The 57,671-nt window shown below is 41.1% G+C and carries 61 protein-coding genes and 1 tRNA gene (1 of these 62 cut by a window edge); 61 read left to right on the top strand and 1 reads right to left on the bottom strand.

Going from position 1 to position 57,671, the window contains the following annotated elements; all coding sequences use genetic code 11:
- On the top strand, positions 1-334 hold the 3' portion of the coding sequence (locus tag OCV47_RS01895) for a cysteine desulfurase family protein (protein ID WP_262653360.1). The gene continues 827 nt to the left of window position 1, outside the view; only the last 334 of its 1,161 coding nucleotides appear in the window; its start codon lies off the left edge, out of view; it ends in the stop codon at positions 332-334.
- 12 nt (positions 335-346) lie between these two features.
- Positions 347-1,537 carry a tRNA uracil 4-sulfurtransferase ThiI gene (thiI, locus tag OCV47_RS01890; protein ID WP_256296601.1) on the top strand — a complete coding sequence of 397 codons (1,191 nt, stop codon included), beginning with the start codon at positions 347-349 and terminating at the stop codon, positions 1,535-1,537.
- 69 nt (positions 1,538-1,606) lie between these two features.
- Here the strand turns inward: thiI and OCV47_RS01885 are convergent, their stop codons facing one another.
- On the bottom strand, positions 1,607-1,840 hold the full coding sequence (locus OCV47_RS01885) for an HPr family phosphocarrier protein (RefSeq protein WP_117447395.1): 234 nt from the start codon (positions 1,838-1,840) through the stop codon (positions 1,607-1,609).
- 91 nt (positions 1,841-1,931) lie between these two features.
- Here OCV47_RS01885 and mtaB point away from each other — a divergent pair, with 91 nt between their 5' ends.
- The 59 genes from mtaB to OCV47_RS01590 all read left to right on the top strand — a co-directional run.
- Positions 1,932-3,257: a tRNA (N(6)-L-threonylcarbamoyladenosine(37)-C(2))-methylthiotransferase MtaB gene (mtaB, locus tag OCV47_RS01880; protein WP_262653359.1), complete on the top strand. Its 1,326-nt coding sequence runs from the start codon at positions 1,932-1,934 to the stop codon at positions 3,255-3,257.
- Between the two features lie 29 nt (positions 3,258-3,286).
- Positions 3,287-3,544, top strand: a complete 258-nt coding sequence (locus OCV47_RS01875; RefSeq protein ID WP_117447394.1) for an IreB family regulatory phosphoprotein — start codon at positions 3,287-3,289, stop codon at positions 3,542-3,544.
- Positions 3,545-3,555: 11 nt separating this feature from the next.
- Positions 3,556-4,020, top strand: a complete 465-nt coding sequence (ruvX, locus tag OCV47_RS01870; protein ID WP_262653357.1) for a Holliday junction resolvase RuvX — start codon at positions 3,556-3,558, stop codon at positions 4,018-4,020.
- Between the two features lie 43 nt (positions 4,021-4,063).
- Entirely contained in the window at positions 4,064-4,324 is a 261-nt protein-coding gene (locus OCV47_RS01865) for a DUF1292 domain-containing protein (RefSeq protein WP_256296594.1), read from the top strand.
- A 17-nt stretch (positions 4,325-4,341) separates the two neighbouring features.
- Entirely contained in the window at positions 4,342-6,006 is a 1,665-nt protein-coding gene (locus OCV47_RS01860) for a ribonuclease J (RefSeq protein WP_117447391.1), read from the top strand.
- 26 nt (positions 6,007-6,032) lie between these two features.
- A complete protein-coding gene (locus tag OCV47_RS01855) occupies positions 6,033-6,395 on the top strand; it encodes a YlbF/YmcA family competence regulator (RefSeq protein ID WP_262653356.1) in 363 nt (120 codons plus the stop codon).
- 30 nt (positions 6,396-6,425) lie between these two features.
- The gene (locus OCV47_RS01850; protein WP_117447389.1) at positions 6,426-6,809 is read left to right on the top strand and encodes an endolytic transglycosylase MltG; all 384 of its coding nucleotides are present in this window, start codon (positions 6,426-6,428) and stop codon (positions 6,807-6,809) included.
- 3 nt (positions 6,810-6,812) lie between these two features.
- Complete coding sequence (locus tag OCV47_RS01845; RefSeq protein ID WP_117447388.1) at positions 6,813-7,469, top strand: O-methyltransferase; 657 nt, start codon at positions 6,813-6,815, stop codon at positions 7,467-7,469.
- A gap of 1 nt (position 7,470) precedes the next feature.
- Positions 7,471-8,694: a peptidase U32 family protein gene (locus tag OCV47_RS01840; RefSeq protein ID WP_262653355.1), complete on the top strand. Its 1,224-nt coding sequence runs from the start codon at positions 7,471-7,473 to the stop codon at positions 8,692-8,694.
- A gap of 68 nt (positions 8,695-8,762) precedes the next feature.
- Positions 8,763-9,401: an RNA polymerase sporulation sigma factor SigK gene (gene sigK, locus OCV47_RS01835; RefSeq protein ID WP_262653354.1), complete on the top strand. Its 639-nt coding sequence runs from the start codon at positions 8,763-8,765 to the stop codon at positions 9,399-9,401.
- Complete coding sequence (locus tag OCV47_RS01830; RefSeq protein ID WP_262653352.1) at positions 9,398-9,976, top strand: 4'-phosphopantetheinyl transferase family protein; 579 nt, start codon at positions 9,398-9,400, stop codon at positions 9,974-9,976. Before sigK ends, OCV47_RS01830 begins: the two co-directional genes overlap by 4 nt.
- A 106-nt stretch (positions 9,977-10,082) precedes the next feature.
- Positions 10,083-11,603, top strand: a complete 1,521-nt coding sequence (locus OCV47_RS01825; protein ID WP_262653350.1) for a YifB family Mg chelatase-like AAA ATPase — start codon at positions 10,083-10,085, stop codon at positions 11,601-11,603.
- Positions 11,604-11,609: 6 nt separating this feature from the next.
- Positions 11,610-12,686, top strand: coding sequence for a DNA-processing protein DprA (gene dprA, locus OCV47_RS01820; protein ID WP_262653347.1), 1,077 nt, complete (start codon positions 11,610-11,612; stop codon positions 12,684-12,686).
- 33 nt (positions 12,687-12,719) lie between these two features.
- Positions 12,720-14,798, top strand: a complete 2,079-nt coding sequence (topA, locus tag OCV47_RS01815) for a type I DNA topoisomerase (RefSeq protein ID WP_262653345.1) — start codon at positions 12,720-12,722, stop codon at positions 14,796-14,798.
- Positions 14,799-14,994: 196 nt separating this feature from the next.
- Positions 14,995-15,780: a GTP-sensing pleiotropic transcriptional regulator CodY gene (codY, locus tag OCV47_RS01810; protein WP_117447382.1), complete on the top strand. Its 786-nt coding sequence runs from the start codon at positions 14,995-14,997 to the stop codon at positions 15,778-15,780.
- Between the two features lie 210 nt (positions 15,781-15,990).
- Complete coding sequence (locus OCV47_RS01805; RefSeq protein ID WP_117447381.1) at positions 15,991-16,275, top strand: co-chaperone GroES; 285 nt, start codon at positions 15,991-15,993, stop codon at positions 16,273-16,275.
- Between the two features lie 21 nt (positions 16,276-16,296).
- Positions 16,297-17,922 carry a chaperonin GroEL gene (gene groL, locus OCV47_RS01800; RefSeq protein ID WP_117447380.1) on the top strand — a complete coding sequence of 542 codons (1,626 nt, stop codon included), beginning with the start codon at positions 16,297-16,299 and terminating at the stop codon, positions 17,920-17,922.
- Between the two features lie 152 nt (positions 17,923-18,074).
- Positions 18,075-18,578, top strand: coding sequence for a DUF6106 family protein (locus tag OCV47_RS01795; RefSeq protein WP_262653341.1), 504 nt, complete (start codon positions 18,075-18,077; stop codon positions 18,576-18,578).
- A gap of 113 nt (positions 18,579-18,691) precedes the next feature.
- Positions 18,692-20,146: an IMP dehydrogenase gene (guaB, locus tag OCV47_RS01790; protein ID WP_117447378.1), complete on the top strand. Its 1,455-nt coding sequence runs from the start codon at positions 18,692-18,694 to the stop codon at positions 20,144-20,146.
- Positions 20,133-21,620 carry a methyltransferase domain-containing protein gene (locus tag OCV47_RS01785; RefSeq protein WP_262653338.1) on the top strand — a complete coding sequence of 496 codons (1,488 nt, stop codon included), beginning with the start codon at positions 20,133-20,135 and terminating at the stop codon, positions 21,618-21,620. Before guaB ends, OCV47_RS01785 begins: the two co-directional genes overlap by 14 nt.
- Positions 21,621-21,743: 123 nt before the next feature.
- A tRNA-Gly gene (locus OCV47_RS01780) sits at positions 21,744-21,816 on the top strand.
- Between the two features lie 397 nt (positions 21,817-22,213).
- Positions 22,214-23,617 (top strand): amidophosphoribosyltransferase, encoded by a 1,404-nt coding sequence (locus tag OCV47_RS01775; RefSeq protein WP_262653337.1) that lies wholly within the window; start codon positions 22,214-22,216, stop codon positions 23,615-23,617.
- Positions 23,618-23,634: 17 nt separating this feature from the next.
- Complete coding sequence (locus OCV47_RS01770) at positions 23,635-25,974, top strand: HAD-IC family P-type ATPase (protein WP_262653335.1); 2,340 nt, start codon at positions 23,635-23,637, stop codon at positions 25,972-25,974.
- A 90-nt stretch (positions 25,975-26,064) separates the two neighbouring features.
- On the top strand, positions 26,065-26,709 hold the full coding sequence (locus OCV47_RS01765) for a sensor histidine kinase (protein WP_262653333.1): 645 nt from the start codon (positions 26,065-26,067) through the stop codon (positions 26,707-26,709).
- Positions 26,710-26,721: 12 nt separating this feature from the next.
- Positions 26,722-27,564, top strand: a complete 843-nt coding sequence (locus tag OCV47_RS01760) for a response regulator (protein WP_262653332.1) — start codon at positions 26,722-26,724, stop codon at positions 27,562-27,564.
- Positions 27,542-27,886: a response regulator transcription factor gene (locus OCV47_RS01755; protein ID WP_262653331.1), complete on the top strand. Its 345-nt coding sequence runs from the start codon at positions 27,542-27,544 to the stop codon at positions 27,884-27,886. The genes OCV47_RS01760 and OCV47_RS01755 overlap by 23 nt, the downstream gene beginning before the upstream one ends.
- A gap of 267 nt (positions 27,887-28,153) precedes the next feature.
- Positions 28,154-31,207: an SrtB-anchored collagen-binding adhesin gene (locus OCV47_RS01750; protein ID WP_227275644.1), complete on the top strand. Its 3,054-nt coding sequence runs from the start codon at positions 28,154-28,156 to the stop codon at positions 31,205-31,207.
- A gap of 238 nt (positions 31,208-31,445) precedes the next feature.
- Positions 31,446-31,772, top strand: a complete 327-nt coding sequence (locus OCV47_RS01745) for a YdcP family protein (protein WP_008393084.1) — start codon at positions 31,446-31,448, stop codon at positions 31,770-31,772.
- A 15-nt stretch (positions 31,773-31,787) separates the two neighbouring features.
- Positions 31,788-32,171: a YdcP family protein gene (locus OCV47_RS01740; protein WP_003432338.1), complete on the top strand. Its 384-nt coding sequence runs from the start codon at positions 31,788-31,790 to the stop codon at positions 32,169-32,171.
- Positions 32,172-32,359: 188 nt separating this feature from the next.
- Entirely contained in the window at positions 32,360-32,983 is a 624-nt protein-coding gene (locus tag OCV47_RS01735; protein WP_008393085.1) for a VanZ family protein, read from the top strand.
- A gap of 125 nt (positions 32,984-33,108) precedes the next feature.
- Positions 33,109-34,503 carry an FtsK/SpoIIIE domain-containing protein gene (locus tag OCV47_RS01730; RefSeq protein ID WP_055259759.1) on the top strand — a complete coding sequence of 465 codons (1,395 nt, stop codon included), beginning with the start codon at positions 33,109-33,111 and terminating at the stop codon, positions 34,501-34,503.
- A gap of 183 nt (positions 34,504-34,686) precedes the next feature.
- Complete coding sequence (mobT, locus tag OCV47_RS01725) at positions 34,687-35,883, top strand: MobT family relaxase (RefSeq protein WP_041968853.1); 1,197 nt, start codon at positions 34,687-34,689, stop codon at positions 35,881-35,883.
- A 12-nt stretch (positions 35,884-35,895) separates the two neighbouring features.
- Positions 35,896-36,030, top strand: coding sequence for a DUF3789 domain-containing protein (locus OCV47_RS01720; RefSeq protein WP_009243011.1), 135 nt, complete (start codon positions 35,896-35,898; stop codon positions 36,028-36,030).
- Positions 36,031-36,252 carry a hypothetical protein gene (locus tag OCV47_RS01715; protein ID WP_003060793.1) on the top strand — a complete coding sequence of 74 codons (222 nt, stop codon included), beginning with the start codon at positions 36,031-36,033 and terminating at the stop codon, positions 36,250-36,252.
- A gap of 170 nt (positions 36,253-36,422) precedes the next feature.
- On the top strand, positions 36,423-36,626 hold the full coding sequence (locus OCV47_RS01710) for a helix-turn-helix transcriptional regulator (protein ID WP_055061724.1): 204 nt from the start codon (positions 36,423-36,425) through the stop codon (positions 36,624-36,626).
- A gap of 1 nt (position 36,627) precedes the next feature.
- Complete coding sequence (locus tag OCV47_RS01705; protein ID WP_262653318.1) at positions 36,628-36,951, top strand: hypothetical protein; 324 nt, start codon at positions 36,628-36,630, stop codon at positions 36,949-36,951.
- A gap of 103 nt (positions 36,952-37,054) precedes the next feature.
- Positions 37,055-37,351: a conjugal transfer protein gene (locus tag OCV47_RS01700; RefSeq protein WP_077707151.1), complete on the top strand. Its 297-nt coding sequence runs from the start codon at positions 37,055-37,057 to the stop codon at positions 37,349-37,351.
- A complete protein-coding gene (locus OCV47_RS01695; protein ID WP_006857106.1) occupies positions 37,270-37,773 on the top strand; it encodes an antirestriction protein ArdA in 504 nt (167 codons plus the stop codon). The genes OCV47_RS01700 and OCV47_RS01695 overlap by 82 nt, the downstream gene beginning before the upstream one ends.
- A gap of 17 nt (positions 37,774-37,790) precedes the next feature.
- Complete coding sequence (locus OCV47_RS01690) at positions 37,791-38,294, top strand: antirestriction protein ArdA (RefSeq protein ID WP_006857105.1); 504 nt, start codon at positions 37,791-37,793, stop codon at positions 38,292-38,294.
- Positions 38,295-38,468: 174 nt separating this feature from the next.
- Positions 38,469-39,134, top strand: a complete 666-nt coding sequence (locus OCV47_RS01685; RefSeq protein ID WP_262653313.1) for a response regulator transcription factor — start codon at positions 38,469-38,471, stop codon at positions 39,132-39,134.
- 88 nt (positions 39,135-39,222) lie between these two features.
- Positions 39,223-40,137, top strand: a complete 915-nt coding sequence (locus tag OCV47_RS01680) for an ABC transporter ATP-binding protein (protein ID WP_262653312.1) — start codon at positions 39,223-39,225, stop codon at positions 40,135-40,137.
- Positions 40,130-40,897 (top strand): ABC transporter permease subunit, encoded by a 768-nt coding sequence (locus OCV47_RS01675; RefSeq protein WP_262653311.1) that lies wholly within the window; start codon positions 40,130-40,132, stop codon positions 40,895-40,897. The genes OCV47_RS01680 and OCV47_RS01675 overlap by 8 nt, the downstream gene beginning before the upstream one ends.
- A 19-nt stretch (positions 40,898-40,916) precedes the next feature.
- Positions 40,917-41,804, top strand: coding sequence for a sensor histidine kinase (locus OCV47_RS01670; RefSeq protein ID WP_262653310.1), 888 nt, complete (start codon positions 40,917-40,919; stop codon positions 41,802-41,804).
- Positions 41,805-42,030: 226 nt separating this feature from the next.
- Positions 42,031-42,429 (top strand): conjugal transfer protein, encoded by a 399-nt coding sequence (locus OCV47_RS01665; RefSeq protein ID WP_003061368.1) that lies wholly within the window; start codon positions 42,031-42,033, stop codon positions 42,427-42,429.
- Complete coding sequence (gene tcpF, locus OCV47_RS01660) at positions 42,407-44,857, top strand: conjugal transfer ATPase TcpF (protein ID WP_262653309.1); 2,451 nt, start codon at positions 42,407-42,409, stop codon at positions 44,855-44,857. Before OCV47_RS01665 ends, tcpF begins: the two co-directional genes overlap by 23 nt.
- Positions 44,857-47,076 carry a CD3337/EF1877 family mobilome membrane protein gene (locus OCV47_RS01655; RefSeq protein WP_262653308.1) on the top strand — a complete coding sequence of 740 codons (2,220 nt, stop codon included), beginning with the start codon at positions 44,857-44,859 and terminating at the stop codon, positions 47,074-47,076. Before tcpF ends, OCV47_RS01655 begins: the two co-directional genes overlap by 1 nt.
- Positions 47,073-48,080 (top strand): C40 family peptidase, encoded by a 1,008-nt coding sequence (locus OCV47_RS01650; RefSeq protein WP_262653305.1) that lies wholly within the window; start codon positions 47,073-47,075, stop codon positions 48,078-48,080. The genes OCV47_RS01655 and OCV47_RS01650 overlap by 4 nt, the downstream gene beginning before the upstream one ends.
- A gap of 15 nt (positions 48,081-48,095) precedes the next feature.
- Positions 48,096-49,007, top strand: coding sequence for a conjugal transfer protein (locus OCV47_RS01645; RefSeq protein ID WP_262653304.1), 912 nt, complete (start codon positions 48,096-48,098; stop codon positions 49,005-49,007).
- A 164-nt stretch (positions 49,008-49,171) separates the two neighbouring features.
- Entirely contained in the window at positions 49,172-49,366 is a 195-nt protein-coding gene (locus tag OCV47_RS01640) for a helix-turn-helix transcriptional regulator (protein WP_044930013.1), read from the top strand.
- Between the two features lie 4 nt (positions 49,367-49,370).
- Entirely contained in the window at positions 49,371-49,856 is a 486-nt protein-coding gene (locus OCV47_RS01635) for a DUF6773 family protein (RefSeq protein ID WP_175300746.1), read from the top strand.
- Between the two features lie 2 nt (positions 49,857-49,858).
- Entirely contained in the window at positions 49,859-50,083 is a 225-nt protein-coding gene (locus tag OCV47_RS01630; RefSeq protein ID WP_008393961.1) for a hypothetical protein, read from the top strand.
- A 280-nt stretch (positions 50,084-50,363) separates the two neighbouring features.
- On the top strand, positions 50,364-50,792 hold the full coding sequence (locus OCV47_RS01625) for an RNA polymerase sigma factor (protein ID WP_008787630.1): 429 nt from the start codon (positions 50,364-50,366) through the stop codon (positions 50,790-50,792).
- Positions 50,785-51,024 carry a helix-turn-helix domain-containing protein gene (locus tag OCV47_RS01620; protein WP_032512201.1) on the top strand — a complete coding sequence of 80 codons (240 nt, stop codon included), beginning with the start codon at positions 50,785-50,787 and terminating at the stop codon, positions 51,022-51,024. Before OCV47_RS01625 ends, OCV47_RS01620 begins: the two co-directional genes overlap by 8 nt.
- A gap of 421 nt (positions 51,025-51,445) precedes the next feature.
- On the top strand, positions 51,446-51,568 hold the full coding sequence (locus OCV47_RS01615; protein WP_002323371.1) for a hypothetical protein: 123 nt from the start codon (positions 51,446-51,448) through the stop codon (positions 51,566-51,568).
- A 79-nt stretch (positions 51,569-51,647) separates the two neighbouring features.
- Positions 51,648-53,276 carry a recombinase family protein gene (locus OCV47_RS01610; RefSeq protein WP_008393956.1) on the top strand — a complete coding sequence of 543 codons (1,629 nt, stop codon included), beginning with the start codon at positions 51,648-51,650 and terminating at the stop codon, positions 53,274-53,276.
- Positions 53,277-53,327: 51 nt separating this feature from the next.
- Positions 53,328-54,092 carry an N-acetylmuramoyl-L-alanine amidase gene (locus OCV47_RS01605; RefSeq protein WP_262653294.1) on the top strand — a complete coding sequence of 255 codons (765 nt, stop codon included), beginning with the start codon at positions 53,328-53,330 and terminating at the stop codon, positions 54,090-54,092.
- 107 nt (positions 54,093-54,199) lie between these two features.
- Complete coding sequence (locus OCV47_RS01600) at positions 54,200-55,678, top strand: L,D-transpeptidase family protein (RefSeq protein ID WP_262653291.1); 1,479 nt, start codon at positions 54,200-54,202, stop codon at positions 55,676-55,678.
- A gap of 9 nt (positions 55,679-55,687) precedes the next feature.
- Entirely contained in the window at positions 55,688-56,770 is a 1,083-nt protein-coding gene (gene mutY / locus OCV47_RS01595; RefSeq protein ID WP_262653290.1) for an A/G-specific adenine glycosylase, read from the top strand.
- A partial coding sequence (locus OCV47_RS01590) for a glycosyltransferase family 2 protein (protein WP_262653288.1) occupies positions 56,771-57,671 on the top strand: 901 nt, incomplete at its 3' end.

Here is a 57,671-nt window from a genome sequence, read left to right as displayed (position 1 = left end):
GAAGGATATCCCGGATGTGTTTATTCAGGGACAGGCATCAGAAGGCGGTGGAGCACTGCATATCGTCAGTGTCAGCTTTGCAGGCGTAAGAAGCGAAGTACTGTTGCATGCACTGGAAGACAGACAGATTTATATTTCGTCCGGATCAGCCTGTTCATCGAACAAGAAACTTCCGGTAAGTACCGTGCTTAAAGAAGCACATGTGCCGAAGGAATTGTTGGATTCTACAGTGCGGTTCAGCTTCAGCAGCCAGACAACAGAGGAAGAGATCGCATATTGTATCGAAGAACTGCATCGGATTGTTCCAATGCTGAGAAAATACACAAGACATTAACCAGGAGGAAATATGATATTTAAGACATTTTTGATTAAATATGGAGAAATAGGTATCAAGGGAAAAAACCGTTATCTGTTCGAAGATGCACTGGTGAAGCAGATTCGCCATGCTTTGAAGCATGTGGATGGGGAATTTGAAGTCCGAAAGGAACAGGGGCGTATCTATGTAGATACTCTGTCAGACTATGAATATGATGAAGTAGTAGAAGCATTGAAGAGAGTATTTGGTATCGTCGGCATTTGTCCGGTCGTAGTGACAGAGGACGAAGGATTTGAAAAGCTGGCAGAGACAGTGACAGGTTATCTTGCAAAAGAATATGACAGTCATACTCAGACTTTCAAGGTAGATTCCAGACGTGCAAGAAAAAATTATCCGAAGAATTCTATGGAATTAAATGCAGATCTGGGAGAGAAAATCCTGGATGCATTTCCTGAAATGAAAGTGGATGTGCACAAGCCAGAAATGGTACTGAATGTAGAGATTCGCGAAAAAATCTACATTTACTCCCTTATTATTCCAGGAGCTGGAGGAATGCCGGTAGGTACCAATGGAAAGGCCATGCTGCTGTTGTCAGGTGGAATAGACAGTCCGGTAGCAGGTTATATGATTGCCAAGCGTGGGGTCAAGATCGATGCAGTTTATTTCCATGCACCGCCATACACAAGCGAACGTGCAAAGCAGAAAGTAGTAGATCTGGCCAGTATCGTGGCAAGATATTCCGGACCGATCAATCTTCATGTGGTGAATTTTACAGATATTCAGCTGTATATCTATGAAAAATGTCCGCATGAGGAACTGACCATTATCATGCGCCGTTATATGATGCGTATTGCTGAACATTTTGCAAAAGAGACGGGTTCTCTGGGACTGATTACCGGTGAAAGTATCGGACAGGTAGCCAGCCAGACGATGCAGAGCCTGGCTGCAACGAATGAAGTATGTACTATGCCTGTTTATCGTCCGTTGATCGGGTTTGACAAGCAGGAGATAGTTGACGTATCTCTGAAGATTGATGCTTATGAGACATCAATCTTACCATATGAAGACTGCTGCACTATTTTTGTGGCCAAGCATCCGGTTACCAAACCGAATATCAACATCATTAAGAGATCAGAAACCAAACTGGAAGAAAAGATTGATGAACTGGTAAAAGAAGCAATTGATACCACAGAGACCATCTGGGTAGAAGCAAAGGCGTAACAGATTTTATGGAATAAAAAAGAATCCTGCCTGAAAAGCAGGATTCCTATCTGTTCCATAGTGATTTGATTATTCAATTACGTATGGCTTCAAAACATCTAAAATAGTATCTACATCATCTTCTGCATGGATATTCAGTTCGATCGGCTTGGAAAGATCCAGGCTGAAGATACCCATAATGGATTTTGCATCAATCACATATCTTCCGGATACTAAATCAAAATCATAATCGAATTTAGTAATGTCATTAACGAAGGATTTTACTTTATCAATAGAATTTAAAGAAATCTGTACTGTTTTCATAAAAAACTCTCCTTACTGTTTGTTTAGATTTTATGTAAAAATGTACTATCATACAAGTTTGATATTACCTTTCGGAAAGGAAAAAGTCAAGATGAAAAACAAAAAAGTAGCGCTCCATAATCTTGGATGTAAAGTAAACGCATATGAGACAGAGGCGATGCAGCAGATCCTGGAAGAAAAAGGGTATGAGATTGTACCATTTGCACCGGGAGCAGATATTTATATCATCAATACCTGTACGGTAACCAATATTGCAGACCGCAAGTCCAGACAGATGCTTCATAAAGCGAAAAAAATGAACCCACAGGCAATCGTAGTGGCCGCTGGATGCTATGTGCAGGCCGCAGGCGAAGAACTGAAAGCAGATGAAGCAATCGATATTGTGATTGGCAACAATCAGAAGCAGCATCTGGCAGAGATCCTGGAAGTATATGAAGAATCTCATTTGGCAGAATCTCATTCAGAAGAGCTGCCAGATCAGGGAATAGCGCTGATAGATATCAATCATACAAAGGAATACGAAGCATTGTCTATTCATAAGACAGCAGAACATACCAGAGCCTATATTAAGGTGCAGGATGGATGCAATCAGTTCTGCTCTTATTGTATTATTCCATACGCCAGAGGCCGAGTACGAAGCAGGGAACTGAAAGATGTGGTGAATGAAGTGAAACAGCTGGCTGCAGCAGGCTATCAGGAAGTAGTACTGACCGGGATCCATCTGAGCTCTTATGGAATCGATAAAGAGGATGGCAGCAATCTGCTCAGACTGATTCAGGCAGTGCATGAGACAGAAGGAATCCGTCGGATTCGTCTTGGATCATTGGAACCGCGTATTATTACCGAGGAATTTGCCAGAGCCATTGGCAGTATGGAGAAAATGTGCCCTCATTTTCATCTTTCTCTTCAAAGTGGCTGCAACGCAACATTGAAACGAATGAACCGCAGATATACAGCGGAAGAATATTACGAAAAATGTGAGCTGCTTAGAAAGTATTTTGATCATCCGGCTCTGACTACAGATGTGATTGTGGGGTTCCCGCAGGAGAGTGAGGAAGAATTTGAGATAACAAAGCAGTTCCTGAAAAAAGTGAACTTCTATGAAACACATATTTTTAAATATTCCAGAAGAAAGGGAACCCGTGCAGCAGATATGGAAGGACAGATTCCAGAGGAGATCAAGACCAGAAGAAGTCATATTCTGCAGCAGTTAAATGAAAAAAATAAGCATGCATTTGAGTCCTGTTATATTGGAAAATCAGTAGAAGTACTTTTTGAAGAAGCAGTGGAAAAAGATGGAATTTCCTGCTGGCAGGGGCATACCAGAGAGTATTTGAAGGTGACAGTCCCGAATGATGGGCGTGATCTGCACAACAAAATTTGTGATTGTATTTTGCAGGAGTCTGATGTAGAATAAATTTAAACAAGCAAGATGGGGCGTGGAAAATGGAAAAAGTGAATAATACACAGTATTTTAAATTTAATCTCGATACCGAGGTCAGTGTAAAGGATATACTGGACGCAGTATATGACGCAATGGAAGAAAAAGGATACAACCCGGTAAATCAGATTGTAGGTTATATTATGTCAGGGGACCCTACGTATATTACCAGCCATAAGAATGCCAGAAGCATGATTATGAAGGTAGAGAGGGACGAACTGGTAGAAGAATTATTAAAAGAATATATTAAGAACAGGGCATAATGAGTCAGAATATGGATAGAATGATAGGACTGGACTTTGGGTCTAAGACGGTAGGAGTGGCTGTCAGTGATGGCCTTGGAATCACAGCACAGGGGCTGGAGATTATCAGAAGAAATGCAGAGAACAAGTTAAGACAGACCTGTGCAAGAATCGAGGCAATCATTGATGAATACGATGTCAGGAAGATTGTACTGGGCCTGCCGAAGCATATGAATAATAGCCTGGGTGACAGAGTAAAGAAGACACTTGCATTTAAAGAAATGCTGGAACGCAGAACAGGACTGGAAGTTGTGACCTGGGATGAGCGGCTGACGACGGTAGAAGCAGACCGTACCATGATAGAAGCCGGCATCCGCAGAGAGCATCGAAAAGAATATGTAGACATGCTGGCAGCGGTATATATCCTACAGGGATATATGGATTATTGCCGTATGCAGGAGCAGAAAGACAAAGACGTAGAGGAACAGTCTCTTTAGGAGAAAGAGACTGTCGGACAGTAAAATTGGGAGCTTAGAATTAATGGAAAAGATCGTATTTCAGTTACCGGATTCTCAGGAAACGGTAGATTTTTTTGTGTTGGAACAAACCAGAATTAACGGAGCAGATTATATTCTTGTGACAGATGCGGAAGATGGAGATGGTGAAGCACTGATCCTGAAGGATCTTTCAGAAGATGGAGAACAGGAAGCAGTATATGAGATTGTAGAAGATGATGATGAGTTAGAGGCCTTATCTGTGATCTTTGGCGAGATGCTGGAAGACGTAGATCTGACGTTCTAAACAGAAAGGAGATTTGATTGAAAAATATAAATAATTCAAAATTGAAAATTATCCCGCTTGGGGGACTGGAACAGATTGGAATGAATATCACAGCCTTTGAGTTCGAAGACAGTATCGTAGTAGTGGACTGTGGTTTGTCATTCCCGGAGGATGATATGCTGGGAATTGACCTGGTCATCCCAGATATCACTTATTTGAAGGAACATGCAGACAAAGTGAAGGGATTTGTTATTACACATGGTCACGAAGATCATATTGGCGCACTTCCTTATGTGATGAAAGAAATCAATGCACCGATTTATGCAACAAAGCTGACGATTGGTATCATTGAGAATAAGTTCAAGGAACACGGTTTACTGAAAACCACTAAGAGAAAAGTGGTGAAGCATGGACAGTCCATTAATCTTGGAGCATTTCGTATAGAATTTATCAAGACCAATCACAGTATTCAGGATGCTTCTGCGCTGGCAATTTATTCACCGGCAGGCATTGTGGTACACACAGGAGACTTTAAGGTAGACTATACACCGGTATTTGGAGATGCGATCGATTTACAGCGCTTTGGTGAGATTGGTAAAAAGGGAGTACTCGCCCTGATGTGCGACAGCACGAATGCAGAACGTCCAGGATTTACCATGTCAGAGCGTACAGTAGGAAAGACATTTGACAATATTTTTGCAGAACACCGCAATACTCGTATTATTATTGCTACCTTTGCGTCGAATGTGGATCGTGTACAGCAGATTATCAATTCTGCATATAAGTATGGAAGAAAAGTAGTAGTAGAAGGCCGAAGCATGGTGAATATTATTGCGACAGCCTCCGAACTTGGATATCTGAATATCCCGGATCAGACATTGATCGAGATTGAACAGATGAAAAATTATCCTGATGAGCAGATGGTTCTGATCACGACAGGAAGTCAGGGCGAGTCCATGGCGGCACTGTCAAGAATGGCAGCAGATATGCACCGCAAAGTAACGATCAAGCCAGGTGATACTGTTATCTTCAGTTCTAATCCAATTCCTGGAAATGAAAAAGCAGTATCCAAGGTGATCAATGAACTGACTGCAAAGGGAGCAGATGTCATTTTCCAGGATGCACATGTTTCCGGACATGCATGCCAGGAAGAGATTAAGCTGATCTATTCCCTGGTACATCCGAAATATGCGATCCCGGTACATGGAGAATTGCGTCATCTGAAAGCGCAGGCAGGACTGGCAGCCAGTCTTGGTATCCCAAAGGAGAATATTTTTATCCTCCGTGCAGGCGATGTACTGGCACTGGATCAGGAGGATGCCAAGATTGTAGATAAGGTACAGACCGGAGGTATTCTGGTAGACGGTCTGGGAGTTGGCGATGTAGGTAATATTGTACTTCGAGACAGACAGCATCTGGCAGAGGATGGAATTGTGATTGTGGTACTTTCCCTGGAAAAATACAGTAATCAGCTTCTGGCTGGCCCTGATATTGTATCCCGTGGATTTGTTTATGTAAGAGAATCCGAAGATCTGATGGAAGATGCCAGACAGGTAGTTTTGGATGCACTGGAATATTGCAGTGCAAAGCATGTGACAGACTGGGGCAAGATTAAGAATACTATAAAAGATGATCTGAATAGTTTCATCTGGAAGAGAACAAAGAGAAGTCCGATGATCCTGCCGATTATTATGGAGATCTGAGAACGAAGTCGGACGGAAGGATTTCAATGAAAGATAATGTAGAGATTTACACGCTGGCATTGATCCGGGTGATTCATGACAGTGATGTATATAAGGATTATAAGGCGGTAAAGAACAGACTAGCCCAGGATCCGGAACTGAAAAGTAAAGTGAATCAGTATCGGAAAGAGTGTTATCATTTGCAGAACAGCGGAGACGTGGAGTCTCTTTATGAAAGAACACAGCAGTTTGACAGACAATATGATGAGTTACTGAAAAACCCTCAGGTGGAAGAATACCTGCGGTGTGAACTGGCAATTTGCCGTATGTTGCAGCAGATCGCAAGTAAAGTGGTGGAATCGGTGGAACTTGATCTGGATGATATTGCCAATGATATTTACCAGATGTAAAGCCTGACGGTAAAACAGGAGGATGACAGATTGAAGCATTTTGTGGCAAGAATTTCCTTATTTGTACTGAGAATGCTGCTGATCGTGTTGATTTCGATTGGGTTATATCACTTTGGAACTTTTGCCTTTACATTTGGCAGACAAATATACAGTGAAGAAGGAATAACGGCAGCACCTGGAAAAGATGTTGCCGTTGTGGTGTCTGAAGGGGAAAGTACAAAAGAGATCGCACAGATGTTGAAACAGTTTGGACTGATCAGTGATCCTTATGTATTTTTGGTACAGGAACGCCTGTCGGAATATCATGGTCAGATTCAGCCTGGCAATTATGTACTGAATACTTCCCAGAGTGGAAATCAGATGATCGCCATTCTCAGCGGTCATGGAGATGAGTCAGAGAATAAGGAGACATAACATATGATAGTAGACGAGAGAATGGTAACCTATATCAATTCTCTGGATACCGGGAGTGGACAGTTTCTGGATCAGCTGGAACTGCAGGCGAAGAAAGACAGAGTGCCGATTATTCGCAGGGAGATGCAAAGTTTCCTGAAAGTGCTTCTGCAGATCAAAAAACCGACAAAGATTCTGGAAGTAGGGACGGCAGTAGGTTTTTCTGCACTTCTGATGGCCAAATATACGCCAGAAGATACCAGAATCGTTACCATTGAAAAATATGAAAAAAGAATTCCGGTTGCGAAAGCGAATTTTCAAGCTGCCGGAATGGATCATAGAATTACGCTTCTGGAGGGAGATGCGCTGGAGATTCTTCGAGAGATGGAAGATTCTTTTGATTTTATCTTCATGGATGCTGCAAAAGGGCAGTATATTCATTTTTATCCGGAAGTCATGCGCCTTTTGGCACCGGAAGGGATTCTGGTGTCGGACAATGTACTGCAGGAAGGTGATTTGATCGAATCGCATTTTGCAGTCGAACGACGGAACCGTACGATATACAAAAGGATGCGGGAGTATCTTTATGTGTTGAAGCACGATGAACGTCTGGAGACTTCTATTCTTCCTGTAGGGGATGGAGCGGCAGTTAGTTACAAAATGAAAACAGAAAGGCAGTAAGATGAGAAAACCAGAATTATTAATACCTGCCAGCAGCCTGGAAGTGCTAAAGACAGCTGTTATATTCGGGGCAGATGCAGTATATATTGGCGGTGAGGCTTTTGGGCTGAGAGCCAAAGCAAAAAATTTTTCCATGGAAGAAATGAAAGAAGGAATTGAGTTCGCACATGCCAGAGGCGTAAAAGTTTATGTGACAGCGAATATTCTCGCCCACAATTACGATCTGGAAGGGGTAGAACAATATTTCAGGGAATTGAGAGAGATCCATCCAGATGCACTGATTATTGCAGATCCGGGTGTCTTTTCCATTGCAAAACAGGTTTGCCCGGAGATTGAGCGCCACATCAGTACCCAGGCGAATAATACAAACTATGAAACTTATCGGTTCTGGTATGAGCTGGGAGCCAAAAGAATCGTTTCAGCCAGGGAACTTTCTCTGGAAGAGATTCGTCAGATTCGTGCACATATTCCGGATGATTGTGAGATTGAGACGTTTATTCATGGTGCAATGTGCATTTCCTATTCCGGCCGCTGTCTGCTTAGCAATTATTTCACGGGAAGAGATGCCAACAGAGGTGCCTGCACACATCCGTGCCGATGGAAATATGCTATTGTGGAAGAGACCAGACCGGGAGAATATCTGCCGGTTTATGAAAATGAACGTGGCACCTATATCTTCAATTCCAAAGATCTCTGTATGATTGAACATATTCCGGAGATTCTGGAATCTGGAATCGACAGCCTGAAAATCGAAGGACGTATGAAGACGGCACTTTATGTGGCAACGGTAGCCAGAACTTATCGAAAAGCAATTGATGACTGTCTGCAGTCCAGAGAGTTATATGAGAAAAATATGCCATGGTATCTGGAACAGATTTCTAACTGTACTTATCGTCAGTTTACAACAGGATTCTTTTATGGCAAGCCAGATGAATCCGCACAGATTTATGACAGCAATACCTATGTAAAAGAATATACGTATCTGGGTATTGTGGGGAATGTGACGGAAGAAGGGCTGTGCAAAATAGAGCAGAGAAACAAGTTCTCAGTGGGCGAAAAGATCGAGATCATGAAGCCAGACGGAGAGAATATCCGTACGAAAGTACTGCAGATTCTGAATGAGGAAGGGCAGGAACAGGATAGTGCTCCGCATCCGAAGCAGGTGCTTTATGTTCGGCTGGATCAATGCGCAGACCATTATGATATTTTAAGAAGACAGGAATAAGAGTTGGAAAAGCACTAAAAAGTGGGGTATCACATAAACTAATAGAAACCCCCTTTGAGGTGCTTTTTATGAAGTCCTTTCCAAAACCGCTTACTGCAGAAGAAGAAGCCTATTACCTTCGCAGATACCGGGAGGGTGATATGGATGCAAAAAGAATTCTGATTGAACGTAATCTTCGTCTGGTTGCACATGTGGCCAAAAAGTATGTCAATCAGGGAGAGGAAACAGAAGATCTGATAGCGGTTGGAACTGTAGGGCTGATAAAAGCAGTGGGAACTTTTAATCATCAAAAAAATAATAAACTGGCGACTTATGCAGCAAGATGTGTAGAGAATGAATTGCTGATGTTGTTTCGCAATCGGAAAAAAGTCAGCAGAGATGTATCTCTTTATGATCCCATTGGAACTGATAAAGAGGGAAATGAAATCAGTCTGCTGGACATTCTGGAAAGTGAAAAAATAGATGTAATTGAGCAGATGCAGCAAAAAAACAATGCCAGAAAACTGCAATGGTTAATGGAGAAGGAATTGGATGACAGAGAGCGGTGTATTTTGCGAATGCGTTACGGCATTGGAAGGGAAAAAGAACTGACTCAGAGAGAAATCGCAGAAGTATTGGGGATTTCCAGATCTTATGTTTCCAGAATTGAAAAAACAGCGATCGAAAAATTAAGAGAAATGTTCCGGGAGGAGATAGAGAATCGATGATATACTGGCGCACTATGGAGGAAGGACTAAAAAAAGCAGAACAGACAGCATTCGCCAGAACGCTTCTTCTGGATGCGTTAAGGAAAGAATATGGAATAACCAGACTGCCGGAGATTGCCAGGACACCTCATGGGAAACCATATTTCCTGAATTCTCCGGAACTCTATTTTAATTACAGTCACAGTAAACACGCTGCTGCCTGTGTTCTTTCGAAGCAGGCAGTTGGAATCGATCTGGAGCAGATACGAAATTACAGTGAAAAGACGGCACAGAGATTTTGCAGCCAGGGGGAATGGGTCTGGCTTCAAAGACAGCCAGATCTGAATAAGGCGTGGATTCAGATCTGGACAATGAAAGAAGCATGGTTAAAATACCGTGGAATCGGGCTACGTGTGGATCTTCGAGACCTGGATTTTACAGCGGCACTGGAAAATGCATCTGCACAGAAGGAGATCACTGTGTTGGAACATGGACAGACTCATACTGCCTGTATCTATTCTTATTTCATAGAAGATTTTTGGATGTCTGTGTGTGGTAAAGAAAAAGTAAAAAACCATGTGTTGCATCTATTGTGAAAAAGTGATAAACTAATTCTGCGTTGATCAGGCGCTTCAAGCTTCAGGGTTCTCCTGAAGTATTTCAGAAAAATATATCAGACAATTACATACAGGAGGATACAGATTGTTCAGTAAAGTATTATCGGCAGCTGTATACGGGGTGCAGAGTAAGGTGGTCCAGGTAGAGACGGATATTACCAACGGACTTCCTTCTTTTTCTATGGTAGGATATCTTTCCACTCAGGTAAAAGAAGCACAGGAACGTGTACGTACAGCTTTGAAAAACTCAGGTATACAACTGCAGCCTAAAAAGATTACCGTCAATTTATCTCCAGCCGATCTGCATAAATCAGGAACCGGATTTGATCTGCCCATTGCCATAGCGATTGCGGCATCTTATGGGCTGGTAGACAGGGAAAGACTGGAAGATACATTTATCATCGGTGAACTCAGTCTGAATGGGAAAATCAATGGAGTACCTGGCATCCTTCCGATGGCAGCAAAGGCCAGAAGTATACAATGTAGTCGCTGCATTGTACCCTGGCAGAATCAGAAAGAAGCCAGAGCCATAGAAGGGATAGAAGTAATCGGAGCAGAGACGCTGGAGCAGGTGCTCACCTATTTGCAGACAGGAGAAATACCCAAAATAGAAGAGAACATACAGGAAGAAGCAGAAAATCCAAAAGAAAAGCCGGATTTTTATGAAGTACATGGACAGGATGGCGCAAAACGAGCTGCACTGGTGGCTGCAGCGGGGTTCCATAATCTTCTGATGATCGGACCGCCGGGAGCTGGAAAATCTATGATTGCCAGCCGCATCCCGGGTATTTTGCCATCCATGACGGAAGAAGAGGCTATTGAATTATCAGCTATATACAGTGTGATAGGTAAATTGCCGCCGAATGGATCTCTGATAAAAGAACGACCATTTCGTGCACCACATCATACGATTACGGCAAAAGCATTATGTGGTGGAGGAACTATCCCGGGACCTGGTGAGATCAGCCTGGCACACTGCGGAGTATTGTTTCTGGATGAATTGCCGGAATTTCACAGGGAGACACTGGAGGTTTTGCGTCAGCCGCTGGAAAATGGAAGTATGCAGATTCACAGATGTGGCTATACCTATGATTTTCCGGCACAGTTTATGCTGGTGGGAGCCATGAATCCCTGCCCCTGTGGATTTTATCCGGATCTGTCCAGATGTCATTGCAGCTATACTGCGGTACGGCGGTATCAGGAAAAAATCAGTATGCCATTGCTGGATCGTATGGATATGATGATTGAAGTATCAGCGCTTTCTTATCCTCAATGGAATCAGAAAACACAGGAGATGTCCAGCACTCAGATGAGGAAAAAAGTGGAACGTGTCCGGGAAATTCAGAAAGAACGACGGAAAGGTCAGTCATTTTTGTTTAATTCCAGAATGGGGAATCAGGAACTGGAAGAATATTGTGCGCTTGGAACGCAGGAAAAGAAACTCATGAAGAAGGCGTTTGATGAACTTAAGATGAGTGCAAGAGGATATACCAAAATTCTGAAAGTTGCGAGAACCGTAGCAGATTTGGAGGAAAAAGAACAGATACAGACTGAGCATCTGCAGGAAGCACTTTGTTACCGGATTGGAAATGGAATATATCGATAGGAGGAAATGATGGACGAATGGTTGTGGATGTGCAGTATGCCAGGATTTTATCGGAATGATTTTGCCAGACTTTTGCAATTCTTTGAATCACCAGAGGCAATACGGAAAAGTGAAAAAAAGCAAATCTCACTTTTGCCATTTTTAAAAGACAGGCAAAAGAAGGTGCTGGAGGAATGGAGAAGTCATTCTGCAGAAGAAATCAGGCATAAACTGACAGAAAAAGGAATAAAGTTTATCAGCTGCATGGAAAAGGGATATCCGGAACGCCTCAGAGCACTGGAGGATTATCCGTATGGGCTGTTTTATCTGGGCGAACTCCCAAGTCCCAGAGAACGCTGTGTCGCAGTAGTAGGCGCCCGTATGTGTACAAACTATGGACGCAGTATAGCAGTGGAAGTGGCAGAAGTGCTGTCAGAACATGGAATTTCCATAGTCAGTGGTATGGCATATGGTATTGACGGAATTGCGCAGGCGGCCTGTCTGAAAGCAGGTGGCAGAAGCTATGCTGTAACAGGATGTGGGGCAGATATCTGTTATCCGGCGGATCACAGGAGCCTTTGCCGGGAACTGGCGCAAAAAGGTGGCGTGATTACAGAATATCCGCCTGGAACACAGCCTGTGCCCCTGCATTTTCCTATGCGAAACCGGCTGATCAGTGGGCTGAGTGAATGCGTGATTGTAGTAGAAGCAAAGAAAAAAAGTGGTTCCCTTATTACTGCTGATCTGGCGCTTGATCAGGGAAAGGATGTACTGGCAGTGCCAGGACGGATGGAAGATCCATTAAGCGAGGGCTGCAACCAGCTGATTTCCCAGGGCGCCGGGATTCTGACTTCTGTGGAAGAACTGATATCTCATCTTGGAATTTCAATGGAAAATGTGAAAAAAAAGAAAAAAAATAACATTACGCTTGCAAGTTCCGAGAATATGGTGTATATTTGTCTGGATTTTCGACCGAAGAGCCTGACTGAAATTATCAGAAGCAGTGGACTTCCGGCAGAGGCAGTGATGCGTATCCTGATGGATCTGCAGATGAGGGGGCTGGTTGAAGAAATATCGAAGAATTATTACGTTTTAAAGAAATAAAAACGCAGTGGTTTTCCACGGAGGAATTTTTAGATGGCAAAATATCTGGTGATTGTAGAATCTCCGACAAAAGTTAAAACAATTAAAAAGTTTCTAGGAGCCAATTATACCGTTGCAGCATCCAATGGACATGTAAGAGACTTCCCAAAGAGTCAGTTCGGAATCGATGTAGAACATGACTTTGAACCGAAATATATCACGATCAGAGGAAAGGGGGAACTCCTTGCCGGACTTCGTAAGGAAGTAAAGAAGGCGGACAAGGTTTATCTTGCTACTGACCCGGACCGCGAAGGAGAAGCTATAAGCTGGCATCTGTCTCATGCGCTGAAGCTGGATGATAAGAAAATCTATCGTATTACATTTAATGAGATTACCAAGAATGCGGTGAAAGCATCCCTGAAAAGCCCAAGAGCGATAGATATGGATCTGGTAGATGCACAGCAGGCCAGACGAATGCTGGACCGTATGGTAGGTTACAAAATCAGTCCGTTGTTGTGGCAGAAGGTGAAAAGAGGATTAAGTGCCGGTCGTGTACAGTCTGTAGTACTCAGATTGATTGGAGACCGGGAAGATGAGATAAATGCATTTATTCCAGATGAATACTGGAGTCTGGACGCCCACCTGAAGGTATCCGGGGAACGTAAAATGCTGGAAGCCAAGTTCTATGGAACCGAAGAGGAGAAAGTAACCATTCATTCCAGAACAGAAATGGAAAAGATCCGTGAAGAAATAGAAAAAGAAGAGTTTCTGGTGAAGGAGATTAAGACAGGAGAACGAAGCAGGAAAGCTCCGCTCCCGTTTACCACCAGTACACTGCAGCAGGAAGCTGCAAAGGTACTGAATTTTTCTACGCAGAAGACCATGCGTATCGCCCAGCAGTTATATGAAGGAATTGATATCAAAGGAAATGGTACAGTAGGTTTGATCACGTACCTGAGAACCGATTCCACACGAATTGCAGAAGAAGCAGATGTGGCGGCCAGAGAGTATATTCGTCAGGAATACGGAGAAGAGTATGTCTCTGAGAGTCCTCAGAAAAAAGCATCCGGCCAGAAGATACAGGATGCCCATGAAGCGATTCGTCCAAGTGATATTACCAGAACACCGGTATTTGTCAAAGAATCGCTTTCCAGAGACCAGTTCCGACTGTACCAGCTGATCTGGAAGCGCTTCACAGCCAGCCGGATGGAAAATGCAAAATATGAGACAACTTCCATTAAGATTGCAGCAGGAAAGTATATTTTTACAGTGGCTACATCCAGAGTATTATTTGAAGGTTTCCTTTCGGTCTATACAGATGGGGAAGAGGATGGCAAAGCGAATACTCTGCTTGGCAAGATTACTAAGGATACACAATTGTCTTTGAGTGAACTGGAAGAGAAGCAGCATTTTACCCAGCCACCAGCACATTATACAGAAGCATCTCTTGTAAAGACACTGGAAGAACTGGGAATCGGAAGACCCAGTACCTATGCTCCAACGATTACCACATTGCTGAACAGAAGATATGTGACAAAAGAAAGCAAGAATCTTTACATGACAGAGCTGGGAGAAGTGGTGAATAATATCATGAAAGAAGCGTTTCCAAGTATTGTGGATGTGAATTTTACGGCAAATATGGAGTCGCTGCTGGATATGGTAGAAGAAGGAAAAGTCAATTGGAAGACCGTTGTCAGCAATTTCTATCCGGACTTAGATGAAGCAGTTCAGAATGCAGAAAAGGAACTGGAAGAAGTTAAGATTGAAGATGAAGTGACAGATGTGGTCTGCGAACAGTGTGGCCGCAATATGGTAGTGAAATATGGTCCTCATGGAAAGTTCCTGGCATGTCCTGGTTTCCCTGAATGCCGCAATACCAAGCCTTATCTGGAAAAAATAGGGATTGCATGTCCAAAATGCGGAAAAGACGTGGTGATTCGTAAGACGAAAAAAGGCAGAAAATATTATGGATGCGAGGATAATCCAGAATGCGATTTTATGTCCTGGCAGAAGCCATCTGCGAAAAAATGTCCGAACTGTGGTGGATATATGCTGGAAAAAGGCAATAAACTGGTATGTGCAGATGAACAGTGCGGTTATGTAGAAACAATGGAAAAAAAGAACAACGATTGAGCGTTCAAAAATAGAGAAGTATAGAAAGAGAAATGACAGAATCTGCCTGTGATTTCTCTTTTTTTCTGATAAATACAAATAATTTTGAAATTATCAGAAAATTTCTTTGAATTCCTGTATAGTATATGGTAATATAAAAATGTGTTTGGGAAAATTCAATCGTTTTAAATCCTGGAAATTAAAGAGGAGGGTTTTTATGAGCGTTCAATTACTGGACAAGACACGAAAGATCAATAAGCTGCTGCATAATAACAATTCCAGCAAAGTCGTATTTAATGATATTTGTAAAGTACTGACGGATATCATGGATTCAAATATACTGGTACTCAGTAAAAAAGGAAAGGTACTGGGGGTAAGCATCAGCAGTGAGATTGGAGAAATTCATGAGCTGGTGGAAAATAAAGTGGGGACTTTTATTGATCCAATGTTAAATGAACGCCTTCTTGGAGTGCTTTCCACAAAGGAAAATGTGAATCTGGAGACACTGGGATTCGAGCCAGATGGGGTGAAGCAATACCAGGCTATTATCAATCCTATTGATATTGCAGGAGAACGTCTTGGAACAGTGTTTATGTACCGGGTAAAAGATGCATACACCATAGACGACATTATTTTAAGCGAATATGGAACGACTGTGGTGGGACTGGAGATGATGCGCTCTGTAAATGAAGAGAGTGCAGAAGAACACAGGAAGATTCAGATCGTAAAATCAGCAATCAATACCTTGTCTTATTCGGAGCTGGAGGCAATTCTTCATATTTTTGATGAATTGGACGGCAATGAAGGAATTCTGGTAGCCAGCAAAATAGCAGACCGGGTAGGAATTACCAGATCCGTGATAGTGAATGCACTTCGTAAATTTGAAAGTGCGGGAGTCATCGAGTCCAGATCTTCTGGAATGAAGGGCACATACATCAAGGTAGTGAATCAGATGGTATTTGAAGAATTGAATGAAATCAGAAGACAGAGAGAGTTCCATTAACTGGGACTCTTTTTTGTAGAAAATAATAAATGTGAGAAAAAAAGAGTAAAATTAAGAAAAAGTGAGTATAATTGAGAAATATTCAAAATAGTGAAAAAGTATAAAGTTGCATAATTTGCATATATTTACTAATATAAAAACCGTAGTTAGCACTCAATAGAAGAGAGTGCTAATAAGAAGTTCGAAGAGTTGAACGAAGGAGGCTTAATTATGAAGTTAGTACCACTTGGCGACAGAGTCGTTTTAAAACAGTTTGAAGCAGAAGAGACAACAAAATCCGGTATTATCCTTGCAGCAAAATCTCAGGAAAAACCTCAGGAAGCAGAAGTTGTAGCAGTAGGACCTGGCGGAATGGTTGATGGAAAAGAAGTAACCATGCAGGTTAAGGCAGGCGATAAAGTAATCTATTCCAAATATTCAGGAAATGAAGTAAAACTGGATGGCGAAGAATATATTATTGTAAAACAGAATGATATTCTTGCAATCGTTGAATAATAATCAGGAGGAACAATCATCATGGCAAAAGAAATTAAATATGGATCAGAAGCCAGACAGGCTCTTGCAGAAGGCGTAAACAAACTGGCTGATACAGTAAAAGTAACACTTGGACCGAAAGGAAGAAACGTAGTACTGGATAAGCAGTATGGAGCTCCATTGATCACGAATGATGGTGTGTCTATCGCAAAAGAAATCGATCTTCCAGATGCTTTCGAAAACATGGGAGCACAGCTGGTAAAAGAAGTAGCTACAAAGACAAATGATGTAGCAGGTGATGGTACAACAACAGCAACTGTTCTTGCACAGGCAATGATTCAGGAAGGTATGAAGAACCTGGAAGCAGGCGCTAATCCAATCGTACTGAGAAAAGGTATGAAGAAAGCAACAGAAGCCGCTGTAAAATCTATCGCTGATATGAGCAGCAAGGTAAAAGGAAAACATCAGATGGCAAGAGTAGCAGCAATCTCTGCAGGAGATGAAGAGGTTGGAAACATGGTGGCAGATGCAATGGAAAAAGTATCTGCTGATGGAGTTATCACAATTGAAGAATCCAAGACCATGAAGACAGAACTGGATCTGGTAGAAGGTATGCAGTTCGACAGAGGATATATTTCCGCATACATGGCAACAGATATGGAAAAAATGGAAGCAGTTCTGGATGATCCATATATCCTCATCACAGACAGAAAGATCACAGTCATCCAGGATATCCTTCCTGTATTGGAACAGATCGTTCAGGCTGGAAGAAAGCTTCTGATCATCGCTGAGGATGTAGAAGGTGAAGCACTTACTACTCTGATTGTAAACAAATTAAGAGGTACTTTCGGGGTTGTTGCAGTGAAGGCTCCTGGATATGGTGACAGAAGAAAAGAAATGCTGAAAGATATCGCCATTCTGACAGGTGGACAGGTTATTTCCGAAGAACTTGGCCTGGAACTGAAAGATACCACTCTGGAAATGCTTGGACGTGCGAAGTCTGTAAAAGTTGCAAAAGAAAATACCGTTATCGTAGATGGTCTTGGCAACAAAGATGAAATCAAAGCCAGAGTAGAACAGATCAAATCTGCAATCTCTACTACAACATCTGAGTTTGACAAAGAAAAACTTCAGGAAAGACTGGCAAAACTGGCTGGTGGCGTTGCTGTTATCCGTGTCGGCGCTGCTACTGAGACAGAAATGAAAGAAGCAAAACTTCGTATGGAAGATGCTTTGAATGCTACTCGTGCAGCAGTAGAAGAAGGTATTGTAGCAGGTGGTGGATCTGCATATATTCATGCTGCAAAACAGGTTGCCAAACTGGTAGATGAACTGGAAGGCGATGAGAAGACAGGAGCAAAAGTAATTCTGAAAGCTCTGACAGCTCCACTGACACAGATCGCACAGAATGCAGGTCTGGAAGGCGCAGTCATCGTAAACAAAGTAACGGAATCCAAAGAAGGTATTGGATTTGATGCATACAATGAAGAATATGTAGATATGGTAGAGGCTGGTATTCTGGATCCTGCAAAGGTTACCAGAAGTGCCCTTCAGAACGCAACCAGCGTAGCGTCTACATTCCTTACTACAGAATCCTGTGTAGCAAACATCAAGGAACCAGAACCGGCAATGCCAGCTGGTGCAGGTATGAATCCTGGAATGATGTAAGAGAAGAATCAAAAAGTCCTGCTGTGTGACAGCAGGGCTTTTTTCATAAAGAAAATATACGATGTTTACATGGTGAATCGAGCCTGGGTGTGTTATAATAGAATAGTCAGCAGACAGGGTGTCTGCAAAAATAAACAGACAGGAGAGGACGGATGAGTGATTTATACACTGAAGAGATTGTAAAAAAAGAAAAAACGATGAAAGACACCGTGATCAGGGTACTTCTGATTGCGGGAACTGCAGTAGCTGTTTTGTCACTGATGGTTCTTGGGTGGTTATCTATTATTCTGATCATTGCATTTGCAGTAGCGGATTATTTTGTTTTGCCAACATTGGAACTGGAATATGAATACCTGTATGTAAACGGGGAAATTGATATTGACAAGATCATGTCGAAGCAGAAGAGAAAACGGGTATTTTCCGGCGATGTGGCTTCCCTGGAACTCCTTGCACCAAGTCAGTCACATGAATTAGATCATTACCGAACCAGAACAGATATCAAAAAGAATGATTTTTCATCAGGGAAAAAGGATGCCAAAACGTATACAATGATTTTAAAAAAAGATCAGGGTATGGAAATGGTGATATTTGAACCAGGTGAAGTCATGTTAAAAGATATGAAACGTATGGCACCAAGAGAAGTGCATCTGCAGTAATAAGTGTTTTTTTGTGAAAGCAGACAATAGAAACGATTGACAGACACTTTTATTTTTGATAGAATATCGAGCAAAAGTCATATTAAATATAGGAAGAAAGTGAGGAAATACAAATGGGCAGCATTATAGGTGAAGGAATTACCTTTGATGACGTATTATTGGTTCCGGCTTATTCAGAAGTGATTCCGAATGAAGTCAGCCTGGATACTCATTTGACGAAGAAGATCAAATTGAATATTCCAATGATGAGTGCAGGTATGGATACGGTTACCGAACACAGAATGGCAATTGCGATGGCAAGACAGGGTGGAATTGGTATTATCCATAAGAATATGTCTATTGAGGCACAGGCAGAAGAAGTAGACAAAGTAAAACGTTCCGAAAACGGAGTTATCTCGGACCCATTTTATTTATCTCCTGAGCATACCCTTGCGGATGCAAATGATTTGATGGCAAAGTTTCGTATTTCCGGTGTCCCAATTACTGAGAATGGAAAGCTGGTAGGTATCATTACGAACCGTGACCTGAAATTTGAAGAAGATTATTCCAAGCTGATCAAGGATTGCATGACATCAGAAGGCCTGGTAACAGCAAAAGTAGGAATCACACTGGAAGAAGCCAAGAAGATTCTTGGAAAGGCCCGTAAGGAGAAACTTCCGATTGTAGATGATGATTTCAATCTGAAAGGATTAATCACAATCAAAGATATCGAAAAACAGATTAAGTATCCGAATTCTGCAAAAGACGCACAGGGAAGACTGCTTTGTGGAGCGGCTGTAGGTATTACAGCAAACTGTCTGGAAAGAACAGAAGCACTGGTAAAGGCTCATGTGGATGTAGTTGTTCTGGACTGTGCACATGGTCATTCTGCAAATGTATTAAGATGTGTGAAGATGATCAAGGAAAAATTCCCTGATCTGCAGTTGGTTGCAGGTAATGTAGCAACTGGAGATGCAACCAGAGCACTGATTGAGGCTGGTGTGGATGCAGTAAAGGTTGGTATTGGACCTGGCTCAATCTGTACTACCCGTGTGGTATCTGGTGTAGGTGTGCCACAGATTACAGCAGTAATGGAATGCTATAATGTAGCAAAGGAATATGGTATTCCGATTATCGCAGACGGTGGTATCAAGTATTCCGGAGATATGACAAAAGCGATTGCAGCAGGCGCAAATGTCTGCATGATGGGAAGTATCTTTGCAGGATGCGATGAGAGCCCGGGAACTTTCGAACTGTTCCAGGGAAGAAAATATAAGGTATACCGTGGAATGGGTTCTATTGCAGCAATGGAAAACGGAAGCAAAGACCGTTACTTCCAGTCCAATGCGAAGAAGCTGGTTCCGGAAGGAGTAGAGGGACGTGTTGCATATAAAGGAAGCGTAGAAGATACGGTATTCCAGCTGCTTGGCGGTCTTCGTTCCGGTATGGGATACTGCGGAACCCCGACAATTGAGGAACTGAAGGAACGTGGAAGATTTGTGAAGATCTCAGCTGCGTCCTTGAAAGAATCTCATCCTCATGATATTCATATTACCAAAGAGGCACCGAACTATAGTGTTGAAGAGTAATTACTTAGAACAGATTAGAGAAAATTGTAATGTCAGACAGAATCTGATTGAATTAAAACAGTTGATTCGTGACGAAAATCAGAAGAAAGCCCTTGCTTATGAACTGGCAGGGGATTTCTCTGACTTTACGGCTCTTTTGTCTCATGAAGATCCGAAAGTGCGGAAAAACGCTGTACTGATTTTGGGAGAGATGGAGTGTGATGATCTTGCAGATCAGATCTGGAAGGCTTATGAAGCAGAGCAGACTATGTTTGTGAAAGCAGACTATATCAAAAGCCTTGCAAAGTGCGATTGCCGTCATCTTCTTCCATGTCTGAAAAAGCGTCTTCAGGAGCTTTCTGAAAAAGAAATTCTGCCAGATGAAGAAAAGCATGTGCGTAGTGAGATGTTTGCACTACAGGCGCTGGTCCTGAAATATGATCGACCGCGTCAACACCGTTTCATCGGTTATCAGGATGAAACAGAAATCATTCTGATGACAAATCGTAACCACAGAAAAGTGACAGTGGATCAGCTCCCGGAGAGCGAAGTAAAGATGCTGGCTGGTGGAGTGAAATTTCGCACAACCCATCTGGAAGATGTACTGAAGATCCGTACTTATTCAGAAGTGTTATTTCCGATCTCAGGACAAAAAGCACTGGAAGGAAGTCCGGATCATATGTCCAGGCAACTTTTGCAGGGAGGAATGATGAGGTTCTTGAATGATCATCATGATGGGGTATCACCTTATTATTTCCGCCTTGAGATAAAGAGCAGTATGACACCGGAACGTCGCATTGATCTTGTGAAAAAGATGTCTCTTGCTATAGAGAAAGAATCTAGACGAAAACTGGTGAACACTACATCTGGATATGAATTGGAGATTCGTCTGGTAGCAGGAAAAGACGGAAAGTTTGTTCCATTATTAAAACTGTCTACTATACCAGACTGGAGATTTTCTTATCGAAAAGAAGTGCTTCCAACTTCTATTGCGCCTGTAAATGCAGCACTGATCATGAAGTTGTCGGAACCATATTTAAAGGAAAATGCACGAGTTCTGGATCCGTTCTGCGGAACAGGTACCATGCTGATTGAACGTGCCAGACTGCAGCCGTGTCATACCCTGTATGGCATTGATATTCTGGAAGAGGCAGTTCAGAAAGCCCGAATCAATACAGAACAGGCAAATATACCGATTCATTATATCAACCGTAATTATTTTGATTTTAAGCATGAATATCGGTTTGATGAGATTGTGACCAATATGCCGGGAGCAGGAAAGAATAAAGATCTTCAGTCTGTGCAGTTGCTATATGATCGTTTTTTGAAAAAATCTTTGGAAATACTGGAAAAAGATGGAGTCATTGTGGCTTATACTACATTGCCGGATGTGTTGGAGAAGGTGACCAGAAAATATCAGGAATATCGCATTCTAAAAGAAGAAGTGATCAATGAACGGGAGAATAGCAGGCTGGTGATAATACAACGGCTGTGAAAGCAAAATAGTCAGAATTTTTACAACAATAGATGTAATTTGAAAAATTTGCAAAATAGTAGTTGACAAATGAGAAACAGTCATATATAATAACTCTTGTCACTGAGGAAGTGACAAGATAATGCGCGAGTGGCTCAGTTGGTGGAGCGCGACCTTGCCAAGGTCGAGGCCGCGGGTTCGAGTCCCGTCTCGCGCTTTTGTTTTACGCAAAAAGGGGCATCCGGTTGGATGCCTCTTTTTGTGTAAAAAGAGCCCTGTCGGGCTCAAACAGCATTCATAGAATGCTGTTCGAGGTCTCGGAGGACCTAAAGTCCTCCTCGGTCGGCGCTAAACATTGGTCCACTGGACCAATAGCGCCGTCTCGCGCAAAAAAAATCTTGGTCAGTGCTTTAGTGTTTGTGAGTATATGCATTTGTTTATGTTTATTTTACTTGTGAAATGGAGTGGAGTTTTGTATACTGTACATGATATGGAAAAATTTGCAGCTGTTTCCGGAGATCATATCAGTGGAGGAAAGAAACAGTCACGTAAAGAAAGCAGATGTGTGCAGTACGTATTTGGATGATGCGTGTTACATGACGTAAGGAGGATATATGGGCGGATTTTTTGCGGTAGCATCAAAGCAGGATTGTGTATTTGATTTATTTTTTGGAACGGATTATCATTCCCATCTGGGAACCAGACGAGGTGGTATGGCAGTGTATGGAAAAGACGGATTTGACCGGGCTATCCACAATATTGAGAATTCGCCATTCCGAACCAAGTTTGAAAAAGAAGCCAATGAGATGAAAGGATATATGGGGATTGGCTGCATTTCTGATTATGAGCCTCAGCCACTTTTGATTCGATCTCATCATGGCACCTATGTGATCTCTGCTGTTGGTAAGATTAATAATATGGAGCAGTTGGAAAAGGAATTGTTCCGTTCGGGACATACTCATTTTATGGAGATGACCACAGGGGAGATTAATGCTACTGAGCTGGTGGCGACACTGATTAATCAAAAAGAAAGTATTGTGGAAGGCATTCAGTATGCACAGGATAAGATAGACGGTTCACTGACTCTGCAGCTTCTGACACCAAAGGGAATTTATCTCGCCAGAGATAAAATGGGGCGAACTCCGGTAGCATTGGGGAAAAAGGATGATGCATATTGTGCGTCTTTTGAAAGTTTTGCTTATCTGAATCTGGGATATGAAGAATATAGGGAACTGGGTCCCGGAGAGATTGTGGTGATGACACCGGAAGCAGTGATTACACTGGTAAAACCTGGTGAAAAGATGAAAATCTGTACCTTTTTATGGGTATACTATGGATATCCTTCTTCTTCTTATGAGGGAATCAGCGTGGAACAGATGAGATATAACTGTGGCAAGCTGCTGGCACGCAGAGATAACGTGGCTGCAGACACAGTGGCGGGGGTACCAGATTCCGGAACAGCTCATGCCGTAGGATATGCCAATGAATCAGGAATTCCGTTTTCCAGACCTTTCATTAAATATACACCGACTTGGCCGCGCTCTTTTATGCCGACGATACAGAGCCAGAGAAATCAGATTGCAAAGATGAAGCTGATTCCTGTTCATGATCTGATCAAAGGAAGAAGATTGCTTTTAATAGATGATTCCATTGTAAGAGGAACCCAGCTTCGAGAGACTACGGAGTTCCTGTATCGCAGTGGAGCAAGAGAGGTACATATCAGACCGGCATGTCCACCATTGATTTATGGCTGCAGATTCCTGAATTTTTCAAGGTCTACTTCTGATATGGATCTGATTACCAGACGAATTATTCAGAGACTAGAAGGACGCCAGAATGAGGAAATCCTTCAGGAATATGCCAATCCGGATACGGATAAATATCATGATATGGTAGAAGCAATTGCTCGGGAAATGAATTTTTCTTCTCTGAGATATCACAGACTGGATGATATGATACAGTCCGTTGGCATTAATCCAGACAGTCTGTGTACTTATTGCTGGAACGGAAAAGAATAGACGGAACAGGAGTGCATATGGAAGAAAAGCAATTTCATGGATTATCATCTGCAGAAGTAGAAGACAGGATCAGAATGGATCGAACCAATCATATGAATACCAGTGCATCTAAATCTGTGTCAGATATCGTAAAAGAACATTCTCTTACGTATTTTAATTTCCTGAATCTGTTCCTTGCAGTACTGGTAGCTCTGACCGGACAGTTCAAGAATATGACATTTATGGGTGTGATTCTGATCAATACTGCGATTGGTATTGTGCAGGAGCTGAAAGTAAAAAAACTGATTGATCAGATCTCTGTAATGACAGCTGCCAGAACAAGGGTGATTCGTGAGGGAGTAACAAAGGAAATAGATGTCAGTGATGTGGTGATTGATGATGTCATTCTGTTAGAGAGCGGTGAGCAGGTCTGTGCTGACTGCAGATTACTGGATGCCACTGGAATAGAAGTGAATGAATCCATGCTGACTGGAGAGTCCAGACCGGTAAAAAAGCAGGCAGGAGAAGAACTGATGTCAGGAAGCTACCTGGTTTCCGGCAGTGGTGTGGCGAAGGTTTTTCATGTAGGGGAGAACAATTATGCTGCAACACTGGCAAAAAAAGCAAAGATAAAGAAACGTGCATCTTCCCAGATGCAGGAGATCATAAAAAAAATCATAAAGATTGATGGTGTACTGCTGATTCCGGTAGGAATTCTGTTATATCTGTCTCAGAGAGGCATTGCGGAAACAACATCAGATGCCGTTGTGAATACGGTAGCAGGTGTCATTGGGATGATTCCAGAAGGACTCGTACTTCTTACCAGCGTATCTTTTGTTCTTGGTGTGGGCAGACTGGCCAGAAAAAAAGCGTTGGTACAGGAGATGGAAGCGATTGAAGCACTGGCAAGAGTGAATGTTCTGTGTCTGGATAAAACAGGAACGATTACAACGGGAAAGCTGGATGTTGTCGATGTAGTGCCGGTACAGGAAGAACAGAGCCCGGAAGAAATAACCACCATTATGAGTGAACTGACCTGGGCTTTTGATGATGTGAACAGCACACAGGATGCACTGAGAAAGAAGTTTAAAAAGATCGGAAAGTGGAAAGCAGAAGAGAAGATCCCATTTTCTTCTGACCGGAAGTATCGAGCAGCTTTTTTTGAAGAACATGGAGGATATGCCCTTGGTGCACCGGAATTCCTGGTACCAGAGAATACACAGCTTATGGAACGAGTGAATCAGTATTCGGCGGAAGGTATGCGTGTACTGCTTCTTGCTTCTGCTACATTGAAGGCGGAGGAGATGAAACTGGAAGAGGTAAAACCGCTGGGACTGATCATTATCGAAGACCAGATCCGTCCGGAAGCAAAAGATACATTTGCGTATTTCAGAGAGCAGAAGGTAGCAATTAAGGTTCTGTCTGGAGACAATCCGGTGACTGTATCCCAGATAGCTGGAAAAGCAGGACTGGAAGGGGCAGATAAATATCTGGATGCCAGAAATCTGCCGGAGGACTTTGAAGAACTGAGGGAAGTTGTGGAGAAGTATGCGGTGTTTGGCCGTGTGCGTCCAGAACAGAAGCAGAACATTATCAAGGCCTGCCAGGCAAATGGAAAAGTTGCCGGAATGGTGGGGGATGGTGTCAATGATGTCCTGGCACTGAAAGATGCAGACTGTGGTATTGCCATGGCTGCCGGAAGCGATGCAGCAAAACAGGTGGCACATATTGTGCTTCTGGATTCGAACTTCGCAAGTATGACCAATATTGTGGGAGAAGGGCGAACTATTATCAGCAATATTGAAAAGGTCAGTTCGTTGTATCTGACAAAGACGATCTATTCCGTATTACTTTGTCTGATTTTTATTTTCTGGCAAAAAGAATATCCGTTTATACCGATTCAGCTGTCCTGGATCAGCGGTGTGGCGATTGGTGTACCGAGCTTTCTTCTGACTCTGGAACAAAATCAGAACAGTATTTCAGAAGGATTTTTGCGTCATGTGATGCGTGTTGCCTTGCCGGCTGCACTGACGATGGTTGGAACACTGGTTCTGACAGAAGTGCTTTCGCCGTTCTGGAACGGAGAAGATCTTTTGTCATCTCTGTATCATCTGGTACTCGGCGGTATGGTCAGTCTGATTGTAGTATACAGAGTCTGTATGCCGATGACCAGATATCACAAAGTGTTGTGTGTTGGTCTTACCGTGATCTTTGCGGCTGGGCTTGTAATTGCACCTGGTTTCCTGGGAATTCACCGGTTGGATTGCTGGCAGAGTGTATTGCTGATTCCGATGATCTGTATGGTATGTGTCCTGAATCAGGGACTGACACATATCTTTGAGTGGATGGATGGAAAATTAAAAAAGGCAGAGAAATAATGGGGGAATTGGATGATGACTGCCAGAACAGTATGCTTTATCATAGCATGGATCTTTTTGGCGTGTTTCTGTATTTGGCAGGCGCACCGGATGATAGTATTAAAAAAAAGAGAGAAGGAGCTTGAGGAATGCCTGAAAGAAACGGATATTTCCATTATGCTCAGTCAGATACAACCCCATTTCCTGTATAATTCTCTTTCAACGATTCGTGAATTATGTAGAGAGGATCCGGAAAAAGCACAGAAAGCTCTGGAAGAGTTCTCTGCATTTTTGCGTGGCAATATGGAGTCTCTCAGGAGTAAAGTGCCAGTTCCGTTTTCGCGAGAAATGGAGCATGTGAAACATTATCTCCATCTGGAGCAGATTCGATTTGGTGATGATCTTCATGTGGAATACGATATCCAGGAAGATGATTTTTTCCTTCCTACGCTGACAATTCAGCCTATTGTAGAAAATGCAGTGAAGTATGGAGTTGGAAACAAAGAAGAAGGCGGAACAGTCTGGATTGAAAGTCACAGGGAGGGAAAACAGATCATAATTATCGTCCGGGATGACGGAATTGGGTTCGATGTGGATGAGTTTGAACATATCCCGATTCAGAAAGATGGCCGTACACATATAGGACTGTCCAACGTAAAACATCGAATTGAAAAGATGGTGAATGGAACAATGACGATTCACAGCAGAAAAGAAACAGGAACAGTAGTAAAGATTACGTTGAATGCAGAAAGATGACGGAGACAGGATATGCAGATTTTGGCAGTAGATGATGAAAGATTGGAATTGAATGCATTGACAAGGACTTTAAAAGAAGTATTCCCGGATGATGCAATTGCCGGTTTCCAGAAAACAGGAGAGGTCCTTTCTTTTCTGGAAACATGCAGGAGGGAACAAATATCAGTGGATTATGCATTTCTTGATATCAAGCTGCGTGGAATGACAGGGATTGAACTGGCTAAACTGATAAAGGAATCCTTTCCAGAGACAAAGATTATATTCTGTACCGCATACAGTGAATATGCATTTGAAGCATACCGGGTATATGCCCTTGGATATCTGCTGAAGCCGGTAAAGGCAGACGATATTCGTGAAACACTTCGGAATATGGATAAGAGTTGGATGGAAGAAACGACAACGCAAAAACTGAGCAGCCAAAAGACGGTAAAAGTGCAGACTTTTGGAAATTTTGAAGTATTTGTAGATGGCAGACCGATGACTTTTGAACGAGCCAAAGAAAAGGAATTGTTTGCCTATCTGGTGGATCGCAGAGGAGCATCGGTGACCACAGCAGAAATTGCCGGGATTCTGTTTGAAGACCGGGAATATGACAGGAATCTGAAGAGTCAGACAAATGTGATCATGAACAGCCTGAAAGCGGATATGAAAAAAGAAGGAATCGAAGATCTGTATCTGAAAACATGGAATCATCTGGCATTGGATGTAAGTAAAATTCAGTGTGATGCCTATGATTTTATGAAAGGAGATCCACTGGCTGTGAATTCTTATAATGGCGAATATATGGCAAATTACAGCTGGGCAGAATTTTCAAAGGGAGTATTCGAGAAGCATGGAAGTAATTCTGGTGATTAATGACAGGAAAGAACGGAGGGATCTGAAACAAAAAGTGCAGTCTGTCTATCCCAAAGACTGTGTATCTGCCTTTCGAAGTGGGGAAGACGCATTAGAATATGCAAAAAACAGACAGATTGATGTCTGTTTTACAGAAATAGTGTTAATAAGAATGTCTGGGATCGCATTGGCAAAAGAATTGCGAAAAAGTAATGATCAGGTGAAGATTAATTTTATTTCAGATACCAAAGAATATGCAATGGATGGATGGAAACTGTTTATCAATGATTATCTGCTGAAGCCGGTATCCGTGAGTGCAATACAACACAGCAGAGAGCGATAAAAAGGATCAGCGTCCAACAGAAGTGCTTCTGCATATGCTATAGAGACAGCATAATGCAGGAGTATTTTTATGGCAAAAATAGCAATTGATGCAGGACATGGAGGTTGTAGATAACGCAAGTGATGAAAACAACGAAAATACAAGGAGAAAGGCAACTGTTGTACCTATTAAAATAGAATATGTGTGAGAGGACAAGCCTTTCAGTAATGTAGACGTTCAGAAATGAGCGTCTATTTTTATACCCAAAATGAAAGGAGCATTAGATTTATGAAAAAGATATGGAAACGATTGTGTACGGGCTTTTTAGCTCTTGCGACTGTCGTTACTGCTTTACCGACTACACCCGTTCATGCAGAAAGTAAGCAATACTGGACGGAAAGTGCCGAGCGTGTCGGTATCATTGAAAAAGTAATGAATGACGGTTCTATCGGTTCGACATTCAATGAGGGCTATATGAAAGTCGAGGGCGAAACTGCCTATTGTATTGACATCAATACAGATTTTAAGAATGGCTACAAGACTAGAGCTGACGCAAGCTCACGCATGAGTGCCGACCAGATTTCAGATGTGGCGTTATCCTTAGAGTATGTCAAACAGTATGGCGAAGCTCATAAGGAACTGAACTACAAGCAAATCTATCTGTTGGAACAATGTGTAGTCTGGCAGAGATTGAGCGTACATCTTGGCTGGCAATGTGATAACGTGCGAGCTTCTTATGATGAAATTCCAAAGGCAACGCAGGACGAAGTTTTCTCTGGTGCAAGAGCCTTTGTCAAAGAAAATAAAGGACGTTATGAATGTGGCGGTTATATCTACTCTGGCGAGGGGCAGGAATTGGGGCAATTCTGGGCGAAGTTAAATGTCGGAAATGCGAAACTTAAAAAGGCTTCCAGTAATACCAGCATTACAGACGGTAACGGAAATTACTCTATCGCTGGTGCAACATACGGTGTCTTTTCTGATAAGGACTGCACAAAACAGCTTGCCACCCTTACGACTGATGAAAACGGAAATACAGATGTTGCAGAGGTAACGGCAGGCACAGTCTATATCAAGGAATTATCCGCACCAGCAGGACATAAAGTGGATAAAACAGTCTATCCATTGACAATCAAAGCTGGCAAAACAGCGACTTTGAACGTATCTGATACACCGAAAGTAACGGACACTTTGATTGAGCTTTTCAAGATTGATATGGAAACACAGAAAGACAATCCGCAAGGGAACGCTTCTCTAGCAGGTGCGGAATTTACGTGGAAGTATTATGCTGGCTTCTACAATAAAGACAATCTCCCTGCCGAAGCTACTCGTACATGGGTTACAAAGACAATCGCTGAAACAGACAGCAACGGGACAACCCACTACCTCACAAAATTAGCGGACGCATACAAGGTATCTGGCGACAGCTTCTATATGCAGGACGGTAAGGCGGTTCTTCCACTTGGAACGCTAACTGTTGAGGAAACAAAAGCTCCAAACGGCTACTTGTTAGAGGGTGCATATATGCAGGCTGGCGATAAGTCCGAACAGATAAAAGGCTTATACCTTACACAGATTACCGAGGACGGCGACCTTGCCGTATTATCTGGAAGTAACCAGTTTTCCGTATCAGACAAAGTTATCCGTGGCGGTGTCAAAATTCAGAAACGAGATTTAGAAACGGGCGATACAAAGCCACAAGGAAGTGCCACTTTGAAAGATACAGCTTTTGACATCATTTCCTTAAATGAAAATGCGGTATTGGTTGAGGGTAAGCTCTATAAGAAAAATGAAGTGGTAAAGACAATTCGTACCGATATTGAGGGTATCGCTTCTACTTCTGCTGACCTCTTACCTTATGGAAAATTCCGTATCGTTGAGAGTGAAGCTCCTAACGGATATTTGACTGACGGTGCAAAACCGATTGATTTTGCAATCACAGAAAATGGAAAAATCGTGGACTTAACCGACGAAGCCCATTCTATCTATAATCAGATTAAGCGTGGAGATATTGAGGGTGTAAAAATCGGTGCAGGCACACACAAGCGTCTTGCTGATGTTCCCTTTCGGATCACAAGCAAGACGACGGGCGAAAATCATGTAGTGGTAACTGATGATAACGGGCAATTCTCCACTTCTGCTGACTGGGCTTCTCATAAGCACAATACCAACGCAGGCAAGACTAGCGAGGACGGTGTGTGGTTTGGAACTTCTGAACCAGACGACAACAAGGGTGCGTTACCTTATGATACCTACATCATTGAAGAAATGCGTTGCGATAGCAACAAAGGCTTTGAACTTATCCCACCTTTTGAAATCGTAGTATCAAGAAATAACCTTGTGATTGATTTAGGGACTTTAACTGATGAATACGAAAAAGAAATCTCTATCCATACCACAGCAACCAGCAAAGACGGCGAAAAGACTATCCTTGCAGGAAAAGAGGTAACAATCGTTGATACGGTCAAATTAGACGGACTTACAAAAGGCACAAAATATCAGCTCAAAGGCTGGCAGATGTTAAAGGAAGAAAACGCAGAACTTCTTATTGACGGGAAACGTGTAGAAAACGATTATACCTTTGTCGCTGATGATGAAGAAATGAAAGTGAAAATTTCCTATACATTCAATGCGTCTGCTTTAGGTGGCAAGAACCTTGTTACCTTTGAAGAATTGTATGATTTAAGTAATCCAGACGAACCCGTGAAAGTTGCAGAACACAAAGACATTGAGGACGACGGGCAGACCGTACTTATCACAGAACGTATCATCAAGATACATACTACCGCTACGGATAAGGACGGCAACAAAGAGATTGAAGCTGGAAAAGACGTTACAATCATTGATACCGTAACCTTAGAGGGCTTAGAAATCGGTACACAGTACAAACTTGTGGGCTGGCAGATGTTGAAAGAAGAAAACGCAGAGCTTCTTATCAATGGAAAACGTGTGGAAAGTGATTATACGTTTATCGCTGACAGCGAAACTATGAAAGTGGAAGTTGCCTTTACCTTTGACGCTACTTCCCTTGACGGCAAACAGCTTGTAACTTTTGAAGAATTATATGATTTGAGCAATCCAGACGAGCCGAAGAAAGTTACCGAGCATAAGGATATTGAGGATAAGGGACAGACGATTACCTTTAAGGAAAAAACCGAAGTCCCAGAAGAACCAGAGAAACCCGAAACACCGCAGACACCAGAAAAGCCGAGCAGACCGAGCGACAGTCCCAAAACGGGCGATAACACAAACCTTTACGGACTGCTTGCACTTCTTTTGACTTCTGGTGCTGGACTGGCAGGTATCTTCTTCTACAAACGCCGTAAAATGAAGAAATCATAAGGCGGTAACGGTATGAAGAAAGGAAAATCACGCTCTCCGCCGAAACGGTCAAACGGCAGGCTTCCGCTTATTCTGGCTTGTCTGCCAACAACCAGCAAGAACACGGATAGTCAAGGGTGCGTAAGCATTGATTTTACTCTTTACTATCTGTGGGATTGCTGGTATTTCCCGAACTGCCAGAATAAGAAATTACAATCAATCAATTTATCAAATATAGAAAGAAACGAGGTAAAACAATATGGAAATGAAATATGTCGTGCCAGATATGGCACAGTCTTTTGGAACTCTTGAATTTGCAGGCGAAAGTGAGCCAGTCTTTGAAAGAGATAAAAATAACCGCAGGGTCTTAGCCAGACGAAGCTATAACCTTTATTCTGACGTACAGAAAGGCGAAAATGTTGTGGTAGAAATTCCCGTGCAGGCTGGCGAAAAGAAGTTCCAGTATGAACAGAAAGTAAAAATTGTCAATCCGAAGTTATACGGCAGAGGTTACGCAATCGGGGATATGGGACATACCGATTATGTATTAGTTGCTGATGATATTGTAGCAGTTGAAGAAAAGTAAAGGAGTGAAGAATTTATGAGATTATCAAACGGGTTTGTTATTGACAAAGAGAAAACATTTGGAGAATTAAAATTTACAGCGGTGCGTGATGTGTTCTTACAGAATGAGGACGGGACACCGAGTACCCAGCTTAAAAAGCGTATCTATGATTTGAAGTGCAGTCTGCATGGTGGAATTATCCCCGTGTCTGTACCGCCAGAAGTACCGTTAAGAGAATTTCCGTACAATGCAGTTGTGGAGCTTGTCAATCCAGTAGCCGATACGGTATCACGAAAAACTTATACGGGTGCAGATGTGGACTGGTATGTAAAAGCAGAGGATATTGTGTTGAAGAATAAAGGAAACCAGAACGCAGGAAGTCCACAGAACCATACACCGCAGGGACAGCCGAAAAAATAGGATTGCTGGATAGATTTTCATTGTAGCGAATACATGGAATTGCTATAATATGAGTATGTAGAATAAATAAAATTTTAAGAAAAATTTTCGATTTTTCGTTGGATAATTTTTAATTTTTGCTGTTATCTTTATAGAAGAAACGGACTGACAAATATATGTAATGAGTTCATGTAAAAGGAGTGAAAAATATGTTGCCAATTTCCGATATTCTTATTCGTTCAATAAGTGGGTATGTGTTTATAATTCCAGTTCTTATATTGTATTTTTTTATTAGAAAAAAATCGGGACGAAAACAAAGTATTTTTCATATTATCGCTGTGTTTGTTTTTTGTTATTATTTATTTGGAATTTTAACTGTAACAGGTATTGGTTATACAAGCACAATATCATTTCGTCCCCAAATTTCTATAATTCCATTTTGTGGTATGATAAGTGGACCAATAGATACCATACTAAACCTTGTTTTATTTGTTCCTTTGGGCTTTTTCTTACCATTACTGTATAAAAAGTATCAGCATATAAAGAATGTTATCTTAACTGGCTTTCTGTTTTCCTTATCTATTGAAATTGTTCAGATGTTTGGCTGGGGGGCAACAGATATAAATGACCTTATTATAAATACAGCAGGAGCATGTTTAGGATATTTGATATATTATCTGGTGTCAAAAATTTTACCTATCAATTTTAGGAAAAGGCTTCAGTCCGAAAATGTTAATGACATGGTCGAAATAATGTTATATGCAATTTATATATTTATAGTTATGATTACAGTTCAACCATGGGTAATTCATAGTTTACTCAATATCGGGTAAAAGTGAGTATTGATTATGCTTCAATCAATAAAATTGCAATTTTGCAACTTAATATTACTACAAATAGAGCAGTTAGTCTTAAAGATTGACTGCTTTTTTCATACCCAGAAAGGAGTGATTGATTTATGCGTAAGATTTGGAACAAAGGACACCGTATCAGAGCCAGCGACAAGCACCTTGTCTACCACTTTTCCATAGGGACGCTTCTGTTTGTATTCGTGGCGGTTCTTCTGCTACTGAATATGAAACAGCTCATGCGTACCGATTGGGAGCATTTCAGCTTGTTAGAGAATGGCTTGACGCTTTCCCCTTACAACTTCATAGCCATACTGATAGCGACTGGTGTTTGTGCATTGGTCGCTTTTCTGTATTACCGCTTCTGTTACGACGGTTTCAAGAAGCTCCTGCACCGTCAAAAGTTGGCACGAATGATACTGGAAAATAAGTGGTATGAAGCCGATACCGTACAAGACAGCGTTTTTTTTACTAACCTGCAAAGCAGATCAAGGGAAAAAATCGTCTGGTTTCCAAAGATTTATTATCAAATGGAAAAGGGACTGCTTCATATCCGCTGTGAAATTACGCTGGGGAAATATCAAGACCAGCTTTTACGGTTAGAGGATAAATTGGAAAGTGGCTTGTATTGTGAGCTGACCGACAAGACCCTGCATGACGGCTATATCGAATATACCCTGCTTTATGATATGATAGCGAACCGCATTACCATTGATGAAGTACGGGCAGAAAACGGCTGTCTTAGACTGATGAAAAATCTTGTCTGGGAATATGACGCACTCCCTCACGCTCTGATTGCTGGTGGTACGGGTGGCGGTAAAACCTATTTTCTGCTGACGCTCATTGAAGCCTTACTGCATACCAACGCTGTCCTTTATATCTTAGACCCAAAGAATAGCGACCTTGCCGACTTGGGAACGGTTATGGAAAATGTATATCATACCAAAGAAGAAATGATAGATTGCGTCAATGCCTTTTATGAGGGCATGGTACAGCGAAGTGAGGAGATGAAGCGACACCCGAACTACAAGACGGGCGAAAACTACGCCTATCTGGGACTGCCACCCTGCTTTCTTATCTTTGATGAATATGTGGCATTTTTTGAAATGCTGGGGACAAAAGAAAGCGTGAGCTTACTTAGCCAGTTAAAGAAAATCGTTATGTTAGGGCGACAAGCAGGTTATTTCCTTATCGTCGCCTGCCAGCGTCCAGACGCAAAGTATTTTTCAGACGGTATCAGAGATAACTTCAATTTCCGTGTGGGACTTGGACGTATCAGCGAATTAGGTTACGGTATGCTGTTTGGTTCAGATGTGAAAAAGCAGTTTTTCCAGAAGCGTATCAAGGGGCGTGGCTATTGTGATGTGGGAACAAGCGTTATCAGTGAATTTTACACGCCTTTAGTCCCGAAAGGACATGATTTTTTGCAGACTATCGGCTCTCTTGCACAAGCAAGGCAGGACGGGACGGCGACGTGCGAAGCGAAAGGCGACGGCACGGACTAGCCGTTGCTGGTGTGGCGTAAGCCACGCCAGCAGGTAAAACCCCTCGGTATCTAACAGAGGGGTACGTTTGCAAATAGACAATAGACAAAAAACATAGGAAACATAAGGCTTCTGGCATGATTTCCTAGCAAAAATCGGTTGTGAAGTCGCCTTAAAAAACTTCACACTTTACAGATTGGGGGTATGGTTCTGAATGAAGAACAATGGATAAAAGAATTACGGGAGAAGCGGATTGCTTACGGTATCTCACAAGGCAGGCTGGCGGTGGCTTCTGGTATCACAAGAGAATATCTCAACAAGATAGAAAGCGGAAAAATGAAGCCGTCAAAGGAGCTTCTTAATACTCTGCATAAGGAACTGGCAAGGTTCAATCCAGAAGCACCGCTTACCATGCTGTTTGATTATGTGAAAATTCGTTTTCCCACGCTGGATATACAGCACATCATCAAAGATATATTAAAACTGAATATCAATTATATGCTCCATGAAGATTACGGACATTACAGTTATACGGAGCATTATTCTCTGGGGGACATCTTTATCTATACGTCGGCTGACGAAGAAAAAGGTGTCCTTTTAGAATTAAAGGGGCGTGGTTGCCGACAGTTTGAAAGTTACCTGCTGGCACAGCAAAGAAGCTGGTATGACTTTCTCATGGACGCACTCGTAGACGGTGGCGTGATGAAGCGTATCGACCTTGCTATCAACGACCATACGGGCATTTTGGATATTCCAGAGCTTGCGGAAAAATGCAGGAAACGGGAATATATCGGAAAGTCCAGAAGTTATAAGTTTTACCAGTCGGGCGAGCTTATCAAGCACAGAGAGGACGACAGAGAATATATGGGACGTACCCTTTATCTTGGTTCTCTTAAATCAGATGTGTATTTCTGTATCTATGAAAAGGACTATGAGCAGTACGTCAAGTTAGGGACACCGCTTGAAGAAGCCGACATTATCAACCGTTTTGAGATACGGCTTCGCAATGAACGTGCCTATTATGCAGTGCGAGATTTGCTGACCTATTATGACGCAGAGCAGACCGCCTTTTCTATCATCAACCAGTATGTGCGGTTTGTTGATGAAGAACCAGACAAGCGAAAAAATGACTGGAAACTCAATGACCGCTGGGCTTGGTTTATCGGAGATAACAGACAGAGCTTGAAGCTGACGACAAAGCCAGAGCCTTACACCTTAGACCGTACATTGCGGTGGGTACAAAGGCAGGTAGCACCAACCTTGAAAATGCTGAAAAAGATTGATAAAGGAAATGGTACAGACTACATGGAAACAATCGAACAGCAGGCAAAGCTCACAGAAAAGCATGAAATGATAATCAAACAGCAGACGACCCCTGCAAAAGATTTGGTGGAAAGTTAGGAGTGATGAAAAATGTGGGTATTATTAAAAGACTTCCTGCTGGTATCTATGGGAATGGGTATCGGCGTAGTCTTGATGTGTATTTTGAATGTCGGCAAAGAAGCTGACTATGAAATGAAACAATTAAAAGAAAGCGAGGACAATTAAATGAATTTCGGACAAAATTTGTATCAATGGTTTTTATCAAATGCACAGAGCTTGGTGCTTATGTCGATCGTGGTTATCGGTATCTACTTAGGTTTCAAGCGTGAGTTTTCCAAACTTATCGGCTTCTTGGTAGTTGCCTTAATTGCTGTCGGCTTGGTATTCAATGCTGGCGGTGTGAAAGATGTACTGTTAGAGCTGTTCAATAAGATTATCGGTGCGTAGGATTTAGATTGTATTATCAATTATGAATGTTAGAACAGAAATTAAAAAAATGAAAATTGAAAATTTGCTTTAAAGCATAATTCTATATGTATTCTAGTATTGACAAAATGTAATGAGTACATTACAGTAAAAGTAATCACTACATTACATTTTGGAGAGGAGCGATAACTTTGATATGGAACAGAATTAAAGTTTTACGTGCTGAAAGGGACTGGACACAAGCAGATTTAGCTGAAAAAGTTGGAATTTCACGACAAGCGGTTATATCAATAGAAAAATATAAATATACTCCGTCATTAGAATTGGCATTTAAAATTGCAGAAGTATTTGGTGTTTCTATTGATGAAGTTTTCGAGCATAGGGAGGACAAATAGTATGAATGAGCAAATTATTATCTTGATTTTTCTTGTTTTAGCATTAGGAGCAACGTTGTGGCTTTATATATTGAAAGCAAAAAAGCAAGTTGAATATAAGGGTGATGAACGCTGGTTGACGATACAGCTAAAAGCAAATCAGTCTGCTAATATAGCAAATTGGACATTGATTGTATTATTAGCGATTGCAACATCAGTACCATTATTTATAGATATTCAAATTATGTTTACACTTGACCGAGTAATTCTTTTTGGAGAACTTTTTATTGGTTTGCGTAATTTGCTTGAATTGATTGCAATTATGTATTTTGATAAACAGTTATAAATCATTAGGAAAATATGATAATTTTATACACCTATACACAAAGCAGTTAGTCTTAGGATTGACTGCTTTTTTCTTGCCTAAAATTTCAGATTGGAGTGATGAAATGAACGATATTTTTAAGGATATGCAGGCAAACGTCGGTTGTGAATATCTTTCCGACCTGCCCTCTTACAAGCGTAAGGTGTGGCAGGAAATGAAACGACTGAACCCTGCCAATTATGAAGAAAGGCAGTTAGAAGATTTTTCAAAGTATGTGTTTGGTATGTCGTACCAGACCTTAAAAGATGTGATGAAACAACAGAAAGGACGTGAGGAACAATGCAGGAAACAAGGGTGCTGGTGGAAACGAGAGGAACAACTGGCGAAGAAACAATATCATACTGGTTTGAACTGCCGATAGATGTTGCCGAGTTTGAAGAAAAGTTAGGTGTCGGTGCAGAAAGTGGGGATTACCGTATTATCGAAAAGGTGTTGCCTTATGCTGATGAAGTCCACGAACATACAAGCGTGTACCAGCTCAACGAATTAGATTTTATGTACCGCCAGCTTTCAAGTGATATGCAGGAAGAATATGTATCACTACTTACGGTGTTTGAAAATTTAGAAGCACTTTATATTTGCAGGAATGTGATTACGGTTTATCCCAACTGCAAAAGCATGATAGATGTTGCAAAGCAAAAGCTGATGAACGACCCGACGTTCAAACATTTATCCGAGGACTGTCAAGCCTACTATTTTGACTTTGAAGCCTATGCTTCTCACTTGCAGGAACACGGGAAATTTTTAGTAACAGAACACGGTATCTTTGAACTGCCAGAGTAGGAAATGAGGTGGTGCTTATGATTGATGATATGGCGGTTTACATTGCTAATCTTGGCAAATACAATGAGGGCTATTTAGTCGGTGCTTGGTTCACATTTCCTATTGACGAGGAAGATGTAAAAGAAAAAATCGGCTTGAATGAACAGTATGAGGAATACGCTATCCATGATACCGACAACTTCCCCATTGCGATTGGCGAGTATGTTTCCATTGAAGAACTCAATGAGATGTATGAAATGATAGAGGAACTTCCCGACTATATTGTAGAGTGTCTGGACGAATTTATCAGCCACTATGGGACGCTGGAAGAAGTCGTGGAACACAAGGACGATATTTATTATTATCCCGACTGTGAAACCATGACAGATATTGCCTACTACTACATAGACGAATTGCAGGCACTAGGGGATATTCCACCCAGCTTACAGAACTACATTGACTATGAAGCCTACGGGCGAGATTTGGATATGGGCGGTTGCTTTATTGAAACAAGCCGAGGTATGTGCGAGATACCATATTAACGCTGGAAGATCAGCGACAAGAATGGTTGCTACTGACAGCATGAATAAATTGAGTAAGGGCTTCAAATAGACTAAATTTGCTTAAATAAATTAGTACAAGAAAATAATAGTCATTGATATTAGAACGGTAGGAATTTATAATATGACTTACACAAGAAAAGAGGTGCTTTAAAAATGAAACATATTTTAATTGTCGATGATGATGTGCATATAAATCAAATGCTGGAAGAAGTTCTCACAAGTGCAGGATATAAAGTAACTCATGCTTATTCTGGAACAGAAGCCCTGCTTCTTATACCTAGTATAAAACCAGATTTGATTTTGCTGGATTTAATGTTGCCGGGGTTAAGTGGAGAAGAAATCATAGATAAAATCGCACATATACCCGTTATTGTAATTAGTGCAAAAATAGATACTAAAAACAAAATAGCTTTGTTATTAAATGGTGCAGTAGACTATGTTACAAAACCATTTGATGTAGACGAGTTACTGGCACGGATTGTTGCTCAACTTCGACACAGTCAGACCAATTCTATAAATTCCGTTTTAGAACATGAGGATATTCGATTGGACTTAAACACCCGTACTGTATCTATTAAAAATATAGAAGTTAAATTAACAAAAACAGAATATGCGATATTGAAAATACTAATGGAAAATCCCAAACAGGTTATCACTAAAAATATTTTGCTTGAACGTATAAGCGAAGAAACACCTGATTGTATGGAAAGTTCACTAAGAGTGCATATAAGTAATCTAAGAAAAAAATTAAGGGACATTTCTGATAAAGAATATATTGAAGCAGTATGGGGGATTGGATTTAAAATGGCAGAAGAATAAATCTTTACACTTTCTTAACAATTTCCTTAACAGCTTTCTTAACACTTTTGACTTAGTATTTTGACCGTAAATAAAGGAGGCTGAAAAAATGGAATATGTATTGAAAACGAAAGATTTAAAGAAAATATACGGTAATTATAACGCATTAAATGGACTTTCAATGAATGTTCCTAAAGGTTCTATCTATGGTTTGATTGGTAGAAATGGGGTTGGAAAAACAACTTTAATTCGTTTAATTTGTGGATTACAAAAAGCAACAGAGGGAGATTTTTCGCTATACGGAATAAATAATTACTCTAAAGAGATTGTTCGTTCTAGAAAACGAATAGGAGCTGTTGTTGAAACACCGTCTATTTATTTGGATATGAGTGCAGAAGAAAATTTAAAACAGCAGTATCGAATATTAGGTATTCCCTCTTACAGCACTATTCCAGATTTATTAAAATTAGTCGGACTTGAAAATACGGGTAAAAAGAAAGCTAGAAATTTTTCTTTAGGTATGCGTCAACGATTAGGAATTGCAATCGCTTTATCGGGTTCTCCAGATTTCCTTATCTTAGATGAGCCGATAAATGGACTTGACCCACAAGGTATTATTGAAATTAGAGAACTGATTTTAAAACTTAATCACGAACATGGTATTACGGTTTTAATTTCCAGCCATATTCTTGATGAGCTTTCTCGCATTGCCACACATTTTGGATTTATAGATAAAGGGCAAATGATACAAGAAATAAGTGCTTTGGAATTAAATACGAAATGTAGGAAATGTGTAAAACTGACCGTTTCAAATATGGAAGTGTTATGCAATGTTCTTACAGAAAAAGGCTATGATTATTCTGTCATATCGGATAAAGAAATAGATGTATTTGCCAAGCTAGATATAACATCACTTGTTGTAGAACTGGCAAAAAAAGAATGCAATGTTCTTAATATTCAAGAGCAGGACGAAAGCCTAGAGAATTATTATATCAATTTGATTGGAGGAAACCGTTATGAATAACTTACTTTCCGCATATTTTCAACGCTTATTTAAAAGTAGATTGTATTGGTGTCTGCTTGGACTTATGATACTTTCTGGAATAATTATTCCTATACTTGCACACCGTGAAATGATAGCTTATGGAACAGATTATACTTTAGAAAGCAGACTTGTATGGCATTTTCTTATAATCGGTTTTATTGTTGCTATCTTTTGTTCTTGGTTCTTAGGAACAGATTATTCAGACGGAACAATTAGAAATAAAATCATTGCAGGAAATAGTCGGTTAAAAATATATATTTCTGCTTTGCTGATATGTGTGATTGCCAGTGTTATTTTAGTATTAGCACATCAAATAACAATTATTGGGTTGGGTACTTGGTTAATAGCTCCGTTTAAAACCGATATTCACACTATATCTTTAATTTTAGGGATTTCCATTCTTGCAACAATAACATTTACCGGAATAAATACCATGATTGTTATGATAAATCAAAATAAGGCTTCTTCTTCAATCATCTGTTTAGTAGTTAGTTTATTGATGTTTGGAATATCATTTTATGTGCTAAGTGTGTTGTTTTCTTCTGATATGGCTCATTCAGATAGCATTGTGAAACAAATTTATGAATTTTTAAATATCTTTTTACCAACAGGACAACTTTTAAATCTAATCAATTTGCAAGTTACACAAGCTACGGAAATGATTATTTACAATATACTTATACTTGTAATAAGCACGGGAACAGGTATAATGGTCTTTGAGCAAAAGAATTTGAAATGAATTTGTAGGGAATGATGTTATGTTGTGGAAAATAATGGTGTTTTTCTTGTTGGTAATAATATTTGCTTTACTTTTGAAAATCTTTTATATGAGAAAAGCAATTAGAGAGATAAAAAGAGGGTTTTCAGAAAAATTATATACAGATACGAATACTCCAATTATGCTTTCCTCACATGATAAATTAGTTTCTTCTTTAGCAAATGATATAAATGTAGAGTTGAAAGAATTGAAAAAACAAAAGCACCGCTATATACAAGGCGATAAAGAATTAAAAAATGCTATTACGAATATATCCCATGACTTACGAACTCCTCTTACAACAATTTGCGGTTACTTAAGTTTATTAGACAAAGAAGAAAAAAGCGAACATATTGCCAGACAATTATCAATCATTAAAAATCGTACTTTTGCATTAAAACAGCTGGTAGAAGAACTATTTCGATATACAACTATTATTTCTGATACCGAAAATAGCGTTTATACAGAAACCGTAATCAACAATGTTTTAGAAGATTGTATTTCGTCCTATTATGCGATATTTAAGGAAAAAGGCATTACTCCGAATATAAATTTGTGCGAACAAAAAATTGTGCGTTCTGTTGATAAAACTGCCTTACTTCGTATTTTCAATAATATTATAGATAATGCAATCAAATATAGTGAGGGAGATTTAACAATATCATTATTTGAAAATGGGAAGATTGTATTTTCAAACCACACTTCTGACCTTAATGAAATACAAATTGGGAAATTGTTTGACAGATTTTATACAGTAAATACCGCAAGAAAATCTACGGGGTTAGGTTTATCTATTGCCAAAGCGTTGATTGAAAAAATGGACGGTAATATTTCTGCTGATTATAGCAATAATGTTTTAAGCATTATCATTAAATTGAATGAGGTTTAAAAGAAAGCAGTTAGTCTTAGGATTGACTGCTTTTATTATGGAAAGGAGTCAAGTATATATGAAAGAAAAATGAACTAATCGTATTCGTGACAGTAATCGAAAATAATAATAAAAATCAAGCTGGAAGATCAGCAACAAGCATTGTTGCTACTGACAGCGTATTTCTCTTTACGGGACAGTCTGAAATATGGCTGTCCTTTTCTATTTTGAAAGGAGCTGAAAGAACTTGAAAAAGATTAAATCTTATACGGGTATCTGGAACGTGGAAAAAGTCTTGTATGCAATCAATGACTTTAACTTACCCTTTCCCGTTACCTTTACACAGATTACATGGTTTGTGATTACAGAATTTATCATCATTCTGTTTGGGGATATTCCCCCACTTTCCATGATTGAGGGAGCATTTCTCAAATATTTTGGTATTCCCGTTGCTCTCACTTGGTTTATGTCGCAGAAAACCTTTGACGGAAAGAAGCCGTACAGCTTTTTGAAATCACAGATAACCTATGCCCTGCGACCAAAAATCACTTATGCAGGAAAAGCCGTAAAACTGCATAAGCAGATACTCAATGAAACAATTACGGCAGTAAGGAGTGTGAACTATGTTCCCGATAAAATATATTGACAATAACCTTGTCTGGAACAAGGACAATGAGGTATTCGCCTACTATGAGCTGATACCGTACAACTATTCTTTCTTATCCGCAGAGCAGAAATTTATCGTGCATGACAGCTTTCGACAGCTTATCGCACAGTCCCGTGAGGGTAAAATTCATGCCTTGCAGATTGCCACAGAAAGCTCAATCCGCAGTATGCAGGAACAGTCAAAGAAGCTGGTAACTGGAAAATTAAAGGAAGTTGCCTATCAGAAGATAGACGAACAGACCGAAGCGTTAGTATCTATGATTGGGGACAATCAAGTGGACTACCGCTTTTTTCTTGGCTTTAAGCTCATGGTTACGGAAGAACAGTTCAATCTGAAGAACATCAAAAAATCGGCGTGGCTGACGTTCACGGAATTTCTCCATGAAGTGAACCACACGCTGATGAATGACTTTGTTTCCATGCCAAATGATGAAATCAACCGTTACATGAAAATGGAAAAGTTACTGGAAAATAAAATCTCCCGTCGTTTCAAGGTGCGTCGCTTGGAAATCAATGATTTTGGCTATCTCATGGAACATCTTTACGGCAGGGACGGTATCGCCTATGAAGATTATGAGTACCAGCTACCAAAGAAAAAATTGCAGAAAGAAACGCTGATAAAATACTACGACCTTATCCGCCCGACAAGGTGTGTGATAGAAGAAAACCAGCGGTATTTAAGGCTGGAGCATGAGGACAAGGAAAGCTATGTGTCCTATTTTACCGTCAATGCGATTGTAGGCGAGCTTGATTTTCCGTCAAGTGAAATCTTCTATTTTCAGCAACAGCAATTCACATTCCCCGTTGATACTTCTATGAATGTAGAAATCGTGGAAAATCGAAAAGCATTAACAACCGTCCGCAACAAGAAAAAGGAATTGAAAGATTTGGACAATCACGCCTATCAAGCAGGAAGTGAAACCAGCTCAAATGTGGTGGACGCATTAGACAGCGTGGACGAGCTGGAAACGGACTTAGACCAGAGCAAAGAAAGTATGTATAAGTTAAGCTACGTGATACGGGTGTCTGCACCCGATCTTGACGAGCTGAAACGCCGTTGTGATGAAGTCAAGGACTTTTACGACGACCTCAATGTAAAGCTGGTGCGTCCTGCTGGGGATATGCTGGGGCTTCATTCTGAATTTTTACCTGCCAGCAAGCGATATATCAATGACTATGTGCAGTATGTAAAATCAGACTTCTTGGCAGGGCTTGGCTTTGGTGCGACCCAGCAGTTAGGGGAAACTACGGGTATCTATATGGGCTATTCCGTTGATACGGGAAGAAATGTGTACCTGCAACCGTCTTTAGCTTCGCAGGGTGTAAAAGGCACAGTAACAAACGCCCTTGCTTCTGCTTTTGTCGGTTCGCTTGGCGGTGGAAAGTCATTCTGCAACAATCTTCTGGTATATTATGCGGTGCTGTTTGGCGGTCAAGCAGTCATTTTAGACCCCAAAGCTGAGAGGGGCAACTGGAAAGAAACGCTCCCAGAAATCGCCCATGAAATCAATATCGTAAATCTTACCAGCGACAAGGACAATGCAGGACTTCTTGACCCGTTCGTGATTATGAAGAATGTAAAAGACGCTGAAAGTCTGGCAATCGACATCTTGACATTTTTAACGGGTATTTCCTCTAGGGACGGCGAAAAATTCCCTGTACTTCGTAAGGCGGTGCGTTCTGTTACCCAGAGCGACAGTCGGGGCTTGCTCCATGTGATAGACGAGCTACGCCGTGAAGATACGCCAGTATCAAGAAATATCGCAGACCATATTGACAGCTTCACGGACTACGACTTTGCACACCTGCTGTTTTCAGACGGTACGGTAGAAAATGCAATCAGTCTGGATAACCAACTCAATATCATTCAAGTAGCGGACTTAGTATTGCCAGATAAGGACACGACCTTTGAGGAATACACGACTATTGAATTATTGTCGGTGTCTATGCTGATTGTGATTAGTACCTTTGCCCTTGATTTTATCCATTCGGACAGAAGCATTTTTAAGATTGTCGATTTGGACGAAGCGTGGGCGTTCTTAAACGTGGCACAAGGCGAAACTTTATCAAATAAGCTGGTTCGTGCTGGACGGGCTATGCAGGCAGGCGTTTATTTTGTTACACAATCTTCTGGGGACGTGTCAAAAGAAAGTCTGAAAAACAATATCGGCTTGAAGTTTGCCTTTCGTAGTACCGACTTGGGCGAGATAAAGCAGACCTTAGAATTTTTCGGTATTGACAAGGACAACGAAAACAACCAGAAACGGCTTCGTGATTTGGAGAACGGACAATGTTTATTGCAGGACTTATACGGGCGTGTCGGTGTGGTGCAGATACACCCAGTCTTTGAAGAACTGCTACACGCCTTTGATACCAGACCGCCCGTACAGAGAAATGAGGTGGAGTGATGAAAGAAAGGATAAAAGGTGCGTTCACAAAAAAGAAGATACTTCACGTTCTCAAAATGGCTCTGTTTGTCGTGGCACTCTCCCTTATCCTGCTTTCACTTCTGGGGACGGTGGCTCATGCGACGGGGCTTGTGGACGATACCATAAACGCAGAAAATCTTTATTCAAAGTATCCCCTTTCCAACTACCAGCTTGATTTTTATGTAGATAATAGCTGGTCGTGGCTTCCGTGGAACTGGCTGGACGGGATTGGAAAATCGGTGCAGTACGGGCTTTACTGCATTACCAATTTTGTCTGGACGATAAGCCTTTATTTAAGCAATGCTACGGGCTATGTGGTGCAGGAAGCCTATAAGCTGGACTTCATCAATGATATGGCAGACAGTATCGGAAAAAGCATACAGACCCTTGCAGGCGTAACACAGAACGGTTTTTCTTCTACTGGCTTCTATGTTGGTTTCCTGCTTCTCATTATCTTAGTAGTGGGACTTTATGTTGCCTATACGGGACTTATCAAACGGGAAACCAGCAAGGCACTTCACGCCGTTATCAACTTTGTAGTGGTGTTCGTACTGTCCGCTTCGTTTATCGCCTATGCTCCCGATTACATCAAGAAGATAAATGAATTCTCATCAGACATCAGTACCGCTTCACTTGATTTAGGAACAAAAATCATGCTCCCAAACTCTGACAGCGAGGGCAAGGACAGCGTGGACTTGATACGGGACAGCTTATTTTCTATTCAAGTGGAACAGCCGTGGCTACTTCTGCAATTCGGGAACAGCAACGCAGAGGAAATCGGGACAGACCGTGTAGAAACTCTTGTATCGGCAAGCCCAGAGGACGAGGACGGAAAAACCAGAGAGGAAGTCGTGAAAACAGAAATCGAGGACAACGACAACAACAATCTGACGATACCGCAGGTCGTAAACCGTTTAGGCATGGTGTTCTTCCTACTGTTCTTCAATTTAGGGATAACGATATTTGTATTCTTGCTTACGGGCATGATGTTGTTCAGCCAGATACTTTTTATTATCTTTGCAATGTTTCTGCCTATCAGCTTTCTACTTTCCATGATACCGAGCTATGAAAGCATGGCAAAACAGGCAATCGTGAGGGTGTTTAATACCATTATGACACGGGCAGGAATAACGCTCATTGTAACGGTGGCGTTCAGCATTTCCAGTATGTTTTATAACATTTCCACGGACTATCCGTTCTTCATGGTGGCGTTCTTGCAGATAGTATGTTTTGCTGGTATCTATATGAAGCTGGGCGACTTAATGAGTATGTTCTCTTTGAACGCTAATGACAGTCAAAGCATGGGACGACGCATATTCCGCAGACCATATCTGTTTATGCGACATAGGGCTAGAAGCATGGAGCGACGCATGGCTAGAGCTGTTAGTCATGGAAGTATGGTTGGAGCTGGTACGGGTGCAGTTACGGGGGCTATGCTATCGGGGAATGGTTCTTCAAGGAGTAATCCTCAAAAAGACAAACATACCTTTTCACGAAGCAACACTTCTTCCAGCTTTGGAAATCGTGCAGGCTCAAAGGTGGGTGCTGTCTTAGATACGAAAAATAAAGTGAAAGACAAGGCAAATGCTGTCAAAGAGAATATCAAGGATATGCCGACACAGACCGCTTATGCGGTGTATTCCGCAAAGGAAAAGGCAAAGTCCAGCGTGTCCGACTTCAAGCGTGGCATGGTGCAGGAACAGCAGTCCAGACAGACGGGACGCTTGGAAAAGCAGGAACAGCATAGGCAGAATATCGCTGACAAACGTATGGAGCTTCAAAAGGCACAAGAAGCAAGGCAGGCACAGCGAAAGGCTGACGGATCAGCGACAACGGGAGCTACCCGTCCCCATGAGCGACCAGCCACAGCTTCAACCATTCCAAAGCCGAGCACGGAAAAAATGCAGGAAATCAAACGTCCTGCCACAGTGACCACTTCAAAAGCAAGCGAGCCAGTCAAGACAAGCGTTATCAAAGAGCGTCCGCTATCTTCTGGTGCTTCTGATAGAAAAGCGAACCAACCTACACAGCAAGTACATAGGCAGAATATGGAAAAAGTGGTATCGCAGGAAACACGCAAAAATTACACAAAAGACCGCAGGACAAAGGTTCAGCAGACGCAGACCGTCCAGAAGAACCAGCAGACCACAGAGAAAACCCGTAACCTTGTAACGAAGAAAGGACAGAAGAAAAAATGAAACTGAAACATATCGCTATCATTGGCAGTCTGTTTCCTATCCTCTTTTCTCTGGTGCTTTTCTTTGGTGTCTTGATTAGTGCGGACAGCGACGACGAGAACAGCAACTTTTCTTCTGGCATTACGGGTATGAACTTATCCGCAGAAGTCTTGAAACATCAGCCTATGGTGGAAAAATACGCCAGAGAATACGGCATTTCTGAGTATGTCAATGTGCTACTTGCTATCATTCAAGTAGAAAGTGGCGGTACGGCAGAAGATGTTATGCAGAGTTCAGAAAGTCTTGGCTTACCGCCTAATTCTTTAGATACGGAAAGCTCAATCAAGCAGGGGTGTAAATATTTTGCGTCCCTGCTTTCTTCCTGCCAAAATCAAGGTATCGACGACTTGAATGTAGCGATACAGTCCTATAATTATGGCGGTGGTTATGTGGGATATGTGGCAGGAAAAGGAAAGAAATATACCTTTAATCTTGCAGAGAGCTTCGCCCGTGAGAAATCGGGTGGAAAGAAAGTAACCTACACCAACCCGATAGCCGTTGCAAAGAACGGGGGCTGGCGGTATGGCTATGGAAATATGTTCTATGTGGAATTAGTCAATCAGTATTTAACTGTTCCGCAGGTATCGGGAGAGCTGGCACAAAAAGTAATGAATGAAGCGTTAAAATATCAAGGCTGGAAATATGTGTATGGCGGTAGCAATCCCAACACTTCCTTTGACTGCTCGGGACTGACGCAATGGTGTTATGGAAAAGCTGGTATCTCCTTACCGAGAACAGCACAAGCACAATATGACGCTACCCAACATCTTCCGCTTTCGCAGGCAAAGGCTGGGGACTTGGTGTTTTTCCATTCTACCTATAACGCTGGTACTTATGTAACGCACGTTGCAATTTATGTAGGGAATAACCAGATATATCATGCAGGCGACCCGATAGGATATGCAGACCTAAGTAGTAGTTACTGGCAACAGCACTTAATCGGTGCAGGACGAGTAAAACAATAGAAAGGACTTGAAAATATGATTAAGAAGAATAAGAAACAGACAGAAACTATCAAAGAACCTAAAGAAAAAAAGGTGCATACTGTCAAGGTAGGCACACATAAGAAAACCGTGATTGCGTTGTGGGTGGTGCTTATCACAAGCGTGAGCTTTGGGGTATATAAGAATTTTACCGCTATCGACCAGCACACGACCCACGAAAAAGAAATCATTGAGCTTCGCTTGCAGGACACCAACGGGATTGAAAATTTTGTGAAGAACTTCGCAAAGTCCTATTACACATGGAATAACAGCAAAGAAGCGATTGAAGCAAGGACGCAGGCAATCAGCGGTTATCTGACAAAGGAATTGCAGGACTTGAATGGTGATACAATCAGAACGGATATACCGACCAGCTCCACAGTTACAGATGTGATTGTGTGGAGTATCGAACAGTTGGGAACGGACACTTTATCTGCTACCTACGAAGTAGATCAGCAGATAAAAGAGGGAGAACAGACAAGCAATGTGAAAGCAACCTATACCGTAAAAGTCCATGTGGACGCTGACGGGGATATGGTAATCGTTCAGAACCCTACCCTTGCACCAGCAGTTGAAAAATCAGACTATGAGCCAAAGACACCAGAAGCAGACGCAAGCGTAGACGCTGATACTGTCAATGACGCTACCGCTTTTCTGGAAACATTCTTTAAGCTCTATCCAACAGCCACAGAAAAAGAACTTGCCTATTATGTATCTGGTAATGTACTTGAACCTATCGGCAGGGACTATCTTTATTCTGAATTGGTAAACCCTATCTTCACAAAGGACGGGGACAATGTGAAAGTCAAAGTTGCCGTGAAATTCCTTGATAATCAGACAAAAGCGACACAGGTATCGCAGTATGAGCTTGTGCTACATAAGGATAGCAACTGGAAGATTGTAGGATAAAAAGTCCATAAAGGTTGTTATACTCCCACATACTACTTATTGTTTTAATTTTGTTAGATACAATGAAATCTATAAATTCCATAATGTAATATATACTTGACATTATGGAATTTATAATATATAATTCATGTATAAACAGAAAGAAAGGAGCATTAAGTGAAATTGTGAAGAATAAAAGAATAAAAATTGCTAGACTTGAGTGTGATATGAGTCAAGAAGATTTAGCAAAAACAGTAGGTGTAACACGTCAAACAATCGGATTGATTGAAGCTGGAAATTATAACCCGACACTTAAACTTTGTTTAGCAATCTGTAAAGCACTTAATAAGACTTTAGACGATTTATTTTGGGAGGAATAAAAGCATGAAAACAAATAAAATTAAAGATGAACGTATCATTCAATTAAATAACAAAATTCAGAGTGAAGCATTTATTTTGGTTATTGCTATTTTAGCACTATCTATTTTTATAAAAGCATATATGCTAGATATGGGAGTACGAGAATATTTAACAGAAATGATTGTTATGATTGTTTCGATAGTGTATCTTTCAATCAGAGGTGCAATGGTTGGATACAGTTCTATGGATAACTTATATTTTGGGAAAAAATTTAAGGTAATTTCTACTTTACTATTAGCAGTTCTGATTACCATTTTTAACGGAATTAGAAATTATACTATGTATGGGGAAAAATATACTGGAATATTGGACGTACATTTTCTTGCTGTAATAGGTATTACTTTTATTTCTTCTCTCATTTTTGTTACTTTAATTTTGGGGGCTGTATATTCTATTGAAAAAATAGGACAAAAACGACTTGAAAAACAATTTGATAATGACGAGGAATAACTATGTTAGGGCTTAGAAAACGTGATATTAAAAAGACATTAAAAGCTGGTGCAAAAGCTGGCGGTGTATCATTGTCTGATGTTCGGGCGGATATTGAAGCAACGATTGATGAAGCTATGAATAGCACCGACCCAGAAGTGCAGGCAAATTTCAAAAAGTATTTTAGAAATAAACGCCCTACACCAGAAGAATATATTTACAAGATTACGAAAAAAACAAAGGTGTAATAAAAATCAAGTGCTGTAAGGGGGCTTGGGTCATGGAAAGTTTTAAGCATAATCTTATACGGTCATACACTACCTAACAGCATTTTATCAACAACTGAATATCTCACAGCTTTAATAGCTCGTACAGACTATATGTTTTGTGCGGGCTTTTTTTGTACCCGAAAAAAATTTTTTCACTTTTTTTCAAATTCATGCAACAAATCACACCTTGCTGTACAGATATGGTGCGGAAAGAGGGATAAACACTTTTCACGTCATAACGGAAAGGGGGTGTGATGATATGAAACCGTCGGACTTCCAAAAGACAATACAATGTCAATTTGACTGCAAGCTCAAACGTGTAGTGAAAGGCATTGTCCGTAATTATCGCAAAGAATTAAAGCGACGAAGAAATAAGGAAATTTCCTATTGTGAACTTCCAGAAATCGTCGTGGAAAAGCTGGCAGTCTGGGACGAATACGAAAGCGATTATACCGCCTTTGATGTATGTGGTATTGAGGTTCGTGTCCTTGATGATGATTTAGCAGAAGCGATTAAGTATCTGTCTGAAAAAGACAGAGAAATCTTGTTGATGTATTTCTTCTTAGGCATGAGCGATACAGAAATCGGCGACAGATTAAAGATTAACCGTTCAACGTCGTTCCGAAGTAGGAAGAACTCACTTGAAGAAATCAAGAAAAAATTAAAGGAGAACATGAATGATGAATAACACACGCCCGTCATTTTACCTTATCTCGTCGGCTGTGGACGGCAACGTAAATTCGATTGAAAAGATACTAGCATTGTATGACCCGTACATATCAAAATGTTGTTTGCGTCCGTTCTACGACAGATATGGTAATGTCTGCATAGTCGTAGACATGGAATTAAAAGGACGTATCAGAGAAGCACTTATCAAAATGATTTTGGACTTTGATATTCCTTTAGAAACCGAAGAATAACAAGCAGTAATCGCAGAGCATGATTTGTTCAATCCCCTCTTTCCTGCTCTGCACCTGCTTTTACATGAAAGCAACACGCTTTCGCCACAGCTCTTTGACAACTGAATAAAGCAGACAGATACGTTTGTGAGATAGCGAGCCACGGGGACTGTACGCCACGACCTTTTCAAAAGAAAGCGAGCGACCCACGCAGTGATCCGAGAGCGACTGTTGGAAAAGTCGTTTTGCCACGACCTATCCTCACAGAATAATGATACGTCCGCATGGTGCGGTTCTGCCCACAGGAATGGGAATAGTTGAGATACTAATGGAGCTTTCCAAAGCCGTCTGTCTGCTTCTGTAACATTGTGAAAAATACGCATATTGGATAAGCCTATGTGCGTATGTTGAGAATAGATAGCTGACTAAGGGGGCTGATAACTTGGCTAAAAAAGAACCTGCACAATATATCGTAGAACGGGAATTTTTAGGTAAATTTTCCGTAGAGGAATTGCTTGTCCGTATCGTGAAATCTCATGTAAAAAAAGGACTATCAAGAGGGTAAAGCCCTTGAAAACAATGGAAAGAAGCCGTACTTTATGGTATAATATTATCATAGGTACGGCAGTTGAATAGGTGGAAAAATGATTTATCAAAAAGGTTCAAACTTATTTAACGTAGCTATTTATATCAGATTATCACGAGAGGACGGAGATAAGGAAGAAAGCGATAGTGTAGGAAATCAGAGAAAACTTTTAACAGAATATGTGAACAAGCATGATGACTTTATCTTATATGATGTTTATATTGATGACGGTTTTACGGGAACGAATTTTAATAGACCAGACTTCCATAGAATGATTGCTGACATTGAAGATAACAAGGTAAATTGTGTTGTTGTAAAAGACCTTTCCCGTTTCGGACGAGATTACATTGATACGGGGCGATATTTGGAAAGAATATTTCCAGAGCTTAATGTTCGTTTTATTTCTGTAACAGATAATATTGATAGTATGAAGCAGGCATACGATATGTTACTTCCTATTAAAAATATATTCAACGAACAGTATGCCAGAGATATTTCTAATAAAGTTCAAGCGACTGTAAAATCAAAGCAGAAAGCAGGAGAATTTATCGGAGCTTTTACAAGCTATGGTTATAAGAAATCTCCTGCAAATAAAAATAAACTTGTGATTGATGAATATGCGTCCGAAGTTGTAAAAAGAGTATTTACTATGTATACACAAGGAATAGGGAAACAAAGCATTGCAAAAATACTAAATGCAGAGGGTATCCTTTGTCCGTCGGAATATAAAAAGCTCAATGGAGAAAATTACAAAAATTGTAATCGGTTAGAAAAAACTTCTTATTGGACTTATTCTACAATTAAAGTGATGTTGCAAAATGAGATTTATATTGGAAACATGGTACAAGGAAAGAAACATCAACGTATGAGAAGCAAACAGCGTCTAATTGAGAAAGAAAACTGGATAAGGGTTGAAAATACACATGAACCGATTATAGACCGTCAACTGTGGGATAAGGTACAAAAACTGCTGACAAAAAAGCATAGGGATATTGATTTAGAAACAAATAAAAATATCTTTGCAGGTTTTATTAAGTGTGGCGATTGTGGTCGGGCAATGATGAAAAATTTCTGGCGACGTGCTGACGGAAGTAAGTCCTATTCATTCTATTGTGGAACTTACAAAAGAAGCGGAAAAGATTATTGCACTCCGCACACGCTCCCGTTTCAAGTATTGAATGATATTGTGCTGGGAGATTTAAAGCAGATTATCCGCAATGTAGAGAACTTGCAGGAACTTGTAAAATCACAATCTTTCACAGCAACAAAAATCAGAAAATCAACAGACATAGAACTGATAAAGTTAAAAGCAGAGCTTGAAAGAGTGAAGAAGTTGAAAAAGTCAATTTATGAAGATTACAAAGACGAACTGATTTCTAAAGAAGAATTTCTTTCTTATCGAGAGGACTATCAACAAAAAGAAACGCTTTACTCCAAACAGATTGAAACGCTGGAAGAAAAGAAAAAGGAAAGTGTAACAGAAGATGTTTTTGAAACACCGTGGTTAAGGCGGTTGTTGGAACTGAAAGACATTGAAGAATTAGACAGAGATATTATTGTGGAAATGATAGACCAGATAACAGTTTATGAAAACCGCAAACTTAAAATCTCATACAACTTCGGAAATGAACTGGAACATTTATTTTCAAGCGTTTACTGTGAGGACTTGGAGAAAAAGGCTATCTAATCTCAATACATTTCTAACTCCCCATATATACTGGGGAATACATATCACAATTTGCGTAAACTACAACCAGCACATGGGGGAGCAGACCCGGGAGCGGTCTATCAGGGTCGGCAGGAAAAAGATGATAATCTGAAACTGGCACTGGCCGTGGGAGAAAGATTGCAAAATAGTGGACTGGATGTTTACTATACCAGAACAGAGGATATTTATCAGACACCTTACCAGAAAGCTATGGCGGCCAATGAGTCGGGAGCAGATTTTCTGGTGTCTCTGCACCGTAATTCCAGTGAATATCCAAATCAGTATACAGGAGTGGAAACTTTAATATATGATAAAAATGGAGAGAAGGCAGAGATCGCTGAGGATATTAATGAGGAATTGGAAAATATTGGATTTCGTAATAATGGGGTAAAAATACGACCGGGACTGGTTATATTAAGAAGGAGTAAAATGCCTGCAGTTCTGGTGGAAAGTGGATTCATTAACAGCGAGGAAGATAATCGGCTTTTTGATGAGGAATTTGACCGAATTGCAGATGCTATTGCAGATGCTATTTTGAAGAATTTTTCTTTGACAGGTGAGGAAGAGACGGAACAGGAAGAAACTTATTATCGTGTTCAGACAGGAGCTTACCGTAACCGGGAAAATGCTGTTCGGCAGCAGGAAAAGCTCACGGAAGAGGGATATCCAGCATTTCTTTTGGAACGGGAAGGGTATTATCTGGTTCAGGTAGGGGCTTTTCGAAAATTAGAAAATGCAGTACGCATGGAGGCGCATTTGCGGGAAAATGGGTATCAGACCTATATTACCACATGAAACAGAAGGAATTCTTAAGATTTAAAAGCCTTTTCACAAAATATAAAGTGTGCTATAATTTACGCAGATATTAAGCGTAGAAATACTGTTGTGGGGGACGTAAAAATATGCGAAAAAGAGGGGAGCGCTCCGGAGAAGAATCAGGACGCAGAAGAACAGAGCGAGAGTATGAGATAAACAGGGAAAAGAAAGGAACTGCCGGACGTGTGATTCGCAATATCTTTCTTTCCCTGCTTATTTTAGTTCTGCTTGTGGCAGCAGGAGTTTATATTTATGGTATGCTCTATTTTAAAGATCATTTTTTCCTGCATACTATGATCAATGGTTTTGATGCATCTCAGCTGACAGTGGAAGAGGTAGAAGAAAAGGTGGCAGACAGGATTGCTGACTATCGTCTGGAGATTGGTGAACGTGGAGGCAACACAGAGACGATCACCGCAGAACAGATTAATTATCATTATGTGTCTAAAGGAGAAGTGCAGGCGTTCCTGAATAGTCAGAAGCTTTATCGATGGCCATTATATATGAAGGAACAGATATCGTATACTTTTGATTCCAGTACACAGTATGACGAGGAAGGGCTGCGTCAGGCAGTGGATGGATTGAACTGTCTGGATGAGAGCCAGGTAACAAAGCCAGCAGATGCTTACATTGACTTCCTGGAAGGAAAGTATCAGGTTGTGCCAGAAGTGGAAGGTAACCTTTTGAAAAAAGATATGGTATATGGGGTTATACAGGAAGCGGTAGATTTCGCAAATGTAAAAGTTTCGCTGGAAGAAAAGGACTGTTATGAGACTCCGGTAAAGAGACAGAATGATGAGACTATGGCACGGACTGTGGAAAAGCTGAATACCTGTATCAGTACAGATTTGACGTATCTTTTTGGAGAACATTCCGAGAAAGTAGATGCAGAGAGAGTGCGTGGATGGCTCAGCTATGACGATTCTGGTAATGTAGAACTGGATAAGGATGCGATTCGGGCTTTTGTGGCAGAGATGGCAGAGAAGTATGATACGGCAGATAAGCCTCGTACGTTCCGTACTCATGGTGGAGAGGAAGTGACTGTTTCGGGAGGATCCTATGGCTGGCTGATGGATCAGGATGCCACTTACGATTATTTGATTGATGCCATCTGGGCGGGTAATACGGGAGATACCTATGCAGAGTTTGCACAGACTGCGGTCAGTTGGTCCAACAGCGATCTTGGAGACAGCTATGTGGAAATAGATCTTGACAGTCAGCATGTCTGGCTCTATATAGATGGACAGGAAGTGGTATCTACAGACTGCGTGTCCGGTCTTGCATCAGATCCATCCAGAAAGACACCGGAAGGTACTTATACACTTTATTACAAAGAGTCTCCGTCTGTTTTGAAGGGAGAGAATAATGAATATGAGACAAAGGTGACCTATTGGATGCCGTTTAATGGTGGTATTGGGCTCCATGATGCTAACTGGAGGAGCAGTTTTGGCGGAAGCATTTATCAGACAAATGGTTCTCATGGATGTGTGAATCTTCCGCCATCAGCGGCAAAAGAAATCTATGAAAGAGTATATGATGGAATACCGATCATCTGCTATTATTAGAGGAATAATATGAAAGAAAATCTGGAACAAATAGTGCAGCCGCTTTTAAGGTGGTTTGATCAGAATGCCAGGATTCTTCCGTGGCGGGATCAGCCGACCCCATATCGTGTATGGGTGTCTGAGATTATGCTGCAGCAGACAAGGGTAGAGGCTGTGAAGCCGTTTTATCAGAGATTTATGGAAGCACTGCCCGATATACAGACATTGGCGAATTGTGAAGAAGAAGAGTTGTTAAAGCTCTGGGAAGGTCTGGGATATTATAATCGTGTACGGAATATGCAGATAGCAGCACGTACCGTGATAGAAGAATATGGTGGAAAGCTGCCGGATGATTATCTGGAACTTCAGCAGCTGAAAGGAATCGGCAGTTATACGGCTGGAGCTATTGCATCGATTGCCTATGGAAAAGTGGCACCGGCAGTGGATGGAAATGTATTGAGAGTAATCTCAAGAGTAACTTTAAGCAGGGAAGATATTTTAAAACAATCTGTAAAACGCGGCATGGAGCAGGCAATTGTGGAGATCATGCCAGCAGATCGTCCGGGCGCTTTTAATCAGGCTTTGATGGAACTTGGCGCAATGGTCTGTGTACCGAATGGAGAACCACATTGTGAATCATGTCCATTAAAAGGGCTGTGTCTTGCCAGAAAAATGGGTGCTATGGATGAGATTCCTGTAAAGAAGGCAAAAAAGCCACGTAGAATAGAAGAAAAGACCGTCATGATTATTCGTGACGGTGAGCATCTTGCGATTCATAAAAGACCGCCGAAAGGGCTGCTGTCCGGGTTATACGAATTGCCGAATACGGAGGGACATCTGACACAGAATGAAGCCGTTGCCTGGATAAAAGAAAAAGGATTTTCACCGATTCGTATTAAGGGCCTGGAAACGGCAAAACATATTTTCAGTCATGTGGAATGGCACATGACAGCATACTTGATTTTAATTGAAGATCCACAGGAGACGGGTGAATATCTGTTTGTGGAACCGGAGAAGACCGAAGAGAAGTATCCCATTCCGGCAGCATTTGCAGCCTACGCAAGATATATGGAGATAAAACTGGGGCAGGAAAAATACAGGGAGGATTTATAAATGAAGATTTTGTCAGTAGCGATACCGAGTTACAATTCACAGAATTATTTGAGAAAATGCGTGGAGTCATTACTTCCGGCTGGAGATGATATTGAAATTATTATTGTAAATGATGGATCAAAGGATCATACCGGAGAGATTGCGGAGGAATATGCTTCTCGTTATCCGGGTATCGTAAAAGCGGTACATCAGGAAAACGGAGGACATGGGGAGGCGGTAAATACCGGCCTGAAAAATGCAACCGGTCTGTATTATAAAGTGGTAGACAGTGATGACTGGGTAGATGAAAGAACATTGCCAAAGATCATTGAGACCTTAAAGAAACTGGTGGCCGGCCCAGATACAGTGGATGCGGTAATCAGCAATTTTGTGTACGATAAAGTTGGAGCAAAGCATAAAAAAGTCATGCAGTATCGAAAATATATGCCGACAGAGACCGTATTTGAGTGGAAAGATCTGAAAAAGATGCGGGCTGGAAAATATATTTTGATGCATTCCATGATTTATCGAACCAATCTCCTGAGAGAATGTGGACTGGAGCTTCCGAAGCATACGTTTTATGTAGATAATCTGTTTGTTTTCCAGCCACTGCCATCCGTGAAAAAGATGTATTACATCGATGAACTGTTTTACCATTATTACATCGGTCGGGAAGATCAGTCCGTGAATGAACAGGTTATGATTGAAAGAATTGACCAGCAGCTGAAAGTCAACAAACTAATGATCGATACAATGGCAGGACAGCGGGGAGTGAATAAGAATTGCCGACGCTATATGCTCAGCTATCTGGATATTATTATGACAGTATCTTCAATGCTTCTGTTAAAATCTGGCACAGAAGAGAATTTAAAGAAAAAACAGGAACTTTGGGCTTATCTGAAAGCAGCAGATGCAGGTCTGT

The organism is Muricoprocola aceti (assembly GCF_025567005.1).
GTDB lineage: Bacteria > Bacillota > Clostridia > Lachnospirales > Lachnospiraceae > Marvinbryantia > Marvinbryantia aceti.
The sequence above is the reverse complement of the archived record's forward strand: the minus strand, read 5'-3'. Positions and strand labels throughout refer to the sequence as shown.

Coding starts and splice junctions, on each gene's coding strand:
- thiI (WP_256296601.1), top strand. CDS start 347: ATGATATTTAAGACATTTTTGATTAAATATGGAGAAATAGGTATCAAG.
- OCV47_RS01885 (WP_117447395.1), bottom strand. CDS start 1,840: ATGAAAACAGTACAGATTTCTTTAAATTCTATTGATAAAGTAAAATCC.
- mtaB (WP_262653359.1), top strand. CDS start 1,932: ATGAAAAACAAAAAAGTAGCGCTCCATAATCTTGGATGTAAAGTAAAC.
- OCV47_RS01875 (WP_117447394.1), top strand. CDS start 3,287: ATGGAAAAAGTGAATAATACACAGTATTTTAAATTTAATCTCGATACC.
- ruvX (WP_262653357.1), top strand. CDS start 3,556: ATGGATAGAATGATAGGACTGGACTTTGGGTCTAAGACGGTAGGAGTG.
- OCV47_RS01865 (WP_256296594.1), top strand. CDS start 4,064: ATGGAAAAGATCGTATTTCAGTTACCGGATTCTCAGGAAACGGTAGAT.
- OCV47_RS01855 (WP_262653356.1), top strand. CDS start 6,033: ATGAAAGATAATGTAGAGATTTACACGCTGGCATTGATCCGGGTGATT.
- OCV47_RS01845 (WP_117447388.1), top strand. CDS start 6,813: ATGATAGTAGACGAGAGAATGGTAACCTATATCAATTCTCTGGATACC.
- OCV47_RS01840 (WP_262653355.1), top strand. CDS start 7,471: ATGAGAAAACCAGAATTATTAATACCTGCCAGCAGCCTGGAAGTGCTA.
- sigK (WP_262653354.1), top strand. CDS start 8,763: ATGAAGTCCTTTCCAAAACCGCTTACTGCAGAAGAAGAAGCCTATTAC.
- OCV47_RS01830 (WP_262653352.1), top strand. CDS start 9,398: ATGATATACTGGCGCACTATGGAGGAAGGACTAAAAAAAGCAGAACAG.
- dprA (WP_262653347.1), top strand. CDS start 11,610: ATGATGGACGAATGGTTGTGGATGTGCAGTATGCCAGGATTTTATCGG.
- topA (WP_262653345.1), top strand. CDS start 12,720: ATGGCAAAATATCTGGTGATTGTAGAATCTCCGACAAAAGTTAAAACA.
- codY (WP_117447382.1), top strand. CDS start 14,995: ATGAGCGTTCAATTACTGGACAAGACACGAAAGATCAATAAGCTGCTG.
- OCV47_RS01805 (WP_117447381.1), top strand. CDS start 15,991: ATGAAGTTAGTACCACTTGGCGACAGAGTCGTTTTAAAACAGTTTGAA.
- groL (WP_117447380.1), top strand. CDS start 16,297: ATGGCAAAAGAAATTAAATATGGATCAGAAGCCAGACAGGCTCTTGCA.
- OCV47_RS01795 (WP_262653341.1), top strand. CDS start 18,075: ATGAGTGATTTATACACTGAAGAGATTGTAAAAAAAGAAAAAACGATG.
- guaB (WP_117447378.1), top strand. CDS start 18,692: ATGGGCAGCATTATAGGTGAAGGAATTACCTTTGATGACGTATTATTG.
- OCV47_RS01775 (WP_262653337.1), top strand. CDS start 22,214: ATGGGCGGATTTTTTGCGGTAGCATCAAAGCAGGATTGTGTATTTGAT.
- OCV47_RS01770 (WP_262653335.1), top strand. CDS start 23,635: ATGGAAGAAAAGCAATTTCATGGATTATCATCTGCAGAAGTAGAAGAC.
- OCV47_RS01765 (WP_262653333.1), top strand. CDS start 26,065: ATGATAGTATTAAAAAAAAGAGAGAAGGAGCTTGAGGAATGCCTGAAA.
- OCV47_RS01760 (WP_262653332.1), top strand. CDS start 26,722: ATGCAGATTTTGGCAGTAGATGATGAAAGATTGGAATTGAATGCATTG.
- OCV47_RS01755 (WP_262653331.1), top strand. CDS start 27,542: ATGGAAGTAATTCTGGTGATTAATGACAGGAAAGAACGGAGGGATCTG.
- OCV47_RS01750 (WP_227275644.1), top strand. CDS start 28,154: ATGAAAAAGATATGGAAACGATTGTGTACGGGCTTTTTAGCTCTTGCG.
- OCV47_RS01745 (WP_008393084.1), top strand. CDS start 31,446: ATGGAAATGAAATATGTCGTGCCAGATATGGCACAGTCTTTTGGAACT.
- OCV47_RS01740 (WP_003432338.1), top strand. CDS start 31,788: ATGAGATTATCAAACGGGTTTGTTATTGACAAAGAGAAAACATTTGGA.
- OCV47_RS01735 (WP_008393085.1), top strand. CDS start 32,360: ATGTTGCCAATTTCCGATATTCTTATTCGTTCAATAAGTGGGTATGTG.
- OCV47_RS01730 (WP_055259759.1), top strand. CDS start 33,109: ATGCGTAAGATTTGGAACAAAGGACACCGTATCAGAGCCAGCGACAAG.
- mobT (WP_041968853.1), top strand. CDS start 34,687: ATGGTTCTGAATGAAGAACAATGGATAAAAGAATTACGGGAGAAGCGG.
- OCV47_RS01720 (WP_009243011.1), top strand. CDS start 35,896: ATGTGGGTATTATTAAAAGACTTCCTGCTGGTATCTATGGGAATGGGT.
- OCV47_RS01715 (WP_003060793.1), top strand. CDS start 36,031: ATGAATTTCGGACAAAATTTGTATCAATGGTTTTTATCAAATGCACAG.
- OCV47_RS01705 (WP_262653318.1), top strand. CDS start 36,628: ATGAATGAGCAAATTATTATCTTGATTTTTCTTGTTTTAGCATTAGGA.
- OCV47_RS01700 (WP_077707151.1), top strand. CDS start 37,055: ATGAACGATATTTTTAAGGATATGCAGGCAAACGTCGGTTGTGAATAT.
- OCV47_RS01695 (WP_006857106.1), top strand. CDS start 37,270: ATGCAGGAAACAAGGGTGCTGGTGGAAACGAGAGGAACAACTGGCGAA.
- OCV47_RS01690 (WP_006857105.1), top strand. CDS start 37,791: ATGATTGATGATATGGCGGTTTACATTGCTAATCTTGGCAAATACAAT.
- OCV47_RS01685 (WP_262653313.1), top strand. CDS start 38,469: ATGAAACATATTTTAATTGTCGATGATGATGTGCATATAAATCAAATG.
- OCV47_RS01680 (WP_262653312.1), top strand. CDS start 39,223: ATGGAATATGTATTGAAAACGAAAGATTTAAAGAAAATATACGGTAAT.
- OCV47_RS01675 (WP_262653311.1), top strand. CDS start 40,130: ATGAATAACTTACTTTCCGCATATTTTCAACGCTTATTTAAAAGTAGA.
- OCV47_RS01670 (WP_262653310.1), top strand. CDS start 40,917: ATGTTGTGGAAAATAATGGTGTTTTTCTTGTTGGTAATAATATTTGCT.
- tcpF (WP_262653309.1), top strand. CDS start 42,407: ATGTTCCCGATAAAATATATTGACAATAACCTTGTCTGGAACAAGGAC.
- OCV47_RS01655 (WP_262653308.1), top strand. CDS start 44,857: ATGAAAGAAAGGATAAAAGGTGCGTTCACAAAAAAGAAGATACTTCAC.
- OCV47_RS01650 (WP_262653305.1), top strand. CDS start 47,073: ATGAAACTGAAACATATCGCTATCATTGGCAGTCTGTTTCCTATCCTC.
- OCV47_RS01645 (WP_262653304.1), top strand. CDS start 48,096: ATGATTAAGAAGAATAAGAAACAGACAGAAACTATCAAAGAACCTAAA.
- OCV47_RS01635 (WP_175300746.1), top strand. CDS start 49,371: ATGAAAACAAATAAAATTAAAGATGAACGTATCATTCAATTAAATAAC.
- OCV47_RS01630 (WP_008393961.1), top strand. CDS start 49,859: ATGTTAGGGCTTAGAAAACGTGATATTAAAAAGACATTAAAAGCTGGT.
- OCV47_RS01625 (WP_008787630.1), top strand. CDS start 50,364: ATGAAACCGTCGGACTTCCAAAAGACAATACAATGTCAATTTGACTGC.
- OCV47_RS01620 (WP_032512201.1), top strand. CDS start 50,785: ATGAATAACACACGCCCGTCATTTTACCTTATCTCGTCGGCTGTGGAC.
- OCV47_RS01610 (WP_008393956.1), top strand. CDS start 51,648: ATGATTTATCAAAAAGGTTCAAACTTATTTAACGTAGCTATTTATATC.
- OCV47_RS01600 (WP_262653291.1), top strand. CDS start 54,200: ATGCGAAAAAGAGGGGAGCGCTCCGGAGAAGAATCAGGACGCAGAAGA.
- mutY (WP_262653290.1), top strand. CDS start 55,688: ATGAAAGAAAATCTGGAACAAATAGTGCAGCCGCTTTTAAGGTGGTTT.